Origin of the sequence: Undibacterium sp. Ji50W (assembly GCF_049340445.1) — a bacterium.
Taxonomy (GTDB): domain Bacteria; phylum Pseudomonadota; class Gammaproteobacteria; order Burkholderiales; family Burkholderiaceae_D; genus Undibacterium.
Genome location: NZ_JBMPOX010000020.1, coordinates 1 through 57671, shown reverse-complemented (window position 1 = coordinate 57671; position 57671 = coordinate 1). Strand labels below are relative to the sequence as shown.

At 51.4% G+C, this 57671-nt stretch carries 44 protein-coding genes, 8 tRNA genes and 1 pseudogene (1 of these 53 running past the window's edge); 25 read left to right on the top strand and 28 right to left on the bottom strand.

Features of this window, described 5'->3' with window-relative positions:
* On the top strand, nt 1-704 hold the 3' portion of the coding sequence (locus tag ACO0K9_RS22115) for a 16S rRNA (uracil(1498)-N(3))-methyltransferase (RefSeq protein WP_422988460.1). It extends 22 nt beyond the left edge of the window; the window shows 704 of its 726 coding nt (coding positions 23-726); the start codon falls outside the window, past its left edge; the stop codon is at nt 702-704.
* Nucleotides 705-832: 128 nt separating this feature from the next.
* Nucleotides 833-1264 carry a YidB family protein gene (locus tag ACO0K9_RS22110; protein WP_422988458.1) on the top strand — a complete coding sequence of 144 codons (432 nt, stop codon included), beginning with the start codon at nt 833-835 and terminating at the stop codon, nt 1262-1264.
* Between the two features lie 106 nt (nt 1265-1370).
* Here the strand turns inward: ACO0K9_RS22110 and ACO0K9_RS22105 are convergent, their stop codons facing one another.
* Complete coding sequence (locus ACO0K9_RS22105; protein ID WP_422988456.1) at nt 1371-2822, bottom strand: hypothetical protein; 1452 nt, start codon at nt 2820-2822, stop codon at nt 1371-1373.
* Between the two features lie 290 nt (nt 2823-3112).
* Between ACO0K9_RS22105 and ACO0K9_RS22100 the strand changes: the two genes are divergently transcribed.
* Entirely contained in the window at nt 3113-3604 is a 492-nt protein-coding gene (locus ACO0K9_RS22100) for a hypothetical protein (RefSeq protein WP_422988454.1), read from the top strand.
* A gap of 84 nt (nt 3605-3688) precedes the next feature.
* Here ACO0K9_RS22100 and ACO0K9_RS22095 read toward each other — a convergent pair whose 3' ends face one another.
* The 3 genes from ACO0K9_RS22095 to ACO0K9_RS22085 form a co-directional block, all read right to left on the bottom strand.
* Nucleotides 3689-4330 (bottom strand): alanyl-tRNA editing protein, encoded by a 642-nt coding sequence (locus ACO0K9_RS22095; RefSeq protein WP_422988452.1) that lies wholly within the window; start codon nt 4328-4330, stop codon nt 3689-3691.
* A 22-nt stretch (nt 4331-4352) separates the two neighbouring features.
* Entirely contained in the window at nt 4353-5246 is an 894-nt protein-coding gene (locus tag ACO0K9_RS22090) for an ADP-ribosylglycohydrolase family protein (RefSeq protein WP_422988450.1), read from the bottom strand.
* Between the two features lie 111 nt (nt 5247-5357).
* Entirely contained in the window at nt 5358-5960 is a 603-nt protein-coding gene (locus tag ACO0K9_RS22085; protein WP_422988448.1) for a glutathione S-transferase family protein, read from the bottom strand.
* 163 nt (nt 5961-6123) lie between these two features.
* Here ACO0K9_RS22085 and ACO0K9_RS22080 point away from each other — a divergent pair, with 163 nt between their 5' ends.
* Nucleotides 6124-6672: a hypothetical protein gene (locus ACO0K9_RS22080; RefSeq protein ID WP_422988446.1), complete on the top strand. Its 549-nt coding sequence runs from the start codon at nt 6124-6126 to the stop codon at nt 6670-6672.
* Between the two features lie 110 nt (nt 6673-6782).
* Here the strand turns inward: ACO0K9_RS22080 and ACO0K9_RS22075 are convergent, their stop codons facing one another.
* From ACO0K9_RS22075 to ACO0K9_RS22065, 3 genes are all read right to left on the bottom strand, one after another.
* Nucleotides 6783-7055, bottom strand: coding sequence for a hypothetical protein (locus ACO0K9_RS22075; RefSeq protein ID WP_422988444.1), 273 nt, complete (start codon nt 7053-7055; stop codon nt 6783-6785).
* Nucleotides 7056-7519: 464 nt separating this feature from the next.
* Nucleotides 7520-14428 carry a LamG-like jellyroll fold domain-containing protein gene (locus tag ACO0K9_RS22070; protein WP_422988442.1) on the bottom strand — a complete coding sequence of 2303 codons (6909 nt, stop codon included), beginning with the start codon at nt 14426-14428 and terminating at the stop codon, nt 7520-7522.
* Nucleotides 14429-14527: 99 nt separating this feature from the next.
* On the bottom strand, nt 14528-16570 hold the full coding sequence (locus ACO0K9_RS22065; RefSeq protein ID WP_422988440.1) for a hypothetical protein: 2043 nt from the start codon (nt 16568-16570) through the stop codon (nt 14528-14530).
* Nucleotides 16571-16848: 278 nt separating this feature from the next.
* Here ACO0K9_RS22065 and ACO0K9_RS22060 point away from each other — a divergent pair, with 278 nt between their 5' ends.
* The 3 genes and pseudogenes from ACO0K9_RS22060 to ACO0K9_RS22050 all read left to right on the top strand — a co-directional run.
* Entirely contained in the window at nt 16849-17565 is a 717-nt protein-coding gene (locus ACO0K9_RS22060) for a response regulator (RefSeq protein WP_422988438.1), read from the top strand.
* A 74-nt stretch (nt 17566-17639) separates the two neighbouring features.
* Nucleotides 17640-19586 (top strand): ATP-binding protein, encoded by a 1947-nt coding sequence (locus tag ACO0K9_RS22055; RefSeq protein ID WP_422988436.1) that lies wholly within the window; start codon nt 17640-17642, stop codon nt 19584-19586.
* A 20-nt stretch (nt 19587-19606) separates the two neighbouring features.
* Nucleotides 19607-19889 (top strand): annotated as a pseudogene (locus ACO0K9_RS22050) (transposase); the annotation flags it as partial.
* A gap of 158 nt (nt 19890-20047) precedes the next feature.
* Here ACO0K9_RS22050 and ACO0K9_RS22045 read toward each other — a convergent pair.
* The 11 genes from ACO0K9_RS22045 to ACO0K9_RS21995 form a co-directional block, all read right to left on the bottom strand.
* Nucleotides 20048-22855 carry an Ig-like domain-containing protein gene (locus tag ACO0K9_RS22045; RefSeq protein WP_422988434.1) on the bottom strand — a complete coding sequence of 936 codons (2808 nt, stop codon included), beginning with the start codon at nt 22853-22855 and terminating at the stop codon, nt 20048-20050.
* Between the two features lie 516 nt (nt 22856-23371).
* Entirely contained in the window at nt 23372-23869 is a 498-nt protein-coding gene (locus ACO0K9_RS22040; protein ID WP_422988432.1) for a protein-tyrosine phosphatase family protein, read from the bottom strand.
* Between the two features lie 319 nt (nt 23870-24188).
* A tRNA-OTHER gene (locus tag ACO0K9_RS22035) sits at nt 24189-24272 on the bottom strand.
* Nucleotides 24273-24401: 129 nt separating this feature from the next.
* Nucleotides 24402-24486: transfer RNA gene (locus ACO0K9_RS22030), tRNA-Leu, on the bottom strand.
* Between the two features lie 52 nt (nt 24487-24538).
* A tRNA-Ser gene (locus ACO0K9_RS22025) sits at nt 24539-24625 on the bottom strand.
* Nucleotides 24626-24737: 112 nt separating this feature from the next.
* A tRNA-Leu gene (locus tag ACO0K9_RS22020) sits at nt 24738-24822 on the bottom strand.
* Between the two features lie 122 nt (nt 24823-24944).
* Nucleotides 24945-25029 (bottom strand) — tRNA-Leu (locus ACO0K9_RS22015).
* Between the two features lie 27 nt (nt 25030-25056).
* Nucleotides 25057-25131 (bottom strand) — tRNA-His (locus ACO0K9_RS22010).
* Between the two features lie 93 nt (nt 25132-25224).
* Nucleotides 25225-25300 (bottom strand) — tRNA-Gln (locus tag ACO0K9_RS22005).
* Between the two features lie 7 nt (nt 25301-25307).
* Nucleotides 25308-25384 (bottom strand) — tRNA-Pro (locus ACO0K9_RS22000).
* A gap of 115 nt (nt 25385-25499) precedes the next feature.
* Nucleotides 25500-25739 carry a hypothetical protein gene (locus ACO0K9_RS21995; RefSeq protein ID WP_422988430.1) on the bottom strand — a complete coding sequence of 80 codons (240 nt, stop codon included), beginning with the start codon at nt 25737-25739 and terminating at the stop codon, nt 25500-25502.
* Between the two features lie 477 nt (nt 25740-26216).
* On the opposite strand from ACO0K9_RS21995, the gene ACO0K9_RS21990 reads away from it, so the two are divergent.
* Nucleotides 26217-27815 carry a D-arabinono-1,4-lactone oxidase gene (locus ACO0K9_RS21990; protein WP_422988428.1) on the top strand — a complete coding sequence of 533 codons (1599 nt, stop codon included), beginning with the start codon at nt 26217-26219 and terminating at the stop codon, nt 27813-27815.
* 158 nt (nt 27816-27973) lie between these two features.
* On the opposite strand, the gene ACO0K9_RS21985 is transcribed toward ACO0K9_RS21990, so the two are convergent.
* Nucleotides 27974-29761, bottom strand: a complete 1788-nt coding sequence (locus tag ACO0K9_RS21985; RefSeq protein ID WP_422988426.1) for a DUF885 domain-containing protein — start codon at nt 29759-29761, stop codon at nt 27974-27976.
* Nucleotides 29762-29976: 215 nt separating this feature from the next.
* Here ACO0K9_RS21985 and ACO0K9_RS21980 point away from each other — a divergent pair, with 215 nt between their 5' ends.
* The 8 genes from ACO0K9_RS21980 to dut all read left to right on the top strand — a co-directional run bounded on the left by ACO0K9_RS21980 (nt 29977) and on the right by dut (nt 38387).
* Complete coding sequence (locus tag ACO0K9_RS21980; RefSeq protein ID WP_422988424.1) at nt 29977-31125, top strand: methyltransferase; 1149 nt, start codon at nt 29977-29979, stop codon at nt 31123-31125.
* A 185-nt stretch (nt 31126-31310) separates the two neighbouring features.
* Complete coding sequence (locus ACO0K9_RS21975) at nt 31311-31526, top strand: hypothetical protein (protein ID WP_110257360.1); 216 nt, start codon at nt 31311-31313, stop codon at nt 31524-31526.
* 12 nt (nt 31527-31538) lie between these two features.
* Nucleotides 31539-31958 (top strand): DUF7684 family protein, encoded by a 420-nt coding sequence (locus ACO0K9_RS21970; protein WP_422988422.1) that lies wholly within the window; start codon nt 31539-31541, stop codon nt 31956-31958.
* Between the two features lie 144 nt (nt 31959-32102).
* Nucleotides 32103-33080: a bifunctional riboflavin kinase/FAD synthetase gene (locus ACO0K9_RS21965; RefSeq protein WP_422988420.1), complete on the top strand. Its 978-nt coding sequence runs from the start codon at nt 32103-32105 to the stop codon at nt 33078-33080.
* A gap of 71 nt (nt 33081-33151) precedes the next feature.
* Entirely contained in the window at nt 33152-36016 is a 2865-nt protein-coding gene (gene ileS, locus ACO0K9_RS21960; protein WP_422988418.1) for an isoleucine--tRNA ligase, read from the top strand.
* Nucleotides 36017-36119: 103 nt separating this feature from the next.
* Nucleotides 36120-36647 carry a signal peptidase II gene (gene lspA, locus ACO0K9_RS21955; protein ID WP_422988416.1) on the top strand — a complete coding sequence of 176 codons (528 nt, stop codon included), beginning with the start codon at nt 36120-36122 and terminating at the stop codon, nt 36645-36647.
* Nucleotides 36648-36664: 17 nt separating this feature from the next.
* A complete protein-coding gene (gene coaBC / locus ACO0K9_RS21950; RefSeq protein ID WP_422988558.1) occupies nt 36665-37879 on the top strand; it encodes a bifunctional phosphopantothenoylcysteine decarboxylase/phosphopantothenate--cysteine ligase CoaBC in 1215 nt (404 codons plus the stop codon).
* 58 nt (nt 37880-37937) lie between these two features.
* The gene (dut, locus tag ACO0K9_RS21945) at nt 37938-38387 is read left to right on the top strand and encodes a dUTP diphosphatase (protein ID WP_422988414.1); all 450 of its coding nucleotides are present in this window, start codon (nt 37938-37940) and stop codon (nt 38385-38387) included.
* A 457-nt stretch (nt 38388-38844) separates the two neighbouring features.
* On the opposite strand, the gene ACO0K9_RS21940 is transcribed toward dut, so the two are convergent.
* Both ACO0K9_RS21940 and ACO0K9_RS21935 read right to left on the bottom strand, forming a co-directional pair.
* Complete coding sequence (locus ACO0K9_RS21940; RefSeq protein WP_422988412.1) at nt 38845-39327, bottom strand: hypothetical protein; 483 nt, start codon at nt 39325-39327, stop codon at nt 38845-38847.
* A 43-nt stretch (nt 39328-39370) separates the two neighbouring features.
* Nucleotides 39371-40120: an NADPH-dependent FMN reductase gene (locus ACO0K9_RS21935; protein ID WP_422988410.1), complete on the bottom strand. Its 750-nt coding sequence runs from the start codon at nt 40118-40120 to the stop codon at nt 39371-39373.
* A gap of 243 nt (nt 40121-40363) precedes the next feature.
* Between ACO0K9_RS21935 and ACO0K9_RS21930 the strand changes: the two genes are divergently transcribed.
* Complete coding sequence (locus ACO0K9_RS21930) at nt 40364-41230, top strand: pirin family protein (protein ID WP_422988556.1); 867 nt, start codon at nt 40364-40366, stop codon at nt 41228-41230.
* A 29-nt stretch (nt 41231-41259) separates the two neighbouring features.
* Nucleotides 41260-41664 (top strand): OsmC family protein, encoded by a 405-nt coding sequence (locus ACO0K9_RS21925; protein ID WP_422988408.1) that lies wholly within the window; start codon nt 41260-41262, stop codon nt 41662-41664.
* Nucleotides 41665-41793: 129 nt separating this feature from the next.
* Here the strand turns inward: ACO0K9_RS21925 and ACO0K9_RS21920 are convergent, their stop codons facing one another.
* The 3 genes from ACO0K9_RS21920 to clpS all read right to left on the bottom strand — a co-directional run bounded on the left by ACO0K9_RS21920 (nt 41794) and on the right by clpS (nt 44789).
* On the bottom strand, nt 41794-42072 hold the full coding sequence (locus ACO0K9_RS21920) for a hypothetical protein (RefSeq protein ID WP_422988406.1): 279 nt from the start codon (nt 42070-42072) through the stop codon (nt 41794-41796).
* Nucleotides 42073-42183: 111 nt separating this feature from the next.
* Entirely contained in the window at nt 42184-44484 is a 2301-nt protein-coding gene (clpA, locus tag ACO0K9_RS21915; RefSeq protein WP_422988404.1) for an ATP-dependent Clp protease ATP-binding subunit ClpA, read from the bottom strand.
* Nucleotides 44481-44789, bottom strand: coding sequence for an ATP-dependent Clp protease adapter ClpS (clpS, locus tag ACO0K9_RS21910; RefSeq protein ID WP_110257372.1), 309 nt, complete (start codon nt 44787-44789; stop codon nt 44481-44483). The genes clpA and clpS overlap by 4 nt, the downstream gene beginning before the upstream one ends.
* Before the next feature lie 397 nt (nt 44790-45186).
* On the opposite strand from clpS, the gene ACO0K9_RS21905 reads away from it, so the two are divergent.
* The 3 genes from ACO0K9_RS21905 to ACO0K9_RS21895 all read left to right on the top strand — a co-directional run bounded on the left by ACO0K9_RS21905 (nt 45187) and on the right by ACO0K9_RS21895 (nt 47582).
* Entirely contained in the window at nt 45187-45390 is a 204-nt protein-coding gene (locus tag ACO0K9_RS21905; protein ID WP_162021162.1) for a cold-shock protein, read from the top strand.
* 147 nt (nt 45391-45537) lie between these two features.
* Nucleotides 45538-46905: a cache domain-containing protein gene (locus ACO0K9_RS21900; RefSeq protein ID WP_422988402.1), complete on the top strand. Its 1368-nt coding sequence runs from the start codon at nt 45538-45540 to the stop codon at nt 46903-46905.
* On the top strand, nt 46902-47582 hold the full coding sequence (locus tag ACO0K9_RS21895) for a response regulator transcription factor (protein ID WP_422988400.1): 681 nt from the start codon (nt 46902-46904) through the stop codon (nt 47580-47582). The genes ACO0K9_RS21900 and ACO0K9_RS21895 overlap by 4 nt, the downstream gene beginning before the upstream one ends.
* A gap of 42 nt (nt 47583-47624) precedes the next feature.
* Here the strand turns inward: ACO0K9_RS21895 and ACO0K9_RS21890 are convergent, their stop codons facing one another.
* The 3 genes from ACO0K9_RS21890 to icd form a co-directional block, all read right to left on the bottom strand.
* Nucleotides 47625-48863 carry a hypothetical protein gene (locus ACO0K9_RS21890; protein WP_422988398.1) on the bottom strand — a complete coding sequence of 413 codons (1239 nt, stop codon included), beginning with the start codon at nt 48861-48863 and terminating at the stop codon, nt 47625-47627.
* A 103-nt stretch (nt 48864-48966) separates the two neighbouring features.
* The gene (locus ACO0K9_RS21885) at nt 48967-51708 is read right to left on the bottom strand and encodes a DUF3857 domain-containing protein (protein WP_422988397.1); all 2742 of its coding nucleotides are present in this window, start codon (nt 51706-51708) and stop codon (nt 48967-48969) included.
* 464 nt (nt 51709-52172) lie between these two features.
* A complete protein-coding gene (gene icd, locus ACO0K9_RS21880) occupies nt 52173-53426 on the bottom strand; it encodes an NADP-dependent isocitrate dehydrogenase (RefSeq protein WP_110257378.1) in 1254 nt (417 codons plus the stop codon).
* A gap of 393 nt (nt 53427-53819) precedes the next feature.
* Here icd and ACO0K9_RS21875 point away from each other — a divergent pair, with 393 nt between their 5' ends.
* On the top strand, nt 53820-54365 hold the full coding sequence (locus tag ACO0K9_RS21875; protein ID WP_422988394.1) for a pseudouridine synthase: 546 nt from the start codon (nt 53820-53822) through the stop codon (nt 54363-54365).
* A 145-nt stretch (nt 54366-54510) separates the two neighbouring features.
* Nucleotides 54511-54729 carry a hypothetical protein gene (locus ACO0K9_RS21870; protein WP_422988393.1) on the top strand — a complete coding sequence of 73 codons (219 nt, stop codon included), beginning with the start codon at nt 54511-54513 and terminating at the stop codon, nt 54727-54729.
* Between the two features lie 201 nt (nt 54730-54930).
* Here the strand turns inward: ACO0K9_RS21870 and rpsT are convergent, their stop codons facing one another.
* Nucleotides 54931-55194, bottom strand: a complete 264-nt coding sequence (rpsT, locus tag ACO0K9_RS21865; RefSeq protein WP_422988391.1) for a 30S ribosomal protein S20 — start codon at nt 55192-55194, stop codon at nt 54931-54933.
* 309 nt (nt 55195-55503) lie between these two features.
* Between rpsT and ACO0K9_RS21860 the strand changes: the two genes are divergently transcribed.
* A complete protein-coding gene (locus ACO0K9_RS21860) occupies nt 55504-56097 on the top strand; it encodes a GNAT family N-acetyltransferase (RefSeq protein ID WP_422988389.1) in 594 nt (197 codons plus the stop codon).
* Nucleotides 56098-56132: 35 nt separating this feature from the next.
* Entirely contained in the window at nt 56133-57302 is a 1170-nt protein-coding gene (locus ACO0K9_RS21855) for a vWA domain-containing protein (protein WP_422988387.1), read from the top strand.
* The last annotated feature ends 369 nt before the right edge of the window (nt 57303-57671 follow it).

Here is a 57671-nt window from a genome sequence, read left to right as displayed (position 1 = left end):
TGCCCTTGAACATAGGTGCCAGCATCACCCTGCCGGATGAAGTTGCGCATCATGTGTTTGTGCTGCGTCAGAATGTCGGTGACAACATCCATATTTTCAATGGTGAAGGTGGCTGCTATGTCGCCACCCTGACTGAAGTTGGCAAGAAGAATGTGACCGCCGATGTCAAAGTGTTTTTGCCGGAAGAATGCGAGCTGCCGTATTCACTGAACCTGGTACAGGCCCTGCCGGAAGCATCAAAAATGGACTGGATCATAGAAAAAGCCATGGAGCTGGGCGTCAGCGCCATACAGCCTTTGGCGGCGCAGCGCTGCGTCGTCAAACTGTCAGCAGAACGCGCCGAGAAAAAACAGGCGCACTGGCAAGCGATCATCGTTGCGGCTGCCGAACAATGTGGCCGCAATCGCCTCGCCCATCTGGCACCGGTAATGAACTACGCCCAGTGGCTAGGCCAGCAAGACATGCACCAAAGGATACTGCTGACACCACGCGCTGACCAGTCACTGGCCGACTGGTCGCGCCATCACCCGGCACAGGCTGTCAGTCTGATGGTGGGACCAGAAGGTGGTTATACCGATGAAGAAGAAAACCTCGCCATCAAACATGGTGTGCTGGCCCTGTCCATGGGGCCACGCATCTTGCGTACCGAAACAGCAGGCCTGGCCGCCATCGCCATATTGAATGCCGCCTGGGGCGGAATGTAATTCAGACATTGCAATTGCAGTAAAATAATGTCAAATTTCATATAAAGTTCACAATTACTGTACGCCAGACAACATACACTCGCCGTTATGCATAGTCGTACACATCAACTTCATCTGAAAGGATAATCATGGGACTTCTTGATAACGCATTAGGCATGCTGGGTGGTATGAACCAGGGTAATAACGGTAGTACCGACTCCAAATCCATGCTGATCCAGGCAGCAATCGGCATGCTGAGCAATAATCAGTCTGGCGGTGGCTTGCAGTCACTGATCAATACCTTCCATCAGGCTGGCCTGGCGGACATCGTACAATCCTGGGTGGGCACAGGGCAGAACCTGCCGATTTCTGCTGCTCAAATACAGCAGGCCCTGGGCGGCGGACAATTGCAACAACTGGCCGATGCCGCAGGCATTTCCCACGAAGGCGCAGCAAGTCATCTGGCCGATTTTTTGCCCGGCATCATCGATCACCTGACACCGCATGGCCAGGTACCAGACGCTGGCAGCATCAACCCGACGGATGTGCTGCAACAGTTTTCGTCGCTGTTCGGGAAATAATCACAGCGAGCCATCGCGCGCTTCCAGCACTCAAAGAAAAACAGCGACTGGCATTTTTGCAGTCGCTGTTTTTTTTAAAATAAATCTTAGCCATGCGCCAACTACATTACCAGTTCATCTTCTGCACTTCCGATATTGCATTTTGAAAACCTAGTTCTGCAGATTCTTTTATCAGACTGCGAGCCTGCTCTACATCTTGGTCGATACCTAGTCCGTCTTTGTGCATCAGCCCTAAAAAATATTTTGCAACAGGGCTTCCTCTTGCTGCAGCCGCAGCATACCAAAAAACCGCTAATTTATAGTCTTTGGGCACACCAAACCCTTGCTCATACATGTTCGCAAGATGAAGTTGTGAAGCTATTCCATTTTCATACATATCATCTGAATCAATGGGCGACGCCAGGGTAAATTCAGCCGCTTTGCGATGCCAATACATCGCACGTTCATGATTTTGCAACGATGAATATGAATATTCCCACCCTAGATAATATTGAGCTCTCAGATTGCCGCCCTCAGCTGCTAGCGTCCAATCTTGTATCACTCGATCTGAAAGTCGCAGTGTTTTAGTCAGAACACCTGGTTCACCAACAAAAAAATACCATGATTCTCCAAGATCGATGTTGTAAACCTGGTGACTAAGATATTCATTTATCTCATAGGCAGAAATATCGACGCTATCTTCTTCATACGTTTTGCTAACTTTGACCTGGGAATCTCGCAAATCTACCGTCGTACCATACCTGCAACTATCTGCATGGGTCCAACCTATAGATAAGCTATTCGTTTTTAAAATTCTGCGAGCACGGTGTACAGTTTGCCATGAAGAATTCCGTTTAACATATACACCATCAATGTATTTACCTGCCAATTGATCTACGGTATGCCACTTATGAAAACTTGAAAATTCCTGATTTCCTGTTAATACCAAATTACTAAATGGAAGGCCTCGGTTATGGTGCTCAAGTAACCAAACTTCACTATCTCTGTGTACTGCAACATTCAATACAGGCTTATATTGAAGTGGATCATTTGCACGGTAAGTTGACAACACCATATCGCCGACCTGAATTTTTTCAATTGGCACCACCCCATTCTCGGTATGCACCAGGGTTCCTGCTACAAACCCACTTTTGACACGCTTTACATCACCAAGATTTTTTTCTGTAGACAAATACCTGGGATCTGGTTCACGTTGTGGGTTCTTTCGCTTGCCACCACAAACAACACATCCATTTTCATGCAAATAAACTTGGTCGTTTGGACATTTTTTAAATTCCTTTGGAGGGTGATCATCGTTGTATGCCCATATTATTTCTTGATCCACATTGGCATGCTCAGCTACAAACGACTGAATGAGGACACGCAATCTAGAGAGAGCAATTTTCAAAGCACCGTAAATAGTTGCCCCCAAACTCTCCAATACCGCGCTTATTACCGCAAGCAGGAACGACTTATCCTCTTCGATATTTGCGACATTCCATGGCAAAGTACTGATATCAAAACCAGTATATCGTCCCCAAACGTCCTGATCATGCGAGGCAAACCAAACAGCAAACATACGCTCTCTATCAGTTTGCGCCAGTTTTGATGCCCCCTTGCCAATTCTATGACAAAATCGTTATAGAAATACTCGCGCTCAAATTCCCAGTACGCTGGCAACAAGTCTGGCCTTGCCTTATATTGATAAATTTTAGCCAAAATACCCTCTTGAACTTAAGCTATTGAAAATAGGCATATCGTTGTTTTAATAATATATGACAGCGAGTTTGCATTTATTAATATTCACCATCACATTTTTATATCTGTAAAATGGATAACTTGAAAGTTGGCTCCCTAAATCACTGAAAAATGGCTCGTGCAAAGACCTACTTAACGCCAGAAGAACAATGGCGAAAAACTGTTTTATATGTCAAAAAGCGAGTGCCGCCGAAGACTATAGAATGGTACGATTGGCTAAGTTACTACGAACGCGATTGCAGAAATTGTCGTCGACTTAATGACAGCATGCTTAAAGAATTATGGAAAAATTCACAACCAAATAACAACTTGACGATTAAGGAAACTCGCAACCAAATCGCAGTAATTATACGTCCACATCGTTTTTTCCTTGTTGGAGATGTGTTGTTTGCAAGCGGTGGCTTTGGGGGACAGCATGATCGCGCAATTTTTCTAAATGGGGTTTCATCCAAGGGTGTAAAATTAAACTATTTCCTTGCCAGATCAGGTGAGGGTTATTCTAAAGGAATCGTTAAAATCTGCGATGTGCCTGGTGATCTCATTGGCTACCAGTGGGATGACCAGCCCCTTTGTCGATTTGTTGATACCTTACGCGTACGGTAGGGCGTAGCCGGGTAGACGCGGGTATCCCGGCATTTTTTCATACTCAATCAGCTGTCATGATAATGAACAATTTTCGTCGTTTTTTTATGGCGCAAGATAAATTTCCACCCTCTCCTTACCCCGCCCAATATTATTGCGCTTCAATCTGATCTGCCCCAGTTCCCCAGTCTTTTTGACATGGGTACCGCCACATGGCACGCGGGAAAATCCGGCGATTTCCCAATAACGTCGTTGCGTCGCTTCATCGTCAAAGGCGCACTGAATATCGAGATTGGCATCAATGATGGCTTGCGCTTCTTGCGTATACGCAGGCAGCAAGGGAGCAATGCTTTCAGGCCAGACAAAATCTATACGCGCCTTATCCTGGGCTATATGGGCACCGGCTTTACCGACACCGGGCAATGACTTGTAAAACAATTCCAACACTAGCTCGGCCGCAAAATGCAGGCGCATCAGGCGATAACGCCGGTCCCAGTCTATGCATACTTCCACATCCTGCCCTGGCAACAAGCCATGACCATCGCCCAGCGTATACACCAGATCCAGTCCTTCCTTGCGGGCGGCAACTACCGCATGCCCGGCTATCGTACCCTGATCGCTTTCCTGCCCTCCAGAGAATGCAAAAAGGATCGTTGATACCAGACGGACATCATTGCCGTCAACTTTGCTGACTTGTGTCAGCAGGCTGGTTTGATAGGGGTCGTTCCAAAAGATTTTCTGTGTCAATTCACATCTCCTTACATACCCCTTATTCAAGATACCAGTCAGGTAAAGCTTCGCGCCGCGCTCTCCAGTTATCAGGAATGCCTTCGCTACCAACAAACGATGCGACAACACCACCAACTATTGCGCATAAGGTATCGCGGTCGCCACCTGAGCTGACCGTTAGCCACATCGCTTTCTCGAAATCTTCCAATGCTTGTCCGCAGCACCATAAGGCCAAAGGCACGGTATCTTGCGCCGACATATTATTACCATTACCCAAAACAGAGACAGGGAAATCCATGTTCCCTACTGTGATCATGGACTGTGCACGAACCAATTTGGAACGCACTTCACTTTGAGGTAACAAGTCGATAATTCCTGCCAAAAATTCTGCATGTTTGGGTCGTATTCCTATATCCCTGTAAAGACAAGCCTCGGCAGCTGCCAGTGCAACTGCAACGGCTCCTGCTATTCCTTCGGGATGAGCGTGCGTCACTTCAGCCGACAAACTTGCCTGTTCCACTAGCAAATCCAGATCATCAGCAAAATAGGCGCCCAGCGGGGCAACACGCATGGCAGCACCATTCCCGTACGAACCTTGTCCTTCAAAAGCGCTGGCAACCACATCCTGCCAGGCCTCACCGGCATTGATGCGCGCCAAAACTCTATGCATGGACGGACCATAGGCCCGGTCATAGCTATAATGCTGCGCAAAACTTTTGGCCAGTGTGTCCTGATAAATTTCACCATGATGGCGCAAGTTCGCGATGACGGACAGCGTCATTTCTGTATCATCAGTAAAATACCAGGGAGCCTTCGGCAACTGCTTTCCTTCATCAAGCAATAGCTTGTTTTCTTCTTGAAAAAAGCACTGGCCGAAAGCGTCACCCATAGATAAACCATCCAGTGATATCAATGCACGTTCTAGTGAATTCATTATGTCAGTTCTATTATTTCAATATCAGAATGTAAGTGCATTTACCATTCTCAGAAAAGTAAATGTTCTTTGATTTTTTATACCTGCGTCACTTACACTTTCGGTTCGTGACTATATGGGGCAACTCAGACGTATCGCCTCATGCGACATCAAAAACTGCCAGTGTTTTTCATACAGCGGCAGATCAGTGACGGGCACGCCCAGATCCACCGCCTTGCGATAAATGATGCCGAGGAAAATATCTGCCTGGGTGAATTCTGTGCCGACAGCAAACTGACTGCTGCGCCACAGGCGGCTTTGCAGTTTTTGCAGATTGATGTAGAGCCAGTTGGCGCGTGTCGGCTTCATTTGTTCCCTGCTCCATTCCGGATGAAAATACCGCACAGTGCTGCCGTTTTGCTGCGGATGAATGGACGAATTGACTGCTTCGCAAATCTCACGGACCTGGGCGCGGGCAAAGGCTGCGGTATATTGCAAAGGCGGATGGGGAACCGTCTCTTCAATGAATTCGGCCATGGCCATGGATTCACTCAAGGGTACACCATCAACTTCCATCAGTGGCACGCGGGCAAAAGGGCTGTGCTGGGTGACATGTTCACCCACCTGTGTCAGCCCCACGTCTATGCGTTCATACGGTACTTGCTTGTAATCGAGTATCCATAACAGTCGCTCACAGCAATTGGCGTCTGGGGCGTGATAAAACCTGATGTGCATAAAATTCTTCCTTGATCGCCATGTCGGCAGGTCAGCAGCTTAGCAACCAGCCATTCCATTCACCGACAAAGCTGCGTTGTGTAATATCGTCATGTTAATGTAAAATAAACAATCCCGCATCCGCCTTCATGTGTGCAAGGCAAACCACCTACAGGAGAGTGCAATGTCCATGAACTTGACGAACAAAACCAGTTACCAAGCCTATTTTACGGTGTTGAAAGGTGATTTGGTGGTGGTAGAGCATATACCGGTGTCGCCAGATGCCCTGGCAGAACTGTCGACCGATCTGCCGCCCGCCAGCCTCTTTGCCACGACCACAATAGAAGGCAATACTTATACAACCGCCACCCAGAGCTTCGTTGGAGCAGCGGGTTTTCTGGCACAGGTCAAACAAGTCCCTCAGCAAGGTACCTACGATTTTGAATTAGTCAACGTGGGGTATAGCCACCCGAATCAATTGCAATTGCAGAAGACGTGCATAGGACCTGTGATTTTCTCCCTGCGCACGAATGATCACGTCGAACAGAATGTAGTTGTCACCGATAATTTTGTAGCGACTACGCTCAATATCAATGATACCTACAGCATCTACGCCGTCATTAACGGTGTCACCACTGAGGCCGTACAAACTAACAACCCTCAGGCGACCATTACCGCCGTTGTCGACACCACCTCGCTGGAAAGCGGATACTTTACGCTGGTCGTTTCCTGATCTGCACGATAGTTTATGCGATAACCGATAACATCAAAGAAAAGGCCCGCCAGTTGACACTGGCGGGCCCTTTCAATATTAGTGCCCGAACCAGGGCGTGTTGACCTGAATTAAGTATTCGGTGAAAAAGTATCGCGTCTTTTTTTTGCTTCCACGTAATCGGGATGAGTGGCCCAAGCACGCAATTCTTCCTCGGATGAAAATTCTTCAAGTGCTACCTGTTCCCCATCTTTCGCGACGAATCCCTCATGTGAAATGTAGCTCTGCATGCCATCCGCCAGCACACAGGGCATGTCCCACGGTGTCAGGGAAATGTCGGTAAACCCAGGGAAGTAGCGAAAACCATGCTTGCCTGGCAAATACTGCAGGTCGGCCTTTGCCACCCCTTCCAACGGAATACTGCGCGCTTGCCATCCGGCACAGCCAACGCCTCTACCACTGTCACCATATAGCCACGCTTGGCCAGCTCATGCGGTGCGGTCAAACCTGCGATACCTGCGCATGCAATCAACACTCTAGTTTGCTTCAACGAGCTGTCTCCCGGGATGAAATAGCGGAGATGAACGCAACCGCAACCAGCAAATATTATGCTGGCAGTCTGTTGGTTGTGGGCAAGCTAAGTGCAGGCAGGGCTCTGATTTGTTTAAAAAAACGGACAGTACAGGACGCAAACTACGCTAATTTTTGTGTCTGTTGGCATTTTAGTTTGCTTCTGTTCTGGGTGATGCCAGCAATGTGACCCACTCCTCACAAAAAAAAACGCTCAGTCAAATACCGTTGCCTGAGCGTTTGCAATGCGCCTGCATCTTGCTACGAGTTCGTACCACCACGACAGTCCTGCATACTTTTATTCCATATCACCATACTTGAACACCGCCACACCGTGCAAGGCGACAGAGGCAATATTGCCAGCTGCACGGACTACGGAGGTTATTCCATAAACAGTAGCTGCACCAGAGCCCATCATGCTGCGCATATGTTTTATGCCGTCGTCCGTATACATGAACTCGAACAAGAGAGGGCTCAGGCTGATTGCATCGCGGAAAACTAGCAGTTTGTATTCGTTCCTGACGTTGTCGTTTTTTATCCTTGCCAGTTCACTTTCCGTTGATGGACTATAGAGCTCCAGCAGCATGTAGCTCATCAGACCGGCAGAGATGACACCTGCACCACACATCATTGCGAATTCGTTTGTCTTGTACACGATTTCCAGCTCACCAAAAAAGGTATAGGGAACGGGAGGTGTATCCACGCCTTTTTTCCAGACACGAATAGCACTTAAGACAAATTTGACCAAGCCCAACGCCGAAGTGAGGCCAAAGCTGAGGTAAACTACCCATTCGTAGCGTTTTGCAAGCGAACGGTCATCCCCCAAAGTTGCATTCAGACGTGCGTACATGGCTGGCTGTGAGCCAAAGGTAAAGGCGGCTGCGGCAATCATTCCGCATAGGCCTTGAAGTAAACCGACACTCGCAAGAATGGCATTATGGGCTGGTGAGCGTATACCAGTGTTTTTGACAACATCGAAATGCACCGCATCAGATACTGTATTGGCGATTACGACCAGAGAACGCGCCCCGATAAATAAAATTTCCCAGACACGCGGTGTGCCAGGTACATTGTCAGCCGTTAACATGGGAGCGGATGCAGGGTGGTGTTCGTCAGCATCTGCAGTGAGACTTGCCCTTGGTGGCAATCCTGCCGCAGCACGCATTTTTGCTGGCAAGCCTTTGGCGTCACCGGCAAAACTGCGGGCATCCCCTTCAATCAAGGTGACGAAAGCATACAAGGTATTGAAGAACACTCCCAACGCCAGGCACAGCAGGCTGAGGATGGACAAGTCCAGACCCGTAATCCATTTATACAATTCACTGACAAATGGTATGTAGATCGGTGCATCAAGTAATTTGACAAGCGCATCCACGCCATCAGCGATGTTGCCAGTCATATCAGCAAGACGCCCCACCAGAGCTTCCAGTCCCATGTCAGTGCCATTGGTCATGGCATTTTTCAATTGTTTCACCAGATCACCTGGCGAGAGGTCGAGTAGCGACCCCGCAATGCCAGGCAAGGCCTTGATGACACCGAGGAAAGGGTTGCCAGCGTCTGCTGCGGGAGCGACTGTGCCACTAAGCTCAGCACCCGGTAATGGGCTTACCTGACCACTGTTTGATTTTTGCAGCATTGAGTTGGCCTGTACACCATCGCTGCCCTTGATAGCTGGCGAATCCTTGCCGCCAGCATCCCGTGCATTGCTGTTCAGGCTGGATTTTCCAGCAGGTATAGACGTTTCAGGCAAGCCTGCAATCATCCTGGCAATGCGCGTCATACCAGCCTTGTCTTTCAAGGTTTTTTTCTGTACCTCATTGGAAATACGGAAAATGTCCAACAAGATACGCTGCGCATCCAGAATCGCACCCCAGTCAAACAATGCCCGCAAGAAGGCAATCAATTTTTTGATGGCGACCACAAGTTGTTCAAAGAAACCGGCAATGGCATTGAGTGCATCTTCCACCGTTGCCACCACCTTGTTGACGACGTTGACAATGCCGTTGACTACCTTGGTGATGGCGATCCTGACAGTGTCAGCAACGATGACGGCGATGCTCTTGGCACTTTCATAGACATTAACGGCAGCATCCTTGATGCCTGACCACATGTCATCAAAAAAGCCACCCAGCATATGTGGTGCATGTACACTGACAGGTGTTGCTGCGCCCTGTGACAGGGTCATTGCTTCCTGCGTATGCAGGGTACGGTAACTATAGCCATTGGGCCCGCCTGCTTCGATGACGAAGCCCATGGCACCACCCATGGAACGGCGGAAGGCATCCGGGTTGGCCGGGGCCTGGCGCGGGGTACCTGCCACGGTGCGCAACAGAGTCACACGGTCGGTATCTGCACCGGCATCTTCCTGCTGCATGGAATCGATAAGCAATAAGTCAGGATTGCTGGCATGGCCATCGCCCGCTTTCAGCAAGCCAGGTTCTATGCCTTTTTCTGCGGCACGCATGGACATCAGCTTAAGTTGCGCGGGTGATCTGCGCGCCTTCAGCATGGTCTGGTTATTATTGTCGGTACTGGCAGCGGACGACACCTGGCGCACCGCCCGCGAGATATCTCCCGCATGTTCCTTGTGTTCTTCATTGAGCAGGGTTTCTTCGCCACCACCTTCTTTCTTCCAGTTGGTGACACGCGGCTTGGTCATGTCATCACTTTGCATTGTCGACAGCTTTACTTGCGCATCCTGGTCAGGGCTGATGATGATGCGTTCATTGCGGTTCATGAAACCGGCTCGGGCGTATAGCGATGGTGCGGTCAGGTCTTCAGCTTCCATGACGATGGTCATGTCGCCATTGGCTTCACTGTCGACGGTGACCGAGCGTTCAGTATTGACCTGGTATTTCTTACCTGCGACTTCTATCGTTGTTGGTTTGGATGCCCATAGTGTGATGGGTTCGCGCATGCACAAGCCACCATCAGATTCGCGTGAACGCAAGACCACGCGCCAGGTGGAACGGTCTTTCTTGTCGCTGATCTTGTCGCCTGTGGTGTAGTTATAGTCCTGTATCAGTTTGGCTTGTGCGGTCAGCGTTGGTGGCACAGGTTTGGCTAGCACCTGGTTATTAATCAGTACGTTGACGTGAAAGCGCTCGTTGACTGGCATGAACGAAGTCCACAAATCCAGCGAAGGGCCATGGCCTGCTTCTGGCGAAGAGATACTGAGGTTGAGCGTGCCATCACTGCCGGTAACTGCGGAAAATACCCTGGCGATATTACTGGCCCGCAGTACCGGATCAGGCTCAGTACCTGACTTGACACCCAGCACTTCTGTACCATTGATGAAGATGGACGAAGGGTCGTCTGGGCGTCGTTTGATGTACCACATCTCCACCCGTTTGCCTGCCATGCCTGCACCGTCTGCTGCGCAGACCTTGGCCGTCAGCGCATACACAGGCTGATTGCCCTGCATGCGGGCAATGGATGCCGTGCTTGTGATATGTGGGTAAGATGGTTGCGTAAACGGCAGGTCAGTCAGCCACCATGCCGGACATTCAATGCATGGTTCTTGCGCCAATATACCGCTGTGGCCTTGCAGGGCTGAATCATGCACGGACTGGTAATCAAAGTTCCAGTAAGCCAGCAGAGCGGGTTCGTCACCGCGCAGCTTGACCAGCATGCGTGAGGCGATTTCCGGTGCGACCAGATAGGTGTCCCAGATACGTACTTCAGCAATCATGCCGCAGAAGGATTTTTCTGCACGCAAGTCTGCTGCCACGTTTGCTCCAACATAGGCTTTCAGGCCAGCCGGCGCGACCTTTGGTGCCGACGGTTCTGCCAGGTGTACCGTCGGTACAGCCTTGCCATCCACATACAAGATGACCTGGTCAGTCGTTTCATTGGCAGCAGCCGGGCGACGTGATGCTGCAAAGTGATGCCATCTGCCATCCATGATCGTTGTCTGTGCCTTGACGTGTATGCCAGTCCATTTGTCATTTTCTTTGGCGCTTGAAGAATAATGCAACGTGCCATCGGCATCCAGCCACATATTGATGTCGAAATCAGATTCTTCCGTCGCCGCTATGCCAACGATGCCGCCACCCGCACGCGCTGCTGCCTCACCTGTCAGACGCGGCACATTGACCCAGGCTTCCACACAGCTTTCCTGCACGCGCATCAGGTGCAAGGTAGCATCTTTGGTGCTGATGTCGATCACTGCATGCTGGGTACCATTAGCGACAGGATTACCCTGACGGTCAAGATTCAGGCGCAGGGCAGAAATATCGCCAAGTACGACGCTGTGCATGGCACCGTCCAGCTCTGCATCCTTTGCGCTGGTGAGGGTGTCATGGCAGCCTGTGTACACCGTGCCTGCATACACCTGCGGCGTACCAACTGTGCCATTTTGCGCCTTGTACAAACCTATCAGCTTACCGGTCTTGCCATTGATGGCGGCAATCGTGCCGCTGGCTGTGGTGCAAATTACCCGTGCAGCACGATCAAGCACCGGTGTATTGACAGCATTGGATGTGCCTGAAGGCTGGTCAGGCAAGGTGATATCCCAACGCACTGTCAGGGTACTCAGGCTGTAGGCCAGTGCCTTGCCATCTGCCGTGGCGAGTACCAGCAAGTCTTCCGCCAGTGATGCCACCATGCCGTTGATCTTGCTATTGACTCTGGAGGAAGTAGCAAGCGGTGCGGCTGCCAGGTTCGCCGTGTCGAGCTTGACGACAGTATCGTCAAACATGGCAAATACCCAAGAGCCTGCTATGCAATAGGCTTCACTGGTGACGCTGTGTTTGCCTGTTTCAAGACCTGTCACGCAATCAATGAGATGCAGTCTCAGCTCATTGTGTATGCGCGTCAGTACCGTCAATCCACTATTCGTCGCCGTTTTGCAAAATGCCAGTTGTAACGGCGTGCCGGGCAGCTTGATGCTCAGGCCGGTGTCTGCCTGGCGTTCGGCAATCACAACATGAGTATTGCCGGCGCCCGTTGCTGCAGCCACATAGGTTTCATTAACAGCAGGTGCTGGCAGGGCTTCAGCATGTTCATTGTGCAAGCCTGCAAAAGCAGCAAGCTGGGTCTTTTGGCCACTTCTGGCATCGATGCGCACCAGCGAATCATCCTGCGTCAGCAACAAGAAGCTCGCGCCATCTGCTATAGGGTCAGAGATTTTTTCAGCAATATCCATGGCCCATTTGCGTTTGCCATCCTGTGTGCCTACTGCATACAAGACGTTCTCGGTAGGGAAAGCCAGAATGCCATTGCTGGACAGGGCCGACGAACCCGTCACCTGCGTTTGCCCGCGTGCACCCCAGGTATTGGCATACGGCCATTGCTTGGACGATTCGCGTAACAGGTAAGGGAAGGCATTACGGTCCATGCTCAGATCAGTGCGTCTAGATGCATGGGTAATGAATTGCGATTTGACACGGTGCTGGGCAGCAGCATTGTAGGGCTCAATTGCAGCCTTGTCAGTGGCTTGAACTTCATCCAGACGCCACAGGCCCAGTAGTTGCGGCTCTGTGCCTTTCAGGGCCGTGCTGCGGTTGCTTTCTATCAGGCTGGCTTCCATCGCGCAATTCCACAGGCGCACTTCGCGTATCAGGCCATTGAAGAAGGATTCTGCCTCATTCCCTTTTTTGGACACCAGCGCACCTATCGTCAGCGCAGTATTACCTCCTATCGCCAGCCTCGCTGCTCCCGGCGTTTCGGGCAGGCGCACTTCCTGCGGTACGCCATCAAGGATGATGAGGTAAGTATCATTGCGCCTCACCAGGGCGATATGATGCCAGTTGCCATCTGCTGCAGACGATGCGTTGCTGCGCCCTGCGCTCTGGCGTTTGCCATCGGCAGAAAATATCGCCACCCTGATTTGCCCGTTGGGCGTGAGGTTGAGCCTGAAGCCATTTGCATTGGGGTCATCAGTAGTAGGGTAGGCCGAGATAATGTCACCACCCTGGCTACTGCGCACCCAGGCTTCTACTGTGAAATTACGCTCACCAAAATCAAATTGTGTGCCATCAGGGCGGATATTGATACGCGACTGCAAGCCATCAAAATAAGCTGCGGTCTGGTTGGCATAAGGTCGCGCCGCAATGCCACCGAGATCATCCGCCAGGAACAGCGTGCCATTGGTGATGACGGCAGGTTGTGCACTAGCCAGATTGGGCAGGGAATAAGCCATGCCGGCCGCTCTGCCGTTTTCTACATAAAAGCGTGCAAGCTGTTTGCCACCATCAATCTTGACATACACTACACCATCAATGATACGCGGACCGCTGGGGTCTTTGACTTTGCTGCGCCACTTGATCTTGCCATCGGCCAGTGCAAAGCAAATCAAGTCGCCAATAGAGTTGGTGGCGATCGCCACGCCAGCGGCAAGATTGGCCGGGTCAGTCTCACTGGTCTGCAATAATTGTCCGGTACCTTCTTGCGGTGGGCGTGCGGCTTTCAGGTTGACCACTTTTGATGCAGTCCTGACCTTGGCGGGTATGTCAATGACAGGTGTGTTCCAGTTGACGTTGCCTTCTTCACCGGGGCTAATCTTGTACAGCTCTGTGCCTTTTTCAATACAAATGCCATGCAGATCGCGCCCGGCAACCAGCACTACTTTTTCTGCGGCGCATGGCGCAATAACGGCACTGAGCTTGTCTTGCGCATGGGTATAGGTCCAGCGGGTGTCGCCTGAGCGCAAATTCACGCCCAGTAATTTGCCCGCAGCGACAAAGAATACCGCCTCACTGCCATAGCAGGCAGGCCCGGCGCTACCCTTCGCCACTTCTACAGGTTCAAATGCCTTGGCACCGGTAGCGGCAAAATAACCCGCCACCCGGGACGCGCCTTTTTTTGAATCCAGATACATGGCCATGACAATGCCCTTGTCAGCCACCAGTGAGCTGGTGCGGCCCAGTTTGGGCGATGTCCAGTTCGTCAGTTTGGCACCATTTGCCAGGCTCAACGCCGTCAGGTAATCACCGTCCATCAGGTACACCGCGCCATCACATGCGGTGACGCGCGGATCGGTGCCGGTGGGCTGGCGCATTTCATACACCCATCTGGAATCACTCGCTGCTGACACCGGCACTTGCTTGCCGTTATGAATATCAACTGCATACACCACCTTGCCCACTACGCCGATGAGCTTGTCACCCGCAGCCAGCAGGGGTGATGTCAGCGGCCCATACACTGACGGACAAGTCCAGGTCGTCGCCAGAATTTCTGCTCCCAATGCGTCTAATAATTTGTTCATGATACCCTCGTATATTGATCAATAGATAGAACAGGTGCACAGACGGCAGGCCGTCACCAAAGACTAGCCTGCCCGTGCAAGGATTATGTAACGACAGACTTACGGACGATTGGTCTGCACGTCCACAGAGATTGCTATTTCGGCGATCGTGCCATCTTCCAGTTTGACTGTGCTGACACTGTGCTGGTAGACAGGTTTGTCGTCGAAGTGGATGCCGCCACCTGGTTTGGGGAAAGACACAGGAAACAGAACATCACCATGCGATCTCGGAAGCAGGTTCTCGTAGGTGCCAGCTACCAGTGTCACTATGCTGTTCTTTTTTGTTTTGTCGATGTAAGCAATGCCATCCCAGTCGGTATCAAAGCTGGCCGTACCACCGGGGTTGAAACTCATTGTCAGGCGGGTTGAACGCACAGGTTCTGGCCCAGTGACCTCGGTACGTGGGTTAAAACCTATACCGGTTTTTTTCATACACACTGTGACACGCACTTTGACGTAATCTGCCTTCAGCGCCATGTACGCCAATGCGGCCTTGGCGAGAGGCTGCATCTTGCTGAATTCTTCATTCAGCGCAAATGTAGCCACAAAATCCACTGCACTGGCTGCTGCGCGTAAGGAAGGCAAAGCCGTTGCCGCCAGAAAGCTGCCCTTGGTAAGCTGACCCAGTTGCTGGCGCAAATTGCTGATGGCATAACCGGGTTCCCTGCCATTTGGCAAGGGTGCCGCTTCTGCCTGCAGGCTGGCAGGACGGCTGGACCTGACCACGCAATGCATTCTTGGTCCGGCAATCACCGGGGCATGACGTATCCACGCTATGCTAAAGCTGGGGCTGCCATTCCAGGCGCCTATCGTGCCCCGGTCAAGCTCAACCGCTGGCGGCGGATAACTCGGGTTTTTTGCAGGCTCTGGACAATCGATTGTATTGGCAAGCAAGATGCGGAAACCCAAAGCACCATCACCAGGCTTGAGTACATCTGTCTCCACCACCAAGGGGTAATCATCATTGCCTGCGCCAGTATAGGCAAAGCTTGCATGCACAGCATTGGCATTCTGGCGCAGGTTCCAACGGTCACGCTTTTTGACTGCCGCACCATAAGCATGCAAGCGTGATGCCGTGCTGGTGGTCAGCAATACCAGCTCAGTTTTTGGTTCTACCTGATAAGCAGTCCAGCCACCCGCTGGTGCTTCCACGGTTTGCACCAGCGATTGCGTGGGGTTGATATCCGTCACAAAAAAATCTGCACCCAAAATACCACCACCCATCAATACCTTGCCATGACAGCTCAAAGGCAGCACCTTGTCACGCACAGGTTTACCCTTGCCTTGCCAACCAGGCAGTGCATCCAGGTTGGGCGTCAAACCATCCAGCACACTGATATCGCCGTCTTGCGTCACATAGTAAAGGCGGCAACCATAATTGCCAGAAGACAGCAGAGGCTCGGCAATGGCCAGTGCGGCACGCAAAGGCAGGCTGGCATCACGCATGACGGGCGACACCACCCCCAGCTTGTCATCCATCGCGTATACCGTTCCATTGAGCCCCAGCGTAAATACCTGGCTGCCACTGGAGCCAGACGCCTGTTGCACACGTACTACCGGGGCAGAGTACACAATCTTCGCAACCTTGCTGGCAGTCTGCTGCAACTCAAGCTGCGCAGTTTCCATCACTTGCGCCGCGTCCTTGCTGTCAACACGCAAAAGCTTGCGCACTTCGACCGCCAGTTCTTTAGAGTCTGCGGTGCTTTGCTGATCCAGGTCAGCCAGCGACGCCGCCAGCACCCGCTTGTTGCGCGCCTGCATTAATTGCATGTACAAGCCCTGGTCTTCTTCAGAATAATCATAGAATTCATCTGGCGGTTCATGCGCACCCGCTTCTGCATCATTAATACTCCAGCTTTGGCCAGTAGACAGATTCTGTGCCGCAAAGCATTGCAGCTTCACCAGAAACCAGGCACTGAGAACCGGCCCATCCTGTATGTACAACACAGAATCACTGACACAAAACCCCGCAATACCTTGCCCCATGCGCGTAGGAAATGTCTTCAGCGCGCTGGACATATCGTTCACCGAAAACAGCCCCACAGCCTGCGGCCCCCCGGCGACCAACACCGCACCTCCCTTAGCAGTAACAGGGGCAAACATCTTCTCCCCGGGAAAAGCGCATTCAGCATCAAATTGAAGCGGTCCAAATTTCGGGGTCAGCACAGTTACCATCAATGTCTCCGTAAGCAGGAATAGGAAGGGAAGCAAATCAGATTGAGAGCAAAGGTCTCAAAAAAGCAGATTTACAATTAGCTATTATGATAGATGGAATTGCTATAAAATTGCTAGATATAGCATTGCTACAGGAGGGAAAGCATGTCGCTCAAACGTGCTACATGCACCGAACCCAATCCGCCGTACAATCATGTTTCGTGTAATTGAAACCGTCCATGCCCACTTCTCCTGAAGCACTCCTCATCCATGTCGCTATCGTCGAGGACGATCCCGACTTTGGCGATGCCTTAAGCCAGGTGATTCAAGCCGCGCCGGATATGCACCTGACAGGGCTGGCCGACAGCCGAGCGCAAGGAATGACTATGTTGCTAGATCCACCGGCAGATGTGCTACTGGTCGACTTGGGCTTGCCTGACGGTTCTGGCATTGACGTCATCAGGGCGGCCGTATTGTTGTGGCCCAGTTGCAGTGTTATGGTCAGCACCAATTTCGGTGATGAAAGCAATGTCATGCGCTCGATCGAAGCCGGAGCGGTCGGTTATTTGCTCAAAGACAGTTCGCCGGGCAGAATGATCGATGAGATCCGCAGCCTTGCCAGCGGCGGCAGTCCGATCAGTCCGATCATCGCACGCCAGGTACTGGCACGCTTCCGAAAAAAAAACCCCAGCAGCCCCAACAGCGCCGGTAATGTGGATGCGCTGGAAAAGACCGCAGACCCGGTGGCCGTCTTGTCAACCCGCGAAAAAGAAGTGTTGGACTTCATCACCAAGGGTTTTACGATGCATGAAATCGCTAAGCTGATGCAGTTGTCCCATTTCACGGTACGCACTTTCGTGCGGCGCATCTACAGTAAGCTCAAGGTTACCTCGAAGACAGAGGCTATTTATGAAGCCAGGATGCTGGGGCTATTGTCCGGTTAAACCGATCAGGCTGTGTTCGACTGTCTTACCTGTTTTGCGTATCAAGTCTTTGAGCTTTACCATATAAATGCCGCATGAGATACCGCCCTGCACCCCTATTACTCAATACGATGTTGGTCGTTTCCGTAGTCTTGCTATTTGCCACGAGTCTCTTGTCTCTGAGCGCCGACGGCGTACAGCCTCCTGCAGCAAGCATGCATCTGACTCAGGCTGACTGGCAGGTGGCGGATGCGCCCGGTTTCAGTGCACCGCCACGCACGCTGGACAGCAAGGACTTGGCGGATACATGGAGACATGTCGTACTGCCCCTGGCATTGCCTATTGCTTTGCTGCGTCAAGCCAGTACGGACTCAACCATCAATGCTACCCGTACCACCTGGATCAAGCTGTCTGTGCTCGGCATACCGGTTTCTTCCGACCCTTTGGCGCTGTATGGCATCCGCGTCAAAACGGATGGCACCATCGCGGTGTATGTCAACGGTCAACTGGTTCACCGTGCGCAGGAACAAGGTCCGTTGTGGAACAGTACCCGTACCCCGTTGTGGGTTGTACTGAAAAAAAATACAGACAGCGCACCATTGAGCGAGATTTTGATTCGACTGGAACACTCCCAGAAAACCCAAATAGCCTTGTCTTCTCTTTGGCTTGGACCAGTTGGCGAGCTGAGGGGACGCTACCAAGTACGCCAATGGTTACAACAAGAATTGCCTGAAATGCTCAGTGCGGCGTTTCTGGCTGTGGGGTTTTTTGCACTGTTTGTGTGGCTCAAGCGCCGCCATGAAACAGACTATCTGCTTTTTTTCAACCTGGCCGTCACCTCATTCTTTCGACACCTGCATTACTACGTGAACTTGCCGATCGCCAATGACTGGTTCGCCTGGCTGACAGTCAATTCACTGCTGTGGCTGATCACCGTGGTCCATTTTTTTCTTTGTCGCTTACACGGCCGTGCGCTCACATGGTTCACCCGCTCTCTGGTCGGAATGACCGGCCTGATTGGTGTGCTGACACTGCCTGCGCTGGCAGTATTGCCAAATACCCCCAAAGTCACACCGTTGATTTATATCATTGCGGCGCTGATGGGCGCGACAGTTGGCCTGGTGGGAGGCGTCAACGCCTGGCGTCGTTCCAACGAAGGAATGCTGGTGGCCGTTGGCGTTGGCTTATTCACCTTGCTGGGCATGTCTGACTGGATGCTTCAAAATAACATCGTCAGCCCGGAAGGCTGGTATATGGGCGCTTACGCCAATGCCATCAGTTTCATCATTTTCGGTTCCCTTATATCTCGGCGCTACATCAATGCAATTAGTGAGGTGGAGCAAGTCAACGCAAACTTGGCGCAGCGCCTGCAAGTACGGGAAGCAGAACTTGAGATCATTCATCAGCACTTGCGCGAGGCCGCATTGCTACAAACGATCAGCGATGAACGCCAGCGCCTGATGCAGGATATGCATGACGGTCTCGGTTCTTCCCTGATCAGCGCGATTCGCTCTGTTGAACGCGGCGGCGTGAGCGAGCTGAAAGTGTCGCAAATTCTAAAGGATTGCCTGGACGACTTGAAGCTGACTATTGATTCGATGGAACCGGTCGAAGCCGATTTGCTGCTACTGCTGGCCACGTTACGCTTCCGGCTGGGCCCACGTCTTGAGAGCACTGGCATTGCGTTGTTGTGGGAGGTGCAGGATTTGCCCGCGTTGGCCTGGCTGGAACCGTCCAGTGCACTGCATATTCTGCGCATCGTTCAGGAAGGCATCGCCAACATTTTGCGCCATACTCATGCCACTGAAATCCGGGTCGGCACTACCTTGGCAACGGATGGCGTGCAGGTGACGATAACAGACAACGGTCAGGGCTTCGATGTGGGTAAAGCATTGAATACTACCGCAGGACGTGGACTACATAACCAGCAACGCCGCGCGCTGGCCGTCGATGGAAGAGTGGCCTGGCAGTCGGGTCCAACTGGAACGTGTTTCAGGCTATGGCTGCCGTTGGAGCGTAAGACACACTTAGGGCTGCGCTGATAACCGGTGTACGGCGATAAAAGGCATTGATTCTCTCCAAAGTGCCGCAAGCCAAAGACTTTACCAATCAGCGCATCCGCAAGTCAGGGGAGATTGACGAGCCTGAACGCGGCAAGAACCACAATAAATCGAAGATCCGTGCGCGAGTTGAGCACGTCTTTGCAGTCGTCAAGCGCCTTTGGGGATTTAACAAGGTTGCGGTACCGTGGTTTGACCAAGAATGCCACACGCACATTTACTGCACTGGCCTTGGCCAATATTTATTTATCGCGTCGGCATTTGATGGCACAGGTGCGCCCTTAGTGGGCACAAAGTAGCAAAAAACCCCATCAATGGCTTGATGGGGTCCAGAAAAATAGCTTGCACGATGTTTTTATTAATTGAATCTGCTACCCGAAGTCTCGTGCGCTGAAAATCGATGCTTATTCAGCGTAGCCTTAAAGCGTAATTAACTACGCAATTTATTGCACGATCAGCGACACATCATCAATCAGGAAAGACGTGATAGTCGTACTATCTTCGACACCAACAAAATACACACGTATGGTCTGGCCTTTAAAGCTGCTCAAATCAAAGGTCTTGTTGACATAGCTTGTGCCCTTATTCAGATTCGAATACGTTGCCAGCGTTGCCAATACCGTGCCACTGCTGTTCTGGATTTGCAGCTTGAGGGTATCGTAAGCCTGGGTGGTCGTGGTTTCATCCGAGCTGACCCGTAACCAGAAACTCAGGCTGGCCGATGTGGCTGCAGAGGGGATGGTCACTTGCTGATACATGGTATCAGTATGGGTGCTGCCATAACCGTTGAGCCAGGCCTTGTAGCTGCCAGTACGCGAAGCTTCCGTGGTGTCGCTGTTGATGACGCTGGAACTGGTCGTCCAGGAACTGGCACCACTCTCGAACCCACCATTGGCAATCAACTGCGTGGATGTGGTGGTATTGCTGACAGAAAAACTCACCGCCGATGAAGTACCGATATTATTGGCAGCATCATAGGCTTTGGCTGTCAGGCTGTGGGTACCATTCGACAGCGTGGTCGAATTCAAGGTGCTTGAATACGGCGATGCGGTACTGGTTGACACCAGTGAACCATCCACATAAAACTCTACCTTGGCAACGCCAACATTATCCGTTGCCGTGGCAGACAAGGTAATGTTGCCACTGCTGCCGCTTTCACTGACTGACACCGTAGGTGGAGTCGTGTCAGTAGTCGGATTATTGATGGTGAAGCTGACCGCTGATGAGGTACCTACATTGTTGGCCGCGTCATAGGCTTTGGCGACCAGGCTGTGGCTGGCATTGGTCAGGCTGGTGGAGTTCAGCGTCATACTGTAAGGCGAGCTGGTAACTGTGCCTTTGAGTGTACTGTCCACATAAAACTCTACCTTGCTGACCCCCACATTATCTGTCGCGCTAGCGGACAAAGTGATGGTGCCGCTGCTGCCGGATTCACCTGCACTGACCGTAGGTGGAGTGGTATCACTACTGCTGTTGGACTGCGTTACCCAGACTGGTGCAGACCACAAGATTTTACCGTCATCCTGGGTAATTTTTGCATAGTAAAAATGCTCGCCCACAGTCGGAGTGGTCGTGGTGGTGGCGGTGCTGGACAATTGCGTCACCGTTCCATTGCGGCCAGGTACACCTTCATAGATAGCCACGGTGGACACTGTACGACCACTGGTGCTGGCAAAATTACTGACCAGTGTCAATGCGCCACTGTTGGTAAAACGTTCGCCCATCAGATGGCCGTTGGCAGTCAGGACAATTTGCGAAGTCTTGTCCATGGTGGCAAAGACACGGCGTGCTTTCAACGCATCAAGGAAATTAGCAGTATTCAAGGCAGCGCCAGTCGGCAACAATACGCCGTTACGGTTGGTATAAGACGCCCCCCAGTTGGCACAATGGTTATCCTGGTCTGTGGTAAAGGCGACGTGGTAACCGGCTTCCAGTGCTTTGTTGCAGGCACCTTCATAGGTACTTCGGCTGGTTTCTGTTTCTGTGGTATTGGTTGAGAAGGCTGACGAATTCAATATTTCACAGGCAACCATGGCCTGGTCACCATCGGCGGTATAACCCAGTGCGGTTCCATTGACAATAAATTGTCCACTACTCGATGGATGATTGAACTGCCCTATCCAGCCACGCTGACGCATCAGTGTGTACAGGCCAGCATAATCATTTTTTGTCGTGAGCGTGTCGGCGATCAACTGGTTGCTGCTATTGTATTCCCAACCCAGCAATTCATTGGAGTTGAAAATATTCATGTGTCCACCGTTGGTGATGACACCCCATTCCATGCCGTAAATCCCCAGGAAACCGGCATGACCGGAATTAAAGCTGATGGCTGCGGCAAGCCCGGATTGATACAGGTTTTTAGCCGTAACCGGATTGGCGGATGCATTGGTGCTGTCAGAACCGTCGTACATATGGTTATGTTCAGACGTCATCAAAAAATCCAGGCCCTTGTTCAATGCATACTGATACGCATCGGTCGGACCATACGCTCCAGATTGCGGATTTTGTGCGCCAACACAGGTTGTCAGCTCACCACCGCCATCACTGTGATTGGTCTGACTGTGCAGGTTGCCGTAATACACGGTGTAAGGCAAAGATCCGGTCGCCGCAACCGGCGGTGGTGCAGCGCCGGCAACCGCCTGGCGGTTTACTGTCTTGCTGGAGGTAGACAGTGTTTTGCTGGCTTTGGTCGGCAAGGCGGCAAAGCTTGGCATTTTAGGTGCGATCACGCTACCTACTTGCAGCGGCCAGCTTTGAGTGATGATTTCAGTATCATGCTTGGCCAAAGCGCGCTCTACCAGGGTAGCGACATCCGCTGCCGGTGCTGCCTGCAGCACTGCGGCATCGGTCGCCTTGGCAGTCAGCCTGACCTGGTAGACGCCATCTTTCAGGGCTTCACCCTGGGGGCCACGACCACTCCAGAACATCTGTGTCGTCACGGTTTTCTTGAAGAGTTTTTCTACGCCATACCAGTGATCAATCACACGCCCATTGGCCCCCAGCAATTCTACCCGCCAGGTGATGGCCTGCTCTTTGGCGACATACGGATATTCGAATTCCATTGTGAAATAACGGGATTCGGCACCAGCTTTGGCATCAGAACGATATGGCACGTGCAGACTGGCATCAAATTCATGATGATCCGGAATAGATGCGTAGACAGCATCCATCCCCGTAAAACCGACTGCAAAAACCAGACTTAATTGTAGCGCCAGCAGTTTTAGCCTGCTGTTTTTTTGTTGCCCTTGCATAAAAAATTCCCCCTGAATGATTAATATTTGACATTCGATTATGTGGCTGTCTCACACACATCTTCATTCAGATGGAATCGCCAAAACAGAGGGCAAACAAACCATTTCACGCACGTGTTCCGGGTAGAAACACGTTTGCTCTCTCGCTTCTTTTATTCCAGCCTTGTTCAGATATCTGTAAGCAGCCATTCTTGTACGACTCTACCTATTCTTCTTACCACGATGCTGTTTGCAGCTTTCCAGAAACGAGATTTAACGACAGTTCAACTAAGCAATCGTTTGCGCAAACGATTACTAGATTAACATTGGCACATGTCAATTTTGTGACCTTTTTTCACTTTTTTTTACAAATGTGTAAAAAAACTACTTTTGCCATATTTTTCGAACTGCTTTGGGGCATTTTCACCAAACATTCTCAGGCCGCACAAAAATAGACAGAGGATAATTTTGTGGGTTTGATAATTTTGTTTGAAATAAAAGTATTGCTCGTGTGGATTTTGAGAAAAATCCGCAATTTCAGGCGCGCAGTGCAGCCTGATGCTGTTTTAGCCAATTTATTTGTTCTTCAGTGTCAGGGACACGGACCCTGCGCGCTTTGCTTACCATTGAAAGAGCTTCAGCCACATCCTCGCCGTGCCGCATCAAAACAGCAGCAGCCAGCAATCCAGTTCTACCTATACCAGCACGACAATGAATAACTGTATTGTCACCATTGACGATGGACGAATGCAGATGCACCACAAGCTTTTGTGTAGCGGACAATGAAGATGGCACACCTCTATCCTTGATCGGAAAGTGCAGGAAATCGACTTGATTTTCGGCACATAAAGCAGGTGCAGCTTGCAAACCCAATTCACGAATTTCATGATTTTCAAGAAGAGACACTAGACGACATATCCCGAATTGCGCAATTCCGCGAAACTCATCTTCTATCCACTCACCAGCAATAGGTTTGGCCATTACAGCCAGAAAACCTTTACCAAGTTTGCTTACTTTATAAATGTCGGAATACATAAGTAGGAATCATTTCATCAATATGAAAACGAGTACATAAGCTTATCTGATTTCAAAATAGCTTACATCTGCGAGTTGTCGTTTTTCAGCATAAAGAATTTACAGAACCTTTTTAATAGCCAGGCTGGCGCGTTACTACATCATCGAAAAAACTGTCTATATCATCGAAGTTGCTACAGACAAAACACAAGAAGACTCACCCAAAATTGCGGCCATCATGAATTCCTTCTATGTGAACTAGCTGATATCATATAGCCAGTACAAAAGTCTTCTCCACCTGGGCGTACTACGATTTACTCCAGGCGCGAGAGCGTAAAATTGAAAACGGTGAGATTCGAACTCACGGCCCCCGACAGCGATGCTGTATGTAGACAGGTGCATTCAACCACTCTGCCACGCTTCCAAAATTCTGTATGTGTATTGTGTGGGCGCATAAACCAATTTGTAAGATACGCTGCGTGTAGCGTTCGCTGTCTTATGCAAATCGATATGCAAAAAACGGTGCGCACGGCGCACCCTACTCCGGTACAACTGGTGCGCGCGGAGGGGATCGAACCCTCATGCCCATTGGGCTCTGATTTTTAAGACCAGTGTGTATACCCTTCCACCACACGCGCATTTAAGCTCTTCACGTACATGCATTTTTCGTCATGCAGGTGTCTAACCATCTGGCGGAAACGGTGAGACTCGAACTCACGGGACCCGAAGGCCCTACTGTCTTCCAGACAGCTGCAATGGCCGCTCTGCCACGTTTCCGTATTTATTTCGATCTGCTGCAGGGTGCGCCACGCATACCGTTCGCTGTCTCAGGCAAATCGACAAGCACAACACATCCGATGCGCGTGGCGCATTACCCTACTACGATAATTGGTGCGCGCAGAGGGACTTGAACCCTCAATCCTTTCGGCACTGGTTTCTAAGACCAGCGTGTATGCCAATTCCACCACACGCGCATTCAAAATTTTTCACTCTCGTATCCGGTGGTAGGGTGCGCCGCGCGCACCGCTCACGGTTTTATGCAAATCGATATACACAGAAAACCCGATACGCACGGTGCCCCCTACTATGTGATAACTGGTGCGCGCAGAGGGATTCGAACCCTCACATTTTTCAATAGCAGCTTTTGAAGCCGTCGTGTCTTCCAATTCCACCACACGCGCATAAATCTCATTCACATCAAACTGCTTTGGGGTGACCACTCGGAATCGAACCGAGATAAGCGGATTCACAGTCCACGACTTTCACCGTTAAGTTATGGCCACCCCAAAGCAGGCTGAGGCGTTTATCTTTGTTTCACTTGCTACCTGCAATAGCATGCATGCAGCACCTGCGACGACATGACACGAACATCAAACTGGAAGGGGATCAAGGAATCGAACCTTGGAATGTCTGGTTCAAAACCAGATGCCGTCACCGCTTGGCTAATCCCCTATTAAACTGGTCGGAGTGCGAGGATTCGAACCTCGGACCTTCTGCTCCCAAAGCAGTTGCGCTACCAGGCTGCGCCACACTCCGTAAAACATCTGCTTACCACCACACGCTGGCAAGCACTAAAAATCAAGCTGTATAAAAACCAAAAAGCCCGGTGCGTTGATCGCATCCGGGCTTATCGCAACAGATATGGTGCACGCTAACTGGTGCGGGATATCTGTGGGGTTTCCCCCCGGATGTTGAGGTGCAGGCAAGCGCCCAGATGATGCAAGGGCAAAGCTGGCTGCGCGCCTTGTTGCGCTAACTGCAGAGGCAGATTGGCGGGCGAAGGATGGGACGAGAGCGGGAACAGATTGAGAACCGCGTCGCCAGCCTGTGCCAGACCCTGCGCATTAGCGCACAAGCCCTGGTTCAGTTGTTGGAGTCGCGTGGTTTTCACAATCTATCCTTTTCTCTATTTGCTCGTTTAAGTGGGTGCTGCTGTATTCGATGAAGCTATCTTGCCACATGTTTTTAAATAAAACAAGCATGGCATGACGAATTTATTCAATTTAATGCGATATTTTTGCAACATACGCATATTCCTGTTGGGGATCAAGCTAGCGGCAAGCATGCAGACATCAAGTTAAAAAGCGTTTTAATTAAAATTTATGCTAGACTAATTAACATCTTAATTCACCTTGAATGCCAGCTTAAATACCAACTTACATGCCAGCACCATGCGTTTGCCATGCAAGGTATTGCACCCTGTATTGCTGTGTACCTGTGATGAAGCGGTGAATAGGCAGGATTGGTGCTGCTTACCTTGGGAAATGGCAGTGCTATCAAGGCCAACCTATGCTCCCCCATCACCTCATCTTCACCCGACACGTCATCCCGATTTGCTTCTTCACTCTCCACTGCCAAGGAAAAAACCATGCCACCGATCACCGAAAACAGTAGCAGCCCCTCTTCCCCCACCTGGCAAAACTGGAGCCAGAATCTGTTTTACCAGGGGGATAATTATTACTACACACCGCGCACCCGGGCTGATTTGCTAGCCATCATCAACAACGCTGCCACGCAAAACAAGCAGGTGCGTGTATCCGGTCAACGCCATTCGCAAACCCCACTGGTGGCCAGCAGCGAATCACCGGCCAGCAATTTTGTCATCGTCGATATGTCCTGCTATGCCGATCTGGGCGAAGACGGCAACCAGCGCATGCAACTCAGTAGCGATGGCAAAAGTGTGAGCGTCAATACCGGTGTGCGTGAAGATGAACTCGACGCATTCCTGACGCAAAACAAACTGATGCTGGAAACCGTGACAGCCGGCGGCTTTTTCAGCCTGGGCGGGATGACCGCTGTAGACGTGCATGGCGCAACCGTGCAGGCACCCATCTTTGCCGAAACCGTGACGGCCTTTGCCATCATGGGTCCCAGCGGCGCGGTCAAAGTGATTGACAGCGGCACTGCCAAGGCCGGTGCATGGTCGCCACTGCAATTTGCGCGTGTGTCCCTCGGTGCGCTGGGGGTGGTCACTGCGGTGACCATCCGTGTCTTGCCACGTCCTTATGCGAATAGCCTGACATCGGGCATCAGTGACCATGTGTGGGAAAGTGCATCTGATTTCGGTACCGGCATGGCTGCCCTGCTGGCATCCAAAACCAGGGTGGAAACATTTTTCAACCCGTATGCCTTCACCGGCACCAGCAACTTCATGGCCGCATGGTGGAATGTGGACAGCGGATCAGGTGCCGCGCCCACACCCGTACCGGTACCAGATGCCTGCCAACTGGCGCTGAAAGATGAATTCGGCGCGCCCTATTTACGTTTCGGCGAACATCTGGCCGAAGAAGCGGCCATCTTTGCCCAGGATTTCAGTATGCCGCTTGTTGCTACCGGCCCGGCGGCACTGATTACCTCTACCGCGATATCGGTCATCAGGAGCGAGGTCAAGACAGCAGGTAAAAACAATTCTGACCTGTGGCTGGGTGAAGCTGCCAGGGTTATTTTTATGTCTTACTTTATCGAACTACCTGACCTGGGAGCCAGCAGCCTGTCCAAGGTTTGGACGGCATTGCAATCGGTGAGCAGCAAGGTCAACAAAAGTGCCAACTTCCACATCGCTGCACCGATGGAATTTCGCTTCATCAAGGGCGGCGATACCGCGCTGGCTGGCACGTATACAACATCTGCAAACTCCTGGTTCGTCAACCTTGACCTGATCGCTTTTGTGGCCGTAAACAGCAGTAAGAATGGTCTCGATTATCCGGCAAAAATGCTGAGCTTTTTTGCTGAAGTAGAAAGCGAATGGATAGCCATGGGCGGCTGGCCGCACAATGGCAAAATGTACGGCTTCTATGACCCGGCAGTCGGCCCTGCGGCACCTACGGCCCCGTTCAACCCGGCCTTCCTTGGGCAGTTGCGTGACCGTCGCCAGGAAAGAGTACTGGCCTTCGAGACATACCGTCAAAGCTGTGACCCGACAGGGATGTTCAGCAATCCCTATGTGGCAAGGCTGCTTGGTGAATAAGGAATGACCGGCCTGCTGTGATTGCACTTTGCCGGTCATTCCAACTTAAAAAGCGCTCATTACAGAGATACGGAGACACAGAGGTGTCACAGAGAAAGCAGTCAAATTTTAAAAGCAGTTAAATTTTATGGCTGGCCTCTGTATGAAACAAGCTCTGCTTATTTCACGCCATCCTTCAGCATCAGCTTCTTGATCATCCCCACAGGGGCGCTGCCATAGCTGAGGAATTGTTCGTGGAATTGCTTGAGTTTGAACTTGTCGCCCTGCTGTTTTTTCAACTGTTCACGGAACTCCAGGATTTCGCTGTAGCCGCTAAAGTAACTGGCCAGTTGCACCGACGTGTATTGCACCCTCAGCCATTTACCATCGGCTTCTGCCTTGGTCTGGAAAGCCTGGTTCATCAGGAAATCTTTGGCCTCGGCCTCTGTCATGCCCAGCACATGCACCTGGTAATCGAGGATGGTATTGCAGACGGCGCGCAAATTCCATTTGTAATACATGAGCCACATTTCTGGCGTATTGCCGCCATAGCCAGATTCCAGCATCATGCGTTCGCTGTACACGGCCCAGCCTTCCACCATGGCACCGTTGCCGAACAGGGTCTTGATCACCGACGGTGACTGATTCGCATGTTGCAGTTGGGTGTAATGGCCTGGAATGGCTTCATGGATATTCAATATCTGTAAAACCCAATAATTGTGTTCACGCAAGATACCTTCGACCTGCTCCGGGCTTTGTCCGTCAAAAGGCGTGACATTGTAATAGGTCTTGTCATTGGGCCTGAAGATACCGGGTGCTTCTATCGATGCCAGGCTGACACCGCGCTGGTACACTGGCGTCTCGCGCACGATCAGGGGCTTTTTGGCATCCAGGCTAACCAGGTCATGCTCACGTATCCATTTTTCCAGTTGCGGCAACTGGCTGCGGATTTCAGTGAACAGGTCTTTGCCTGCCACATGTTTTTCAGACAGCTTGTCGATCACCATGGCAATCTTGCGGACACGGTCGGCAGGCTTGGCTTGCGTGCCCATGGTTTTATCCCATAGCTGATCCGCCAGTTTTTCCATATTCAGATGCGCTTCGTCCCGGAACTTCAGTGCGCGCTGATAAGTCTGTTCTGCCGTCAGTGAAGACTGGATGTCAGCAACAAATTTGCCTTCATATAAATCCTTGCCTATGCGGAAAGAGCGTGCGGTGGCGGGGTCCAGTGTTTTTTCCAGCGACTCCAGAAACTGTACATAATCATTGACGGCAGCACGCGCATTTTTTAAACCTTCATCCAGAGCGGCTTTGTCCTTGCCGGCCAGCTTTTCCTGGGTGGCCGTTTTTTCCAGTTCTGCCAGCACAGCGATGGCACCGGCACTTTGCTTGATCGCCAGGCGGGTATGTTCTGGGGTGGGGTTCTTGATACTGGCTTTGGCAGCAGCGTAATAGGCAGGCACGGCTTGCAGACGCTGTATGGCCACCTGTACCCGTTTGGCTGTGGGCGCAAAATCGGTATTCAGTATGGCATCAAAACCGCCGGCAATATTGTGCTGGGTAGGATTCCATTCAAATTCGCGGAATTGCGTCAGATACCAGCGCGTGCCATTCAGGTAATTGCGTATCAGCGCCAGATCAGTCTGCTCATTGGCAGACAAGCTTTCTGCATCGACCTTGCCGATTTGCGCCAGCCAGTTATCGGCAAAAGCCACATAGGCATCGCGGGTAGCCTGATTGGGCAATACCAGTTTATTTGCATCCTGATAGCGACCTGCCGCCATTGCCATATCCGGGTCTTGTTGCCACAAGGCGCTCAGGAAGGAAGCCTTGATACGGGCAACCCCCTGATCCGCTTTTTTGCTAACAGTTACCGGGGCAGCCGTGGCCGACATACTGCCAGGTGCAGCCATTACCAGTGAAGACAGCAAAGTGGCAATCAGAACAGAACGCAATGGCATGGGCATAATGAGTATCTCGCAGGCTTAATATATTAAGAAATATGAGGTTAACACAAGATGGCAGCCATCATCTGTATTTTTTATTGTCTCCAGATAAAGAAAGCATGCCTGCAACACCTCGCCCATCAGCGTCAACGTTCATTGAAGGGGCTTTCTTTGTTACACTCCAGCCTTGGCCGAGCGTTAGTGTGGCAAACCCGCAGCATCACAAAAAGAAAAACATGAACACCCCCACCCCACTTCTGCAATTGCACTGGACAGAAAACGACGAAGCACGCTCATGCCGCTGGCATTCAGAAAGCGGTGCACCGGCCCCCAAGCGTGTGCAGATTGCCGATGACCGCATGAATGTAGAAGCTGCCTACAAACTGGCTTGCGAAGGCACGGCCTTGCTGTGGCGTGGCGACTACCACAATGGCAAGCAACTGTTGCAGGCGCTGGCTCGCCGCATCGATAAAAAACCGGCCAGGGCCAGCAAGAAAGCCAAAGTACCTGAATCCGCGAAAGAAGCATTCAACCTGCATCGCCAGGCACAATCGCAGCGCGCCCGTGTGCTGGCCATGGTATTGATTCCCTTTGAAGCCGATTACCGTATCACCCTGCGCCGCGCACCGGATGTAACGCAAGCCTGTCAGGAAGTATATGGCGAACCGACGACCGCCTTTGTCGCATCCCTGCGAGAATTACTGGGCCTGATAGGCGCCCATGAATGGCGCAAGAATGGTGTGGAGATCGCTGCGCTGGGCGCAAAAATCCACCCTTACTATGGCGTCTTTTCGCCAGTACGTGGTGAATACATAGACTTGCTGGCCAAGGCCCCATTGCCATCGACCGACCTGGCTTTTGATATCGGTGTGGGCACGGGTGTACTGTCAGCCTTGCTGGCAAAGCGCGGCGTCAAACAGATCGTGGCAACCGACCAGGACCAGCGCGCCCTCGCCTGCGCCCGTGAAAACATAGACAGGCTGGGCATGTCCGGCCAGATAGAATTGATGCAGGCAGACCTGTTTCCACCTGGTCGCGCGCCATTGGTGGTCTGTAACCCGCCATGGCTGCCGGCCCGCCCCAACTCGCCGATAGAATATGCCGTGTATGACCCTGACAGCCGTATGCTGCGCGGCTTTCTGGCTGGCGTGGCAGAACATCTGGAGCCGCAGGGCGAAGCCTGGCTGATCATGTCCGATTTTGCCGAACACCTGGGCCTGCGCGGCACTACCGATTTGCAGAGCTGGATAGACGCTGGCGGCCTGACTGTCGTCGGCAAGATGGATATCAAGCCACGCCATCCCAAATCCACGGATGAAAACGATCCCTTGCATGCAGCGCGCGTGAAGGAAGTTACATCATTGTGGTGCTTGAAATTAAAATAGTTAGGACTTACGCAAAACCGCCCCAGCTGCGTTGCAGCTCCTTGCCGTACTATTCGTACTGTCTTCGTCGCTGACGCCTTGCTGGGACAATTTTGCGCAAGTCCTAATAATAACGGTACTTTTTGGTCCGTGACTCTCCGCTCACGGCCTATATGAATTTATTAATTGTTTAGAAAATTCGCATCATGATCAACAAACCCGCCCGCATCCTGACCTTTAAATGCAAAAACTGCAGTAAATCCGTCCAGGTCTTCCTGCAAAAAGTCTCTGCCTGCTCACATATCCAACCCTACCAGGGCATTTGCAACTGCGGCGAAATCATGAAACACGCGACTGGCAATAAAGAAGCTGTGCAGTCTTATCTGAGCTCCAATGATGTCTTGTGGTCACATCATCATTAATTTGATGTATCAATGACCGTCCAATATCTGCGCATAAATCCGAACGCTGATCTGCCAGAACTGGCACCGTCACCTCCGTTTAAAGTGATAGTCCTTGCCGATCATGTGGTAACACCAGAATGGCAGGATAAGGTCAGCAATCACCTCGTCGATGCAGGTTGTTTGTATATGATGGCCTGGGGCGTTGATTGCAGCAGTTGGGATGATGCATTCGATATGGTAAATGTCATGAAATTTATTGACCAAGGCATTCCTGAAGACAAATTCTTGATGACAACCTGGCACGACGATGAAACCATAGAAGAAGTCTTTCATTTTTGCAAATTTTCAGCCCAACATCCCACGGTTGAATTAGATCGTGTCTTGATTTTTCATATTTCACAACAAGATGCATCTGGAGACTTGATTAGCAGATATGAGATGGCTGGTTAACACGCCTGCCTGCTCTTATCACATAACAATATGAGCCAATACCGGGTGATTTAATTGCATTATATTCATTAAATTGCCTTTTCTGATTAATAGCCTGCTGAAACGATTTATAATCTAAGGCTTTGCAGCAGTTTTCTGGAAACAATGAAGGTATTTCGCGGACTTCCAAATGCAGCCTCCCGTGCACCCTGTGCGCTGGCGATAGGCAATTTTGATGGCGTGCATCTGGGCCACCAGACTTTGCTTGCCCGTTTGCGGGATGCGGCCACACGTCTGGGCATAGAAGCTGCCGTGATGACATTTGAACCACATCCGCGCGCATTCTTTGCCCAGATGCTGGGTGACATCTCGAAAGCACCTACCCGTATCGCCAATTTGCGCGACAACATGGCTTCGCTGCAGGCAGCGGGTGTGGACAGGGTGATCGTTGAACATTTCAATGCCCATTTCGCCGCATTGTCGCCGCAAGACTTCATCGAAAAAGTATTGGTCGATGGCCTGCACGTCAAATGGGTCATGGTCGGTGAAGATTTTCGCTTTGGTGCCAAACGCGCCGGTGATATCGCTACCCTGACTGAAGCCGGACAACGCTTTGGCTTTACCGTGGAAACCCTGCCTTCGGTACAAAACAAGGGCGTGCGCATTTCTTCATCAGCAGTGCGCCTGGCCCTGGCGAATGGCGATTTTGATGAGGCCGAAGCCTTGCTCGGTCACCCTTACCGTATTTCTGGCCATGTGGTACATGGCCAAAAGCTGGGGCGCAGCCTTGGTTTCCCTACGCTGAACCTGCGTATCGCCCATCACCGCCCGGCCCTGAATGGCATCTTTATCGTGCAGGTCCATGGTTTGTCTGACCAGCCTTTGCCTGCCGTGGCCAGCCTGGGTGTGCGCCCTACGGTTGATGACAGCGGCCGCGTGCTGCTGGAAACCCATGTATTTGATTACAGCGGTCACGCTTACGGCAAAGTCGTGCAGATAGAATTTTTGAAAAAACTGCGCGACGAAGAAAAATACATAGACTTGCCGACCCTGACTGCAGCCATCAACAAGGATGCAGATCAGGCACGCGCCTATTTTGCCGACAGCCACCGCCCTGCCCGCTCTGCCACTGACCGAATTTGAAGCTCACCTTGTTGTACTTTTACTGTACTTGTTTGTGACTTCATCCCGATTTTAAAAATAGAAAACTCATTATGTCTGAAAACAAAGCGGCAAAAACTGCCAGTAAATACCCGGTCAACATGACCGAAACAGCTTTCCCCATGCGCGGCGATCTGGCCAAGCGCGAACCCAAGTGGGTCAAGGAATGGCAAGACAAGAAAATCTATGAACGTGTGCGCAAGGCGTCTGCCGGTCGCCCGAAATTCATCCTGCACGATGGCCCACCCTATGCCAATGGTGACATCCACCTGGGTCATGCCGTCAACAAGATATTGAAAGACATGATCGTCAAAGCCCGTACCATGGCTGGCTTTGATGCACCGTATGTACCTGGCTGGGATTGCCACGGCATGCCCATCGAAATCCAGGTAGAAAAACTGTTTGGCAAAAACCTGCCAGTGGCCGAGGTGCACGCCAAGGCACGCGTGTATGCGAATGAACAGATAGAAAAACAAAAAGCCGGCTTCATCCGCCTGGGTGTTTTGGGTGAATGGGATAATCCCTACAAAACCATGGCCTTTGGCAATGAAGCAGATGAATTGCGTGCGCTTGGCAAGTTGCTGGAAAAAGGCTATGTCTATCGCGGCCTGAAACCGGTCAACTGGTGTTTTGACTGCGGCTCTGCCCTGGCGGAAGCTGAAGTCGAATACGAAAACAAACGCGACCCATCTATCGATGTCGGCTTCCCGTTTGCGGAACATGACAAACTGGCCGCTGCCTTCAAGCTGGCCAAGCTGCCGCTGGACAAAGGTTACTGCGTCATCTGGACCACAACACCATGGACCATCCCATCCAACCAGGCGCTGAACATGCACCCGGAAATCACTTACGCCCTGGTCAAGACCCAGCGCGACGGTGAAGACATCTTGCTGATACTGGCAAAAGACCTGGTCGAAGCCAGCCTGAGCAACTATGGCCTGACAGGTGAAGTCATCGCGACTTGCCTGGGTGCGGATTTGTCTGAAATCAAATTCAAGCATCCACTGGCAGCAATGGATGCTGGCTATGACCGTTTTTCGCCAGTCTACCTGGGCGAATACGTGAGTACAGAAACCGGTACTGGCGTGGTGCACTCTGCGCCAGCTTACGGTATCGAAGATTTCCAGTCATGCAAGGCGCATGGCATGAAGGATGACGACATCATCGCCCCTGTGATGGGTGATGGTAAATTTGCGTCCAGCCTGCCGTTCTTTGCTGGCATGACGATCTGGGAAGCATCCAAGCCTATCTGTGACAAACTGCGCGAAGCGGGCACCCTGTTTTCGTTCAAGATGTTTGAACATAGTTACATGCATTGCTGGCGTCATAAGACACCGATCATCTATCGCGCCACCTCACAGTGGTTCGCCAGCATGGACAATACACCCAAAGCCGGTGGTGACAGCCTGCGTCAGACAGCATTGAAAGCGATTGATGACACCGCCTTCTTCCCGGCATGGGGCAAGGCGCGTTTGCATGGCATGATCGCCAACCGCCCTGACTGGACCTTGTCGCGCCAGCGTCAATGGGGGGTGCCTATGGCTTTCTTCCTGCATAAGGAAACTGGCCAATTGCATCCACGCACACCAGAGCTGCTGGAGCAAATCGCCCTGCGCATAGAAAAAGAAGGCATCGAAGCCTGGCAAAAAATCGAAGTTGCTGATTTGCTCGGTGATGAAGCTGCCATGTATGTAAAAAACCGCGACACCCTGGATGTCTGGTTTGATTCTGGCGTGACGCATCAAACGGTTTTGCGCGGCTCGCACAAACAACAATCACAGTTCCCGGCAGACTTGTATCTGGAAGGTTCTGACCAGCATCGCGGCTGGTTCCATTCTTCGTTGTTGACGGCGTCGATGCTGGATGGCCGTGCGCCTTACAAGGCCTTGTTGACACATGGTTTCACGGTCGATGGCGACGGCAAGAAAATGTCCAAGTCTTTGGGCAATACGCTGGCACCACAAAAAATATCTGACACTCTGGGTGCCGATATCTTGCGTCTGTGGGTTGCTTCATCCGATTATTCGGGTGAACTGTCCATCTCCGACGAAATCCTGAAACGTGTGACGGAAGCCTATCGCCGCATCCGCAATACTTTGCGTTTTTTGCTGGCCAACACCTCTGATTTTGATGCTGCGAAAGATGCAGTCGCCATCAATGACTTGCTGGAGATAGACCGTTACGCCATCGCCAATATGGCAGCATTGCAAAAAGATATCCTGGCACATTTTGAAGCATTTGAATTCCACCCTGTGGTCAGCAAATTGCAGTCTTTCTGCTCGGAAGACCTGGGTGGTTTCTACCTCGACATCCTCAAAGACCGCCTGTACACCAGCGGCACGACTTCGCATGCGCGCCGTTCTGCACAAACCGCTATCTGGCATATCACGCAATCGCTGCTGCGCCTGATGGCACCGATGCTGTCTTTCACCGCTGAAGAAGCATGGCAGTTCTTTGCCGCTGCCGATGCCTACAAAGACAGCGATGAAACCATCTTCACGCAAACTTATTACAACCTGCCAGAGATCGCCGATGCAGAAGCCTTGCTGGCCAAGTATGCCGCCCTGCGTGCAGTCCGTACGGATGTCACCAAGCAGCTGGAAGAAGTACGCGTGGCCGGTGGCATCGGTTCATCCTTGCAGGCAGAAGTGACGATCAAGGCCAGCGGCAGCAAGTTTGATGTATTGAACAGCTTTGCCGATGACTTGAAATTTACCCTGATCACCTCAGCAGCCGGTGTGGAACAGGTTGCCAGCGAAGCCGAAGAAGCCGTAGTCGTTGCCCCGTCCAAATATGAAAAATGCGAGCGTTGCTGGCATTATCGTGCGGATGTAGGCAGCAATCCAGAACACCCCGGGCTGTGTGGCCGTTGCGTCAGCAACCTGTTTGGTGCTGGCGAAACACGTCGGTATGCATAAGTAAGTTTAAGAAAGTTTAAATAAGCATTTGTCATACGGGCTGGATCAAACGCAAGTCTGACCCAGCCCGTATTCACCAAGACTTCACAAGAGTTCAATGCCCATGGCAACCAAAAAAAAACCTGCTGTTTCAAATAATTATTCAGGTTCCAGCTCTTCTGGCGCTGGCCTCGTGCCCTGGCTGGGTCTGGCTGCCATCGTCATCTTGCTGGATCAGGTCAGCAAGATCACCATCAGCAAGGCCTTTGCCTATGCCGAGACCCTGAGCATCACCTCATTTTTTAACCTGACCCTGGCCTATAACAAGGGCGCAGCGTTCAGCTTCCTGGCGACTGAAACTGGCTGGCAGCGTTATTTATTTACGGCTATTGGTTTGATAGCGGCCGCCTACATTACGTATCTGATGAAGCGCCATGCCGGGCAAAAACTGTTTTGCACGGCGCTGGCACTGATCATGGGTGGTGCCCTGGGCAATGTCATCGACAGGCTGCTATATGGCCATGTAATAGATTTTCTGGATTTCCATTACCTGGAAATTTATCATTTCCCGGCCTTTAACATCGCCGATAGCGCGATTTGCGTCGGTGCGGCATTATTCATATTGGATGAATTGCGCCGCGTGAAAAAATAAGGAGTAGCACCATGAGTCTGCGACTGGCTGGTAAAAAGATCGTTCTGGGCCTGACCGGTGGCGTAGCCTGCTACAAAATCGCAGAATTGACGCGGGCGCTGGGCAAAGCCGGTGCCAAAGTGCAGGTGGTGATGACAGAATCAGCCACTCACTTCATCACCCCGGTGACCATGCAGGCCCTGTCTGGCAATACCGTGTATACCGACCAGTGGGATGCACGCATCAGCAACAACATGCCGCACATAGACCTGACCCGTGATGCTGACGCCATCGTCATTGCGCCCTGCAGTACCGATTTTATCTTCAAGCTGGCCCATGGTGCCTGCAATGATTTGCTATCCACCTTGTGCGTTGCCCGCCCGGCCGACCTGCCGCTGCTGGTCGCCCCCGCCATGAATGTGGAAATGTGGCAAAACCCCGCCACCCAGCGCAATGTGCAACAGATCAGGGCCGATGGCATACATCTCCTTGGCCCCGCCGCTGGCGACCAGGCTTGTGGCGAAACCGGCATGGGCCGCATGCTGGAACCTGCACAGTTGCTGACAGAAATCATCGCAGCCTTCCAGCCCAAGACACTGGCTGGCAAACATGTACTGATCACCGCTGGCCCCACGTTTGAACCGATAGACCCGGTACGCGGCATCACCAATCTGTCATCTGGCAAGATGGGTTATGCGATTGCCCAGGCTGCCTGGGAAGCTGGTGCCGTCGTCACCCTGGTCTCTGGCCCTACCGCATTGGATGTCCCGTATGGCGTGCACCGCATACAGGTACAGACTGCACAACAAATGCATGATGCCGTGATGGCGCAACTGGCGCAGTCGACACAACATAGGCAGGATATCTTCATCGCCGTTGCCGCCGTTGCAGACTGGCGCGTCGCCAATGCCAGCGCGCAGAAACTGAAAAAAACCTGCGACAGTGATACGCCACAATTGCAATTTGCCCAAAACCCGGACATTCTGGCAGCCGTAGCCGCCCTGCCCGATCGCCCTTACTGTGTAGGCTTTGCCGCCGAATCAGAAAACCTGTTGCAATACGGTGCCGCCAAACGCCTCAAGAAAAACATCCCGCTGCTGGTTGGCAATATCGGCCACCATACCTTTGGCAAGGACGACAATGAGCTGGTACTGTTTGACGAGCAAGGCCATACCGCCCTGCCACGCGCAGACAAACACACCCTGGCCCAGAACCTGGTAGCTGAAATCGCCTTGCGTACCAGCCTGATTTAATTCTTCCATTCATGCCCAGGGGCCAGCGTCCTTCGGGCATTATTTTTTGCTCAATACCATGAAAAACATAGACCTGAAAATCATCGACAGCCGTATGAAAGACTTGCTGCCCGCCTACGGCACCCCCGGCAGCGCCGGCCTCGACCTGCGCGCCTGCATCGATGCCGCCATCACCATTCAGCCCGGTCAGACAGTGTTGATTCCCACCGGCCTGGCCATCCACATCGCCGACCCCGGCTACGCCGCCATGATCTTGCCACGCAGCGGCATGGGCCACAAAAACGGCATCGTGCTGGGCAACCTGGTCGGCCTGATCGATTCCGACTACCAGGGCCAGTTGATGGTATCCACCTGGAACCGCGGCCAATCAGAATTCACCCTGCAACCCATGGAAAGACTGGCACAACTAATCATCGTCCCGGTGTTGCAGGTGGGTTTTAATATTGTTGATGAATTTGGGCAGAGCGAGCGTGGTGAGGGTGGGTTTGGGAGTACGGGTAAGCATTAAGGATGGTGGCTGGGTTCGGCCTGTGCCGGACTTTTGTAATGCATGCTTTTTGCTACGACTTGCCAGCGCCAAGGTGAACAAGTCGGAACGGCATTTACTCCTTCTCCTTCAAGGAGAAGGCTGAATTCCCTCCCCTTCAAGGGGAGGGCCAGGGTGGGGATGGGTTTCTTTCGATGTACGGCAATCATCATACCGTCGCTCCAGCGGCGTTGTTTTTGTGCCGTACTTTGATTGAAACGATTGCCCTTCGTGGACACAAGCCGGGTCTCGGCCCGGCGGCCGAATTCCTTTCTTTGCTTCGCCAAAGAACGGAATCAAAGAAAGGCGACCGCAGACTCGCCCTTCGGGTGCTTACGCTACGCTTCAGCATAATTTGTGCATCACAAAAAATGGGAAGATCCGAAACTCGCTACGCTCAAACACGAAGCTTTCTGATCCATTTTCTGTGACGCACAAATTACATCGTCCCAAGCGGATTAAAGTCAAAGTCCACGTCAAAAACAACTGCAACAACAAAGTCAAAACCAACGTCAACACAACCGCATTCATATTTATTTGAATGACATCGATTAACCATGGTGTTGGTGTTGCAGTTGCTTTTGACTTTGTTGTTGATTTTGACGTTGTATTTGTCTTTGACTCTCTTCCGCTTGGGACGAAGCCATTTGTGTAGTGCAGAAAATGGAAAAAGAAGGTCCGATGTTTGAGCCGCAGGCGAGTTGCGGACCTTCCCATTTTTTGCGCTACATAAATGGGCACTCCCGCAGGGAGCGAGTCTGCGGTCGCCTTTCTTTGATTCCGTTCTTTGGCGAAGCAAAGAAAGGAATTCGGCTGCCGGGCCGAGACCCGGCTTGGTCCCACGAAGGGCATTCGTTTCAATCAAAGTACAGCACAAAAACAACGCCGCTGGAGCGACGCTGATAGGCTTGCCGTCATTCAATCGCAACGCCAATCTGGCGAAACAGCGCAATGGCTTGGCGCCCTCAAGCCAGCGTCGCCAACGCTGCCAGCAATTTCTCCTTCAACTCCTCATTCTTCAATTCCTGCTTCTCCACATCAAAATTCTCATAAAAGGTCGGCACTGACAGACTGGCTTTTAATTGTCCGCCAAAGAACGGTGCAGAGGTCGTGGCGGATGCCAGGACGCTGGCGCCGCCGCGTGCGCCGGGGGATGTGGATAGCATTACCATGGGCTTACCCTGGAACACCTTGCCATTCGCGCGGGAACACCAGTCAAACAGGTTTTTATAGGCAGCGCTGTATGAACCATTGTGCTCAGCGAAGGAAATCAGGATAGCGTCGCTATTGGCGATCTTGTCCAAAAAGGCCAGGGCCAGTGCGGGCTTGCCGAGATCGGCTTCTTTGTCCACGCTGAACAGCGGCAATTCATAATCATTCAAGTCCAGCACTTCTACTTCGGCACCGGCAACCAGGTGGGCGGCATAGGTGACCAGTTGTTTGTTGACGGATTTTTTACTGCTGCTGGCAGCGAAGGCGAGTAGTTTCATGATGGCTTCCTGGTAAAAATGAGTAAATGAGAAAGTTTGACGAAGGAACAGGCGCTCAGGCCACCGCACAAGATCATCCAGCTCAACAAATGCCAGCGGTACTTCGGCAGCATAGGTGGGTGTTGCAGCATGTTGAACAATGTCACCATGCTGGAAAATAAGCGTGCACGAAGTTTTAACAGTGCCTGCATAGGAAGCTGTTGCCTGACGAAGAGTGGATGACATGCGCCTGTCACATCTCCATGAAGAAATATGAGCAAGCCGCTAAAAACCGATTCATTGTTACGCAAAAAAATTATATCAAATATAATAGTTTTCATCCGTTTTTTTGCAGTGCAACGTCATGCAATGCAGGATGCTTGCTTTGGAATTACAATCCATGGCAAAACCAGTTTTAATGTCTGCCCATGCTTGCTGGATATATCACTCCGGCTTCTATGTCAGACTCATCCGGAAAGGACCATGCATATGAGTGTCATCAGCCTGATCATCAGCCCGCGCGTCAAGGATCTTGGCGGCTTTACAGTTGGCCGCATCCTGCCATTTGCCAAACGGCATATGGTAGGCCCGTTTATCTTCCTGGACCATATGGGTCCAGCCGAATTTGAAGCCGGACATGGCATGGATGTACGCCCGCATCCGCACATAGGTCTGGCGACGGTGACTTATCTGTTTGAAGGCAATATGTACCATCGTGACAGCCTGGGTTCAGAACAGGAAATCCTGGCCGGTGCCGTCAACTGGATGACGGCCGGGCGCGGCATCGTGCATTCTGAGCGCAGCAGCCCGGAGCAGCGTAAGCAGAGCCGTACCCTGCATGGCTTGCAGAGCTGGGTCGCGCTGCCGAAAGAATTTGAAGAAGTGGAACCAGAGTTCCATCACCATGCGGCAGATACCCTGCCCACATTTGACATCGGCCAGGTGGCATTGAAGCTGATCGCTGGTTCTGCCTATGGCCATACGGCACCGGTAAAAATATTCAGCCCGCTGTTTTACGTGGAAGCAAAAATGCCCGCTGGTAGCCAGTTGCAGGTGCCAGCAGAGTATGCCGAGCGTGCCCTGTACCTGATATCAGGCGAATTGCGTATCGGTGATGAAACCATACAGCAGCGCAGCATGCCTGTGTTTGAAGAAGGCACAGAAGTAACCATCACCGCCAGCAGCGATGCCCACCTGGTCTTGCTGGGTGGTGCCACCCTGCCTGAGCAGCGTTATATTTTCTGGAATTTTGTATCGACCTCGGAAGCGCGCATCGAGCAGGCCAAGGATGATTGGAAAGCGGGCCGCCTGGGCAAAGTACCTGGCGACGATGAATTTATCCCGCTGCCAGACTAAGAACCACCAATCGAAACAGGAACAAGACCATGAGTGATCAAACCATTTCCGCCCATGTCATCGAAACCGGCGAAAGTAATTTTGCTGTCGACATCGCTGTATCCGGCCACCACATCAAAGGTGACGAGCCGCTGGATGTAGAAGGGGGCAACCTGGGCCCTGCCCCGTATGACCTGCTGACCGCAGCACTGGGTGAATGTACTGCCATCACAGTACGCTGGTATGCGCGCCAGCATGCCTGGCCGCTGGACAAGGTGGAAGTCAAACTGACCCACCACAAGGAAGGTGTGCAGGATATATTCACGAAAGAAGTCATCCTGCAGGGTGCAGAATTGACCGAAGAACAGCGCACCCGCCTGATTGCCATCGCAGCCAAATGCCCGGTACACAAGACCATCACCAGCTCACCGACGATTATCACCAGCGCGGGTTGACTACCAGGTTGAACCCAGTAATAAAAAGTAAAAGCAAAAAAGTAAAAGCAAAAAGCGAAAACAAAAGCAAAGTAAAAAGCCCGGCGCATAACCGGGCTTTTGCTTTGCTTACTTTTTCACTGACAGGGCTTATTTTTTCATCTTGCGGCTGCGTCCTGCTGATTCCCGCAAGATGGTGTAGTTCCAGTCATCACTATGCGAGCCGCCTGCCGTCGTGACGGATACGCGAAACATGTCGCCGTCACCCTTGATCCGGATACCGGATGCCGTATGCTTTTTGCTGGCATCCATGCGTTCATACACATCAATTTCTACTTCATTACCTTCGAGTGCCGTTTGCGATAACACGGCATCGATGGTCTTGGTTGTATATTCCAGTATATAGGTGGGAAGTTTCAAGCCAGCCATACTTGTCTCCTTTGCGCATAGGTGTGCAACCCTTGCTCATTATTGTCTGGAAGGCCCCGCACGTGCTTAGATCGTCAACACGTTCCAAGCACGTGCGGGGTGTGTAGCAGTTTATTCGACTTCAACCACCTCTTGCGATGTTTCTGGCGGAGTTGCATCGCCTTCAGAAAATTCCAGTTTGATCTGGTCTTTGTCATCCAGGTCCACAATCACGCGACCACCCGTCACCAGCTTACCGAACAAAAGTTCATCCGCCAAGGCTTTACGTATCATGTCCTGTATCAAACGTGCCATAGGACGGGCACCCATGAGCGGATCAAAGCCTTTTTTACCCAGGAATTTACGCAAATTATCCGTGAATGTCGCTTCAACTTTTTTCTCATGCAATTGCTCTTCGAGCTGCATCAGGAACTTGTCGACCACGCGCAGGATGATTTCTTCATCCAGCGCACGGAAGCTGATGATGGCATCCAGACGATTGCGGAACTCAGGCGTAAACATGCGCTTGATATCCGCCATTTCATCACCGGCTTCTTTACTGTCATTGAAACCGATAGAGCGTTTCTGCAGGCTTTCAGCGCCGGCATTGGTGGTCATGATGATGATGACGTTGCGGAAATCCGCCTTGCGACCGTTGTTATCCGTCAAGGTGCCATGGTCCATGACCTGCAACAGGATGTTGAAGACATCCGGATGGGCTTTTTCAATTTCATCCAGCAACAGCACGGCATGTGGTTTTTTGGTGATGGCTTCAGTCAGCAAACCACCCTGATCAAAACCAACATAACCTGGTGGCGCGCCGATCAGGCGGCTGACGGCATGCCTTTCCATGTATTCCGACATGTCGAAGCGTATCAGTTCTATACCCAGGGTGAACGCCAGTTGCTTAGCGACCTCGGTCTTGCCGACGCCGGTAGGACCGGAGAACAGGAAAGAACCGATAGGCTTGTCTGTCTTGCCCAGGCCGGCACGTGCCATCTTGATGGCAGATGACAGCGCTTCAATCGCAGGTTCCTGACCAAAGACCACGTTTTTCAGGTCGCGGTCTATGGTGCGCAGCTTGCTGCGGTCGTCCTGATTGACAGTCTGTGGCGGAATACGGGCAATTTTCGAGATGATGTCTTCGATATCGGCCTTGCCTATGGTTTTCTTTTGCTTGGATTTGGGCAAAATGCGCTGTGCCGCGCCAGCTTCGTCAATCACGTCGATGGCCTTGTCAGGCAAATGACGGTCATTGATGAAACGGGCAGACAGTTCAGCCGCAGTCGCCAGCGCCGATGCAGAATACTTGACGTTGTGGTGTTCTTCAAACTTGGATTTCAGACCACGCAAAATCTGCACGGTTTGTTCCACGGTTGGCTCATTGACATCAATTTTCTGGAAACGACGTGCCAGGGCGTGGTCTTTTTCAAACACACCACGGTATTCTGTGTAAGTTGTCGCACCGATGCACTTCAACTGGCCGCTGGACAGCGCCGGTTTCAACAGATTGGATGCATCCAGCGTACCGCCCGATGCCGAACCGGCACCGATGATGGTATGGATTTCATCAATGAACAGGATGCCGTTGGGTGTGTCTTTCAACTGCTTCAGCACACCTTTAAGGCGCAGCTCGAAATCGCCACGGTATTTGGTACCCGCCAGCAAGGCACCCATGTCCAGTGAATAGACTACGGCATTATTCAAAATATCGGGTACATCACTTTGGGTGATGCGCCATGCCAGGCCTTCGGCGATGGCGGTTTTACCAACACCGGCCTCGCCCACCAGCAGCGGGTTGTTTTTGCGACGACGGCACAGGATCTGGATCACGCGCTCTACTTCGCTGTCACGGCCGATCAGTGGATCGATCTTGCCTTCGGCGGCAGCCTTGTTCAGGTTTTGCGTGAACTGGTCAAGCGGGTTTTCCTTGACCTGGGCTTCGGCGGCGTTTTCTTCGTTACCTTCTGGTGATTTGGCCGGTTCGTTGTGACTGTCCTTGCGCACGCCGTGCGAAATGAAGTTCACAACGTCCAGGCGTGTCACGCCCTGCTGATGCAAATAATACACCGCATGGGAATCTTTTTCGCCAAAGATGGCAACCAGCACGTTGGCACCGGTGACCTCTTTCTTGCCATTCGATGCCGACTGCACATGCATGATGGCGCGTTGGATCACGCGCTGGAAACCCAGCGTTGGCTGGGTATCGACTTCACTGGTACCGGGGACGGTAGGTGTATTGTCGGTAATGAAATTACCCAGGGTTTTGCGCAAATCGTCAATATTGACAGCGCAAGCCCTCAAGACTTCCGCTGCGGAAGGGTTGTCCAGCAAGGCCAGCAATAAATGCTCGACCGTGATGAATTCATAACGAGCCTGCCTGGCCTCAACAAAGGCCATATGCAGACTAACTTCCAGTTCTTGCGCAATCATACTTCCTCCATCACACATTGCAGGGGGTGTCCTGCCTTACGGGCGTGCGTTAAAACGAGTTCCACTTTGGTCAGCGCAATATCCTTGGAATAAACGCCACATATCCCTTTGCCATCCCTGTGCACCTTGAGCATGATCTGCATGGCAGTCTCACGATCCTTGTTAAAATATTCTTGTACGATGGCCACCACAAATTCCATAGGAGTGTAGTCATCATTCAATAAAATCACCTGGTACATGGAAGGCGGCTTTAGCTTCTGAGCCTGGCGTTCCAGTATCGTACCGTTTTCTTGCTTGTTTCCCATACGTATATTCTAGTACGTTGATTCACTCCAGAGACAAATAATAAGCGAATAAAACCAGCTTAATTCTCGCCCTGATCAAATGTTACGCGCTTTCGGCTTTTCTCGCAGATGGTGATTAATTCCCATAGATCAAGTTTCTTTTAAAAATCTATTTATTTCCGTTTAATTTACGGGATTTTCTTGTCATTAAGTAAAAATACAACAGTACTGAGTGACTAGTGCATTTGTAACCAAAAGTTTCTTGACTTTAGCTTTTTTTCCGCCAAGAATGATATTTATTGACAAGATAAGTACTAAATTGTCAATATGAAGTGAGCAGGTCAAGGGGGAGGTAGCATAGTGCTAGGTTTCTTGCTTTTACGGCTCGTGTGATTAGTTTCTATTTGAAAGATGCATTATGGCAACAGGTACCGTCAAGTGGTTCAATGATTCCAAAGGTTTCGGCTTTATCACTCCGGATGACGGCGGTGAGGATTTGTTCGCCCACTTTTCCGCAATCCAGATGAACGGCTTCAAGACCCTGAAAGAAGGTCAAAAAGTAACGTTCGAAGTCACGCAAGGCCCTAAAGGCAAGCAAGCTTCCAACATCCAAAATCCTTAATACCGATTCTGGCTTTATGAAAAACCCCGCTCAGGCGGGGTTTTTTTTCACCTGCTGCCCGCCTGCATTCATTTTGCCTTAAATCCGGTTCAAGGCTACAGTAGAACTCCTTTTGATTGTAGCGCTACCCGGAACCCGATTTGCTTCATGAAACTCAGGTATAAAATCATCCTGCTGGCGGTGGCGCCCTTCCTGTTGTCCTTTGCCGGGATAGCGCTAGCCGTGTTTTACCAGGCAACCTTTCTCGCCAAGCAGCAAAGAAACACAGTTGAGCAAGCTTACCTGGCCAGCAAGGAAGCCGAGCTCAAGCATTATGTCACCCTGGGCACAGCGGCCGTTTCCCATCTTTACAACAGCAAACAACAAAGCCCGGCCACCCGCGAAGAAGCCAAGAAGATCCTGGCCGCACTGGATTTTGGCGACGATGGTTATTTTTACATTTATGACATGCAGGGCAAAAACCTGATGCACCCGCGCCAGCCCGACCTGGTTGGCAAGGATTTATGGGGCATGACTGACCCACAAGGCAATTTCACCATCCAGGATTTGATCAACAAGGCCAAATCCGGTGGCGGTGCCATCCGCTACATGTGGGAAAAGCCATCCATGCACAAGGTCATGCCCAAGCTTGGCTATGTGGTCATGCTGGAACAATGGGGCTGGATGCTGGGCACCGGCATTTACCTGGACGATGTCGACAACGCCCTCAATAAAATTGACATACAAGTGGCGAAAAACATACAAAGCACCATGTCCTGGATCGCCGGCATTGCCCTCATCAGCGCCCTGCTGATTGCCTTGTCCGGGCTGGCGCTGAATATCAGTGAATCGCGGCTGGCTGAAGCCAAGCTCAAAGTGCTGGCGCAAAGCGTGGTCAGCTCACAGGAAGATGAACGGGCCCGCCTGTCGCGCGACCTGCATGACGGCCTTAGCCAGTTGCTGGTATCGATCAAGCTGCAGATCGAATCCGGCCAGGTCAAGCTGGGCCAGAATAATGGCAACCCGGATGCCGCCAAGACTTCCTTCGCGCGTGCCACCGACCAGCTTAACGAAGCCCTCAGCGAGGTGCGACGCATTTCCCACAACCTCCGCCCTGCCCTGCTCGATGATTTGGGCGTGGTGGCCGCATTTGGGCACCTGGCGGACGAATTTGAAAGCGCCACGTCCCTGCCGGTCAGCTTCCACGCCGAAGGTGATTTCCATGCGCTGAGTGAAATCAGCAATACCGTGCTGTTCCGGGTGGCGCAAGAGGCGCTGACGAATATCCACAAACATGCCGAAAAAGTCAGCCATGTCGATATGCAACTGAATTGCGAAGGCAGCAGCATCTGCCTCATCATTACCGATGACGGCAGCGGCTTCGACATCAAGGGCGTGGCCAACCACCCGCACCGCGGCATAGGCCTCAGCAATATGCGCGAACGACTGGCCGCCATCAACGGCAGCCTGGAACTACAATCAAATAATGACGGCACCACCGTCATCGCCCGCATTCCGAACGGAGAAGACACATGACCGACCAACAAACGGTCCAGCCACTGCTGACAGAAGCTGCGCCAGACAGCGCCAATCAACAGCCAACCCAGGTCCACCTGCTGCTGGTGGATGACCACCCGCTGGTCAGGGATGGCCTGCGTGCCCGGCTGGAAACCATCGCCACCATCCACGTCGCTGGCGAAGCCGGTAACGCTGAAGAAGCGCTGGCCATTGCCGCCTCTACCAGGATCAACCTGGTGCTGATGGATATCAACCTTGGGACAGGGAATGGCATCAGCCTGACAGCCCGTTTCAAGGCCGACTACCCGGACATTGCCGTCATCATGCTGTCCATGCATGAAAAGGCAGAATATGTGAACCAGTCCATGCAGGCTGGCGCGCGCGCCTATGTCCTGAAAGATGCCCCGGCGGTGGAAATCATTGAGGCTATCGACACGGTCATCGCTGGCGGCACGTATTTCAGTTCCGGCCTGAAAAAACAGAGCGGCACACCCGACAACAGCCAGATACTGACCCAGCGGGAACAAGACATATTAAAAAGCATTGCCACCGGCAAATCCAATAAACACATCGCCAATGAACTGGGCCTGAGCGTCAGGACCGTGGAAACCCACAGACTGAATATCAAGCGCAAGCTCAATATCGAGGGACAGGCGGATTTGATACGGTATGCCTTGAATAATGTGATTGCCTAAGTCCTGCAATAAACAAACCGACCCGCAGGTCGGTTGTTCAGCTTATTTCTTTTTGTATGCTTCGAGTGCACGGGTTCTATCGTCCACCCCTTCTTTTTCTACATCGAGCAAGCCTTGTCTTGCGGTATTGATCTGCCTGACCAGGCCGTTATATTGGTTCAGATCCTGTTCAGTGTCGAACATCAGGCTACCAGCTTCGAGTTTGATTTTGCCAAAGCGACTTTCACACAAGGCTAGCACCTGCTTTTTCAATTCCAGAAACGACCGCAAATATTCATTGCGGCGTATCCGGCGATCAAGGATGTCTTCCATGGTCTTTTTATTGTCAGCCACAATTTCCTGCCTTTGCTGCGGCGTCATGACGATTCTTTCTACCGCGTCGGTATAGGTCGCACGCAAGCTGTCAAAGCGCTTTGAATTATTATCGAACATATTTTCCGCAGCCAACAAGGTAAGATTGCCTTTTTCCAATCCTTCGCGCGTGGTCAAATTTGCTGGCAGCAAAACATCGCCAAGGTCTATGGCTTTCATCTCTTCAGAAAATTGCATATTCTGTTTGAGGTTGGCGCGCAGATAGTCGAAAGTCAGGCGTGCCTCCTGGTCAAAAAACCGTTGGCCAGTCAGCGGAATGCGCTCAGATAACTTGACGTTTTCGCCCAGCTCATCTTTTTCAAGTTTGAGACTCATTTCCATCAACTCGGCAATCGATTTGCGGGCCTGGCGTATGCGGGCCTGCATTTCATTCTTGGACCAGTTACCCAACTCTTCCTCACGTTCATTCTGACTGTTTCTCAATGCATTGATTATGCTCAGGACAGTGGGTGTCGCACGAAATTCATTCAGGGCCTTGCGGTCGGCGATGGGCAATTTATTGAATTCAGCTTTCGCGGCATCCAGGTTTTGATTCGTCTGGATTTGCCACAGTCGAGTAGAAATCCTGCCTATCGGCTTGGGTAATTCCTTCAACAGCTTTTGCGCATAGTCAGACGACAAATACTTGGCAAGCACGGTGGAGGTATGCAGATTAATGGCATCGACGGTAAAAGGCCGCATGAAAATTTCCTGGTCCATATACGTCTCAGGCTTTGCTCTGTTATTGGTTTCCACTTCACGCCGGATGGAATTCTGTATCCCCTGGTCTAAACCAAACATACGCACAATTTGCTGCACATCCTCGACGCGGGCCGGAGTGGTGATGGGTATCACCGCCGCTTCAGCAAACGAAGCAAGGCAAGACAAACAAGACAAAAACAGCATTATTAATAATCGCCATACAGACATTTTCATTCCCTCATTCATTTTATAATTTTTGATTTTTTTAGGACTGACGCAAAACCGCCCCAAAGCGTTGCAGCTCCTGGCCGTACTAAATATTTTTATTACTTTACTTATTTTTCTTCAGTCGCTCTGCTTCAAGCTCCGCCAAGGGTCTGTATTCAGCCGTCAATATTCCTTTTTCAACAGAACGCTGCATATACACCATGGCCTTGATCTTGTTGCCGTTGATGATATTTAGTTGCGCAATATAGAAATAAGCTTCTGCCAGGGCGGCGTCCAACTCATCTCCAGTGCGCTTATGCACCTGATGCAATACCTGGTCTTCTGATTTTCCGCCGGTATTGGTCGCTGCCAGCATGTCATAGAGCCAGTCGTCACCACTGTCTATCGTGCTTGCCAGCGTAGCTTGCGGATTTTGACGTTTCAGCGCCAACTGACGCAGGATATTGGCGCGTAATTTGGCGTGACTGGTATTGCTTTGATCAAAGCTCAAGGCAAAACTGTCAGCTGCTTCACGCCATTTTGCCAGCGCGAACAGAGACATGCCCCTCAGCATATGAACATCACCATCGGCAGGGGCTTGCGCCAGCAAACGCCCGGCATCGCTTTCACTATTCTTGAAATCACCAATCGCAAAATAAATTTTTGCACGGCAGCGTAACAACACCTGGGCATCCAGTGCTTCTTTTTGCAAGGCCTGCAAATCGGCATTGGCTTCAGATTTTCTTCCCATGCGGGCATAGGACAAGCCGCGCTCACATAAAGCGATGCCAGCATTGCTGCTGTTGGCGCGCGCCTCATTGATGAGCCGGGTCTTGCTGCGGATGTTTTCTTCCAGTTGCTCGCTTATTTTTTGTTTCAGCGGCAGGTCGGCGACGGGCTTGCGGTCGGCGGCCTCCCGCACATCTGTCTTGCGTACGTTCGCCGCGCCTTCCATCATCGCGCCGAATTTGCGCGTATCTGCCATATACTCGACCACTTCCTGCGGCGCTACCCGGTCTCTCAAGGTGCGCAGTTCTACCGAAGCCCGGAACACATTCCCTTTAAACGTCAACACCTCGCTGGCCTGGAATGCCGGGTTGTCTATCTTTGAAGTCGATGGCGTGTAATTCGCATTGATTTCTTCAGGCAGGTTGATTTCCAGTTCATACCGAATCAATGGCGTAAGGCCAGCCACCACCAGTGGCTGGGTGCGCTTGGGGTTTTCTGGCAAGACAAAACGCTCACGCATATTCGATGCCTGATAACGCAATTGCCATCCAGCAGCTGTCTTTTCCAGCATGCCGGGGATCTGGAAATTCAACTCTATGTTCAGGGTATTGGCCTGGCGATTGTCTGTCACCGTTGGTCCGGATCGCAGTTCGGCATTCGGATAGCGCCGCAAAACGGAAGCAATATACCCGTTCTTGACCTGTTCCCTGGTCTGGCTGGCCAGGTAGTGACGCACCTGTTCTGCCTCAACCCCAGAGTATTGGTGGATAAGCTGGAAATCTGCCAGTCCGTCCAATTTCTGCAAGCGGATTTTCTCTACCCTGCCGTTGATGGTCTGTGTGCCTTCATCTTTTTTCGGGACGGTAGCCAGATCGCGCGTCTCTTTTTGAATCACCAGCACTTCCGCCCCTTCATGTACCTGGCCCATATTGGTCAGGGGGCCATACTGAGCCGCCCGGGTCGGGTCCAGATAGTAGGTCTTGCCATTCACCCTGGCCCGGACTATTGCATGATCAAAGGCCATCGGTGTGGGCAGCATTTTTCCGGCCAGTCTTGGATTGGTGGCAGAAATCAATACGGGTGACGCCTCTATACCCAGCTTGCGCAAAATGGTCACCAGCAACAGGGATTTATCTTTGCAGTCACCATAACGACGCGACAAAACCACGTCCGGAGGGAAAGGTTTGTGCGAATTTTCACCGATGGAAATCGACAGATAGCGTATCTCGTTTTGTACGTAGGCCAGGGCTTGCTGCACCGTTTCATCGGAATTGGCCGCACCACGCAAACCGGCAACGACTTTTTCGACATCGGCACTGGTGTTGCTCACATCAAACAGGTTTTGCGCCCATTGACTCACTTGCTGCCATTGTGAAAATTCTGAAAACTGTATCGCCCGGAACTGGAGTACGTCGCTCGGAACATACGGTTCATACTCGATCGCTTTCATGGGGCCGGCAGAAAAGCTCATGATTTTGCGACCAGCGACTTGTTCTTCCCTGGTCTGGATAGCGCCGTTACCCTGTCCTATCACCCGGTAATTGATCGGTCTGCTGATAGGCGAACTCAGGCGCACACGCTTGCGCAAGGTGGGAAAACTGTTATCCCACAACATGGTTTGAAAGAAGTTCCCGTCAAAGACAGGATTCTGCCCCGTCGTTGTATAGGCTATATCAACAATATCACCCACCCGTATATCGTCGATCACGATAGAGGCAGTGACAGAACCGGTGAAGATGCCAGAATCGAGATCACTCTCCATTTGCAGATAGCGGATGTCGGCCGTCGTGGTCTTGTCAAACACGGTGGCACCGCGCAATACCCGCACGCTGTGCAGGCCGACTCGCTGGTATTCGGGGTGGAAAGGGATTTCTATCCTGCCCACCTGGGTCAGCATGGACGCTTCATTCACCTGCGTCATGCGATGGATGTAAGTGCCAGGCTGCTTGTCGACATATACCTGGACGTCGGACAGGCGAATCACCAGTGGTGCTGTGATGCTGGCATCCGCGACCTGTTTTCCCTGGTCTTGCTCAACCCAGGCCGGAACAGCCTCGCCGCGCGTCAGGTTCTTTTCAAAGCGTTGCGGATCTTGTGATTTGCCTGTGCCAGGATTATCCGTTTGGGCTGCATGCACCAGGCCATTGCATAGCAATACCAGAAAAACTGCACAACAGACAAAGAGAAAGCCGTAGTTGAACTGTTGATTCAGTCTGCAAGATAGTCTTGTCAGAGATATCGCTTCAGTTGCTTTTTTACTTGTTTTGTATGGCGTCATAAGTATGCAAGGAATGGTTCACTGGCTTGAAAATACAATCAAGAAAAGCGAGTGGCATTATTGCGGATTATGATGATCAACAGCCATGAAAACACAGACCAGTATGGTCGTGCCGGAGTCCCGAAGCCATGATCCAACAATCTATGCCTGCTCTGAAAACCAACTTCGAGATTTGTTTGTCGGGATAATTTTATCAGATTGATTTATTTTCATGCTAAAAACTCGCAACCAGCAAAAAGCCCTCTGTCTTGCGACAAAGGGCTTTTTATTGCTTTCCTTACAGGTGATACGGCTTGCTGCAAGCCGTATCACAATATTGGAATTTACATGTTTTCGATCATGACATCGCCGAAACCGGAGCAAGACACTTGGGTCGCGCCTTCCATCAGACGGGCGAAGTCATAAGTGACTTTCTTGGCTGTGATGGCTTTTTCTGTAGCGCTGATCAACAGATCGGCGGCTTCCAGCCAACCCATGTGGCGCAACATCATTTCTGCGGACAAGATCAGGGAACCTGGGTTCACATAATCTTTACCGGCGTACTTAGGTGCTGTACCGTGGGTTGCTTCAAACATGGCGATAGAGTCAGACAGGTTAGCGCCTGGAGCAATACCGATACCACCAACCTGGGCTGCCAGCGCATCAGAGATATAGTCACCGTTCAGGTTCAGTGTAGCGATCACACTGTATTCTGCCGGACGCAACAGGATTTGTTGCAGGAAGGCGTCAGCGATGGAATCCTTGACAGTGATTTCTTTGCCTGTTTTAGGATTCTTGAATTTGCACCATGGGCCGCCATCGATCAGTTCTGCGCCGAATTCTTTTTGTGCCAAAGCATAAGCCCAGTCACGGAAGCCACCTTCGGTGTACTTCATGATGTTGCCTTTGTGGACGATAGTCACGGATGGCTTGTCATTGTCGATAGCGTACTGAATCGCTTTGCGTACCAGACGTTCTGTGCCTTCACGGGATACTGGCTTGACGCCGATACCAGAAGTTTCAGGGAAACGGATTTTCTTGACGCCCATTTCTTCGGTCAGGAACTTGATCAGTTTTTTAACCTGGTCAGAACCTTCAGCGAATTCAATACCAGCATAGATATCTTCAGAGTTTTCACGGAAGATGACCATATCTGTTTTTTCTGGCTCACGCACTGGGGAAGGCACGCCTTTGAAATAACGCACTGGGCGCAGACAGACGTACAGGTCCAGTTCTTGACGCAGGGCCACGTTCAAAGAACGGATGCCGCCGCCAACTGGCGTAGTCAGTGGGCCTTTGATGGAAACAACGTAGTCTTTCAAGACTTTCAGTGTTTCTTCTGGCAGCCAAACATCAGGGCCATAGACTTTAGTGGATTTTTCACCGGCATAGATTTCCATCCAGCTGATTTTGCGCTTGCCTGCATAGGCTTTCGCTACGGCCGCATCAACGACCTTGATCATGACCGGGCTGATATCAACACCAGTGCCATCACCTTCAATGAAAGGGATGATAGGATTGTCAGGAACATTCAGCGAAAAATCAGCATTGACGGTAATTTGTTTACCTTCAGCAGGTACTTGAATATGTTGATACATCGTTTTCTCCGTAGTTGGGCGATCAAGCGGGTCGCGCTTTTCTCTTCATTTGTCTTGCATGCCCATATGTTGCCGGTCGTCAATTTGACTGATCCAGCAGATCAGGACAGCATGACTTTTGCATTAACTCTTCTATAAGACACAAGACCATCATTTCGTATTATGCACTACTATTTTACTGTATGCCATCAGTTTGTCAGCTTTGCTGGCATCAAGGCAGCCAGATTCACGCTGCAAGCCTGCCTTCGGCAATCTCCATCATAGTCCTTATGTGGCTTGTGGGCAGGTTTATGGTGAATAAAAATCATCTTTGTTGATGACGGCAGACCCGGACGATCCTTCCTGGATTGCTGACGGTTTTTGCTTCAGGCATTTTACGGTTACCATATTGGCATGAAACTGATTTTGCTCAATAAACCCTTTAATGTGATGTGCCAGTTCTCTGCACACCCCACCCGCCCTACCCTGGCTGATTACGTCAAGATTCCCCATATCTATCCTGCTGGCAGGCTCGATGCCGATAGTGAAGGACTGTTGTTACTGACTGATGACGGTCAATTGCAAAACCGCATCAGCCATCCTGACCATAAACAAGCCAAGACTTATCTGGTGCAGGTGGAAGGCACGCCCGGCCGGGAAGCACTGGAGAAACTGCGCCAGCCACTGGACCTGGGTGATTTTGTGACCCAGCCCTGCATCGTCAAGCACATCCATCCACCCGAATGGTTGTGGCCACGCACACCACCCGTGCGCGACCGCGCCAGCATCCCCACCAGTTGGTTGAGCATGACTTTATCAGAAGGGAAAAATCGCCAGGTCAGGCGTATGACCGCGGCAGTCGGCCTGCCAACCCTGCGTCTGGTCAGAAGCAGCATAGGGGGCTATTCACTGGAAACCCACCCTTTATTGCCCGGCGAATGGCTAGAAGTTAAACTTTAAACAAAACTTGCACGGAATTTTAGAAAAAATGCCTGAAACCATATAAATTAATTAGAATTCCTGTCAACGCCCGGGTAACTGATCGCGTTATTTACCATGATTCAATTGAATCACTATTAACCAACTCTTGATGAAGGACATTAAAATGAAAAAATTGATCGCCGCTCTGGTCGCATGTCTGTTTGCTTCTGCCGCTTTTGCCCAAGCATCTGCTCCTTCAGCTAAAGCATCTGCACCAGCCAAAGCTTCGGCATCCGCATCTGCTTCTGCCGCAGCGGCTGCATCTACTGATGCATCCAAACCAGCTAAAAAAGCGAAAAAACATAAAAAAGCAGCATCTGCTTCCGCATCCGCATCGATGTAATTTTTACACTTTTTAGTGTAAAAGCAAGGCAGGCTTATCCCCTGCCTTTTTTTATTGTCTGAATTTAGACAACATGGCAGCGCACAAAGCAAAAAACCGCAAGACATTGCGGTTTTTTTTCACTTCAGGCCAAGCTAGACTTGGTAATCTAGACTACCAATGCAAAAGCTTATTGGTCTTGCTTAAAAGCAGGCTTAAAAATTAAGCCAGTGCTTTCAAAGCAGATGCCAGACGGCTCTTATGGCGAGCTGCCTTGTTTTTGTGAATGATTTTCTTGTCAGCGATACGGTCGATAACCGAAACGGAGCTTTGGAAAATTGTAGTTGCAGCAGCTTTGTCACCAGCTTCGATTGCTTTACGAACAGCTTTGATCGCTGTGCGCAGCGTGGAACGCTGACTGGAGTTGTGTGCATTCAGTTTAACTGCTTGACGAGCACGTTTGCGTGCTTGTGCGGTATTTGCCATGAGATTTCCTAAACGTGGTCAAAGCGACGAGGTCAAAACATTTGATTAAATGCCACGTCGCAAAAATTCTATACAGCTTTGCAGTATAACTGGATTTATTTTTAATGGCAAGCATTCCTGTCGAATCTTGCCACAAGCATGCCTGTTTTTCGCGTGGAAGCAGGATTTTCGCAACTGTCATGCCCAATAAATGCCTGACTGTATCTATGCGCATGGGGGTAAACGGTGCAAAACTAGCTGCTAAACACTATTTTACCGCTTACTCGCCGGTTTACCTGCCACACCCTTTTTATATGTGAAAGCTTCGCCATGAATTGCATACCCCTGACCCTACGCGGAAAATATGTCACGCTGGAACCGCTGACACAAGGTCATATCGCCGACATCCAGGCTGCCGCTGCCGATGGCGAGTTGTGGAAACTGTTTTTTACCTCTGTCCCCACGCCTGACAATACCCAGAACTGGCTGAATATCGCGCTGGAGATGCAACAACAGCAAAAAGCCCTGCCCTTTGTCGTGCGTGAAAACGCCAGCGGCCAGATTGTCGGTGCCACCAGATACTGTAATATGGACATGAACAACAAGCGCCTGGAAATTGGTTACACTTGGTATGCGCAGCGCGTGCAACGCAGCCCGGTGAATACCGAATGCAAGCTGCTGTTGCTGGGCCATGCCTTTGAAGAATTTGGCTGTATTGCCGTCGAGTTCCGCACAGACTGGTTCAACCGCCGCTCGCAGGCTGCGATAGAGCGCCTGGGTGCCAAGCGGGATGCCGTCCTGCGCAATCACATGATTTTGCCGGATGGACGCATCCGTGATACGGTGGTATACAGCATCCTGAATTCTGAATGGCCGGGTGTGAAAAAGAATTTGCAATACATGCATACTAAATATGAAACCTAGTGTAGTGCTGCACTAGTAAATAGGGAGACTGACCAGTGCTGATCGATTTTTTCTTTACCCTGAAAGACGCCAGGATACCGGTATCCATCAAGGAATTCTTGATGCTGCTGGAAGCCATGGAAAAAGGCCTGGTCAGCATGTCGCTGGACGATTTCTATTTCCTGTCGCGTATCATCATGGTCAAGGATGAAGCGCATTATGACAAGTTCGACAAAGCTTTTGGCCTGTACTTCAAGGGCATAGACACCATCTTTGAAAAGCGTCCCGACATCCCGCTGGACTGGCTGACAAAGCGCATGGAACGTGAATTGACCGATGAGCAAAAAGCCGCCATCGAGAAATTTGGCTATGACAAGCTGATGGACAGGCTGCAGGAATTACTCAAAGAACAAAAGGAACGCCACGAAGGCGGCAGCAAGTGGATAGGCACTGGCGGCACTTCTGCCTTTGGCAATGGCGGCACCAACCCCGAAGGTATACGCATCGGTGGCAAAGGTGGTGGCCGCAGCGCCGTCAAGGTGTGGGAAGCGCGTTCTTTCCGCGATTATGACGACGGACGTGAACTCGGCACCCGCAACATCAAGGTCGCTCTGCGCCGTCTGCGCAAATTCGCCCGCCAGGGTGCAGAAGAAGAATTGGCACTGGACGCCACCATCAAGGCTACCGCGAATAACGCCGGCTACCTCGACATCAAGATGCAGCCAGAACGCAAGAACAACATCAAAGTGCTCATGCTATTGGACGTAGGCGGCACCATGGACGACCACATCGCCCAGACCGAAGAATTATTCTCCGCCGCCAAGACCGAATTCAAGAACATGGAATTCTTTTATTTCCACAACTGCGTCTACGACCACCTGTGGAAAAACAACCGCCGCCGCCATGCAGAAAAATTCCCGACCTGGGATGTCTTGCGCAAATACACGCCCGACACCAAGGTCATCTTCGTCGGCGACGCCACCATGAGCCCCTACGAAATCCTGCAGGCTGGCGGCTCGGTCGAATACAACAACGAAGAAGCCGGCGCCACCTGGCTACAACGCTTCACCTCTGCCTTCCCCAAATACATCTGGCTCAATCCCGAACCAGAAGGCCTGTGGCAATACCGGCAATCGATCTCCGTCATCAAACAGATCATGAGCAACCGCATGTTTCCAGTGACGATAGAGGGGCTGGAGCGGGGGATGAGGTTGTTGAGTAAGTGAGGTTTAGCTGCGCTGATGTGCAGGACATAGCAATGTAAATACTGGTTGCATTGACGTTGCTTTTGACTCTGCTTTTGAACTTAATCCGCTTGGGACGAAGCCATTTGTGTAGTGCAGAAAATGGAAAAAGAAGGTCCGATGTTTGAGCGAAGCGAGTTGCGGACCTTCCCATTTTTTGCGCTACATAAATGGGCACTCCCGCAGGGAGCGAGTCTGCGGTCGCCTTTTCTTTGGATACTTGCTTTTGGCGAAGCCCCTCCATGTCAGGATAGATGTCGCGTCATCAGAAATCTAACCCGTTGGAGAGCGAAAGGCAGAGTAAGATGAAACGAGTACGCTATACGGCAGAACAAAAGGAATGGGTAATTC

Coding starts and splice junctions, on each gene's coding strand:
- ACO0K9_RS21925 (WP_422988408.1), top strand. CDS start 41,260: ATGAGTGATCAAACCATTTCCGCCCATGTCATCGAAACCGGCGAAAGT.
- ACO0K9_RS21860 (WP_422988389.1), top strand. CDS start 55,504: ATGAATTGCATACCCCTGACCCTACGCGGAAAATATGTCACGCTGGAA.
- ACO0K9_RS21990 (WP_422988428.1), top strand. CDS start 26,217: ATGCCACCGATCACCGAAAACAGTAGCAGCCCCTCTTCCCCCACCTGG.
- dut (WP_422988414.1), top strand. CDS start 37,938: ATGAAAAACATAGACCTGAAAATCATCGACAGCCGTATGAAAGACTTG.
- ACO0K9_RS21920 (WP_422988406.1), bottom strand. CDS start 42,072: ATGGCTGGCTTGAAACTTCCCACCTATATACTGGAATATACAACCAAG.
- ACO0K9_RS22105 (WP_422988456.1), bottom strand. CDS start 2,822: ATGTTTGCTGTTTGGTTTGCCTCGCATGATCAGGACGTTTGGGGACGA.
- clpA (WP_422988404.1), bottom strand. CDS start 44,484: ATGATTGCGCAAGAACTGGAAGTTAGTCTGCATATGGCCTTTGTTGAG.
- ileS (WP_422988418.1), top strand. CDS start 33,152: ATGTCTGAAAACAAAGCGGCAAAAACTGCCAGTAAATACCCGGTCAAC.
- ACO0K9_RS21970 (WP_422988422.1), top strand. CDS start 31,539: ATGACCGTCCAATATCTGCGCATAAATCCGAACGCTGATCTGCCAGAA.
- ACO0K9_RS21980 (WP_422988424.1), top strand. CDS start 29,977: ATGAACACCCCCACCCCACTTCTGCAATTGCACTGGACAGAAAACGAC.
- icd (WP_110257378.1), bottom strand. CDS start 53,426: ATGTATCAACATATTCAAGTACCTGCTGAAGGTAAACAAATTACCGTC.
- lspA (WP_422988416.1), top strand. CDS start 36,120: ATGGCAACCAAAAAAAAACCTGCTGTTTCAAATAATTATTCAGGTTCC.
- ACO0K9_RS21900 (WP_422988402.1), top strand. CDS start 45,538: ATGAAACTCAGGTATAAAATCATCCTGCTGGCGGTGGCGCCCTTCCTG.
- ACO0K9_RS22040 (WP_422988432.1), bottom strand. CDS start 23,869: ATGTATTCCGACATTTATAAAGTAAGCAAACTTGGTAAAGGTTTTCTG.
- rpsT (WP_422988391.1), bottom strand. CDS start 55,194: ATGGCAAATACCGCACAAGCACGCAAACGTGCTCGTCAAGCAGTTAAA.
- ACO0K9_RS21975 (WP_110257360.1), top strand. CDS start 31,311: ATGATCAACAAACCCGCCCGCATCCTGACCTTTAAATGCAAAAACTGC.
- ACO0K9_RS21985 (WP_422988426.1), bottom strand. CDS start 29,761: ATGCCCATGCCATTGCGTTCTGTTCTGATTGCCACTTTGCTGTCTTCA.
- ACO0K9_RS21870 (WP_422988393.1), top strand. CDS start 54,511: ATGAAAAAATTGATCGCCGCTCTGGTCGCATGTCTGTTTGCTTCTGCC.
- ACO0K9_RS21905 (WP_162021162.1), top strand. CDS start 45,187: ATGGCAACAGGTACCGTCAAGTGGTTCAATGATTCCAAAGGTTTCGGC.
- ACO0K9_RS21935 (WP_422988410.1), bottom strand. CDS start 40,120: ATGTCATCCACTCTTCGTCAGGCAACAGCTTCCTATGCAGGCACTGTT.
- ACO0K9_RS22070 (WP_422988442.1), bottom strand. CDS start 14,428: ATGAACAAATTATTAGACGCATTGGGAGCAGAAATTCTGGCGACGACC.
- ACO0K9_RS22090 (WP_422988450.1), bottom strand. CDS start 5,246: ATGAATTCACTAGAACGTGCATTGATATCACTGGATGGTTTATCTATG.
- ACO0K9_RS22100 (WP_422988454.1), top strand. CDS start 3,113: ATGGCTCGTGCAAAGACCTACTTAACGCCAGAAGAACAATGGCGAAAA.
- ACO0K9_RS21875 (WP_422988394.1), top strand. CDS start 53,820: ATGAAACTGATTTTGCTCAATAAACCCTTTAATGTGATGTGCCAGTTC.
- ACO0K9_RS22080 (WP_422988446.1), top strand. CDS start 6,124: ATGTCCATGAACTTGACGAACAAAACCAGTTACCAAGCCTATTTTACG.
- ACO0K9_RS22085 (WP_422988448.1), bottom strand. CDS start 5,960: ATGCACATCAGGTTTTATCACGCCCCAGACGCCAATTGCTGTGAGCGA.
- ACO0K9_RS21965 (WP_422988420.1), top strand. CDS start 32,103: ATGAAGGTATTTCGCGGACTTCCAAATGCAGCCTCCCGTGCACCCTGT.
- ACO0K9_RS22045 (WP_422988434.1), bottom strand. CDS start 22,855: ATGCAAGGGCAACAAAAAAACAGCAGGCTAAAACTGCTGGCGCTACAA.
- ACO0K9_RS22110 (WP_422988458.1), top strand. CDS start 833: ATGGGACTTCTTGATAACGCATTAGGCATGCTGGGTGGTATGAACCAG.
- clpS (WP_110257372.1), bottom strand. CDS start 44,789: ATGGGAAACAAGCAAGAAAACGGTACGATACTGGAACGCCAGGCTCAG.
- ACO0K9_RS22065 (WP_422988440.1), bottom strand. CDS start 16,570: ATGTTTGCCCCTGTTACTGCTAAGGGAGGTGCGGTGTTGGTCGCCGGG.
- ACO0K9_RS22055 (WP_422988436.1), top strand. CDS start 17,640: ATGAGATACCGCCCTGCACCCCTATTACTCAATACGATGTTGGTCGTT.
- ACO0K9_RS21930 (WP_422988556.1), top strand. CDS start 40,364: ATGAGTGTCATCAGCCTGATCATCAGCCCGCGCGTCAAGGATCTTGGC.
- ACO0K9_RS21895 (WP_422988400.1), top strand. CDS start 46,902: ATGACCGACCAACAAACGGTCCAGCCACTGCTGACAGAAGCTGCGCCA.
- ACO0K9_RS21890 (WP_422988398.1), bottom strand. CDS start 48,863: ATGTCTGTATGGCGATTATTAATAATGCTGTTTTTGTCTTGTTTGTCT.